Origin of the sequence: Shewanella sp. S23-S33 (assembly GCF_043359565.1) — a bacterium.
Taxonomy (GTDB): Bacteria; Pseudomonadota; Gammaproteobacteria; order Enterobacterales; family Shewanellaceae; genus Shewanella; species Shewanella oncorhynchi.
Map to the genome: position 1 here is coordinate 57672 of NZ_JBHFFD010000011.1, position 57671 is coordinate 115342.

The window sequence follows — 57671 nt, forward strand, 5'->3', positions numbered from 1 at the left end:
CCGGCACTAACATCAGCACACTCGCGGCCATAGCAGCCTTAGGAGTTTCACTTAACTCAAACAAATAACCCGTTTGAGCCAGCATACTGGTGACGAAAGCTGTGATGGCAAAATTGACTAATAAATTAAAATGCCGCTTAGCAATTGCTAAACGTACCGACATACCCACTGCCGCGGCAAAAAAAGTAATCACGCATGCAGTGAGATCGCCATTAAATAAATGACAGAAGCTAGCGCACGACAGGCCAATCATGAATACCACTAAGCTAGGAGGATAGGTTTTAGGTTCAATCCGCGCCAAGCGTTTACGCACTTCATTTGGGCCATACAACCCCTTTTCAGCGAGTAAACAGATACGTTGTAATTCACAGACGACTGTCATGTTAATGCCATGCTCACGAATACGACGAGTAGTTGTGATACAGCGACCATGAACCAAACTGGTTAACACGAGGGAATTAGAGGAAATAGAGAGTTCTACGCTGGCAAGACCTAAAGCCTGACCTAGACGCTGGCTGATTTCTTCAACTAAATCAGATTCCGCGCCGTAGGCCAGTAGCAATTGTGCAGCACGCACAACTTGCCGAGTAATATCATTTTGAGTATCAGCGTACACAGAACTCTCAAAACTCAAAGATTACTATTATCTTTGGTAAATAACTTCTACGTCGTAGTCGTCATCATCAAAGTCGTCGTCATCATCTTCATCAACATAATCTTCATTCAATGAATCAAGGTTTGCTTGATGATAATTATCCCACTTGAACTCAACTTCACTATCTGGGTCGACTTCATTGTCTTCAGGTGGAAGACTCGCAATGTAATCGAGGAGTTTTAATGCCAACTCACTGGTACCGTCGCGGTTATAGGCGGAGATAGTATAAACATCGCCTTCCCAACCCATTTCTTTAACGATACGATCAACCTTCTCTTGCAGCTCTTCTTCAAGCAGCAGATCGGTTTTGTTAAAGACTAACCAACGCGGCTTACTCGCCAACTTTGGAGAATATTTCTCAAGCTCACCTACGATAGCGCGCGCAGACTCAACCGGATCGGTTCCGTCAATCGGCTCAATATCTATGATGTGCAGCAGAATACGACAACGCTCAAGATGCTTTAAGAACCGAATACCTAAACCCGCACCATCGGCAGCGCCTTCGATGAGACCAGGAATATCCGCAATCACAAAGCTTTGTCCAGGACGTGGATTAACCACACCTAAGTTAGGCACCAGTGTTGTAAACGGATAATCAGCCACTTTCGGCGTTGCACGGGAAACCGCACGAATGAATGTCGACTTACCCGCGTTAGGCATGCCAAGCAAACCAACGTCAGCCAGCAGTAACAACTCTAATTTAAGGCTACGAACTTCACCGGGTGTGCCTAACGTCTTTTGACGTGGGGCACGGTTAGTACTGCTCTTAAAACGAGTGTTACCTAAACCATGGAAACCACCTTTGGCAACCAATAGCTTTTGACCGTGGGTTGTTAAATCCCCAAGGACTTCTTCAGTATCATGATCGACCGCGCGAGTACCAACAGGAACTTTTAAGATCAGATCTTTACCGCTATGACCAGTACAATCACGGCCACGACCATTTTCGCCACGTTCAGCCATGTGAAAACGTTCAAAACGGAACTCGATCAAAGTGTTGAAGTTTTCGTCAGCTTGCAGGAAAACACTGCCACCGTCGCCACCATCACCACCATCAGGACCACCATCAGGTACATACTTTTCGCGCCTAAAGCTAACACAACCGCTACCGCCGTCGCCTGCTTCGACCCTAATTACTGCCTCATCGACAAACTTCATACTTACTCCTGGCACCACTGAATGAAGCAATTATACCGTCTAACTTCATTGGTCGCCAAAAAACTCGAGATACTTTGCTCCCAATCTTACCTGTCAATGCTCATTCTTGGTAATCATTTACCAACTCAAGCATCTACACGGCGTAAATAGAAGCACAAAAAACAGAAAGCCCCACCAATGGCGGGGCTTTAACAGTATAAGCTAGGTTCGAAAGTTAAGCTTCGATGCTAATAAACTTACGGTTATTAGCGCCTTTAACTTCGAATTTAACTTTACCGTCAGTCAGAGCAAACAGAGTATGGTCACGACCAATACCTACGTTTACACCAGCGTGGAATTTAGTACCACGTTGACGAACAATAATGTTACCAGCTAGAACTGATTCACCGCCAAAGCGCTTAACACCTAGACGTTTACTTTCTGAATCGCGGCCGTTACGAGTAGAACCGCCAGCTTTTTTATGTGCCATGAGTTAGACTCCTATTATGCGTTGATAGCAGTAATTTTAACTTCAGTGAACCACTGACGGTGGCCCATTTTCTTGTCGTGGTGCTTACGACGACGGAACTTAACGATAGTAACTTTATCGCCACGACCGTGACTTACAACTTCAGCAACGACTTTACCGCCAGCCACTAAAGGAGCACCAACATGCACTGTTTCGCCATCAGCGATCAAAAGAACTTGATCGAACTCGATAGTTTCGCCAGTTGCAACTTCTAACTTTTCTAAACGTACTGTGTGGCCTTCAGCTACACGGTGTTGTTTACCACCACTTTGAAAAACAGCGTACATAGCTATTTTACTCCAATTCCTAACACGCGGGCTCATTCTTGGATGAGGCAGGGTGCTACAAAAACTTTATTGACAATGGGCGCGGAGTTTACGCGAAGAATCTAACTCTGGCAAGCCCTAATTAGGAAAGAATAAAAAAAGACCGGATTAACTCTCACATTAGTTGAGCTAGTGCTGTCATATGTCAGAATTTTAGGTAAAATTCATTTCATTATAACACGTGAGCCTAAACAGGGGCCGGGTACGTAATGACCCCACAACCAGAGTCTATTATGGATTTAAACGCTATTCGTCAACTGGCTGACACTGATATGCAAGCAGTCAATCAGCTGATATATAAACAGCTTGAATCAGATGTCGCCCTAATTAATCAATTAGGTTTTTACATTATTAATGGTGGTGGTAAACGTCTTCGTCCTCTGCTGTCGGTTTTAGCCGCACGTGCGGTGAGCTACGAAGGCGAAGCACATCTTAAGCTAGCGGCGATTATTGAGTTTATCCATACAGCCTCATTGCTCCATGATGATGTCGTTGATGAATCGACGTTACGCCGCGGACGAGAAACCGCCAATGCACTGTTTGGCAATAGTGCCAGTGTGCTAGTCGGGGATTTCCTTTATACCCGCTCATTCCAGATGATGACCGAACTTGACAACATGAAAGTGCTCAGAGTGTTAGCTGATACGACTAACGTGTTGGCCGAGGGTGAAGTCTTACAGCTGATGAATTGTAATGACCCAGACACCACTGAAGAAAGCTATATGCGGGTCATTTATTGCAAAACAGCCAAGTTATTTGAAGCCGCTACGCTACTTGCGGGCGTGCTAGCAGGTGCAACGCCTGAGCAAGAAACCGCCTTAGGCAACTATGGTAAATATCTCGGCACCGCCTTTCAGCTCACCGACGACTTACTCGACTATACCGCCGACAGTGACGAGCTAGGTAAGAATATTGGCGATGACCTTGCCGAAGGTAAACCGACTCTGCCACTCATCTATGCCATTGCCCATGGCACAGACGAAGAGAAACAGCTCATACGTCAAGCAATTGAGCAAGGTGATGGTACTCAGGCCATAGATAAAATCGTAGCAGCACTGCACCATTGCGGCGCGTTAAACTACACCCAACAAAAAGCAATTGAAGAATCAGAGAAAGCGATCGCGGCATTATCTGCTTTACCCGATAGCGACTATAAGCAAGCCTTAGTAACACTAGCTAAGATTTCGGTCGACAGAAACCACTGATTGCTAACTAATGTAGTTTCGCCCCAAAAATAAGGTCTTACTCAGTAAGACCTTTTTTATTGCTTTAACCGCAATCCTAAAATCAAACCTGCCAAAGGATCGGCGTTTCGCCTCGCTCAAGCAATAATTGATTAACTTGAGAGAAATGCCCACAACCAAAAAAACCGCGATAAGCCGATAAAGGTGAAGGATGCGGTCCTGTGAGCACTTGATGTTGCGGTGCGTTAATGACTTGACCCTTTTTAATGGCATGACTGCCCCAAAGCACGAAAATAATCGGCTGAGTCTGCCGATTTAATAATTCCAGCACCGCAGTCGTAAAGACTTCCCACCCGGCTTTGGCATGGGAATGCGCCTTACCTTGCTCAACGGTTAATACCGTATTGAGCATTAAGATCCCCTGCTCCGCCCATGCGGATAAATCGCCGTGGGATGGAATGGTAAAGCCATCAATATCCGTCGCTAACTCTTTGTACATATTGGCTAAAGATGGCGGTGGTTTTATCCCGCGTTTAACCGAAAAACATAAACCATGGGCTTGATCTGGGCCGTGATAGGGATCTTGGCCAATCAAAACCACTTTGACTTGTTCAAGGGGCGTCATACTAAAAGCATTGAAAACATCAACTTCGGGGGGATAAACCACTTTCCCAGCCCTGCGTTCATTATCAACAAATGCGCTTAGTTGCTGAAAATAAGGCAAAGCTCTTTGCTCATCGATAAATGTTTGCCATGTCACCTGAGTCACTATTTTACTTCCTCAATTCTATAATCGGGTTAGCTTAAAAGTCCTATAGTGGTATGGCAAGTTTGCAGACTTTACTTGCCGCTAAGTAATACCACTAAACCTGCTAGGTCTCACGTTAAGACTTTCAATTTAAAACATTCGAAATTAAGTGATATAGTGCGCCCATTCTCGCACACTCTGATACGTAATGATGATCCAACATTCTGATAAATCAATTCAAAGACATCAAACGGGTTTCACCTTAATTGAACTTGTGGTGGTCATCATAGTGCTCGGTATTTTAGCCGTAGTGGCCCTGCCAAAATTTATCAATGTGCAACAAGATGCGCAAATTGCAACCGTTAAAGCGGCAGGCGGAGGCTTTAAATCAGCCATCAATCTGGCACGTTCCGTATGGGCTGTAAAAGTGGGCTCAGGTCCAAAAGAGGATTTACCCGTATTTGGTACGGCACAATCCGAACAAATAGATTTCAACGCCTTCGGTTGGCCAGCCCAACACTATATCCATGGCAATGAGGCCTCTCCGGCACTCGATAATGTTGAAGACTGTATATCGGTATGGGAAGTATTATTCCAAAATGCCCAGCCGAGTGTCTCGCGCTTGAATATTGATGCGACTGAAACCGACTATAAAGCCAGTTATACCGATCCTGGCCAGTGCACTTATTTGTATCGAACAAACGATAAACTGTCGATTAATTATGACTCCCATACAGGAGTCGTCATTACCGACACAGATCCCAATAGTTAATGCCTGACGATTCCTTCTTACACCAATTAAGTTAGAATCGAACTTTAATCTGTTACTTTTTTAGAGTGAACGCCATGACCGACACGAGCAGCACCACCATTTACGAACTTGCCGATCAGTTTATTGCCTTAGCCAATCAGCTAAGCCAACAAGAAGCAGATGTAGGTAAAGTTGGCACAGCACTCCGTTTTGCCGCAGCACGTTTTAATGCCTTCGAAGCCGCGATAAAATCAGCGGATCTCGGTGCAGAAAAAGAGAGCGCATTAGAATGGTTTAGCAGTGAATTCAAAGAAATGCTGAGTGACAACTTAGACGACCACATTGCCAACCCACCCATTATCCAAGAAAGTGTGGCAGAAGAAGCTGATAATTCTGTGCAAATGTTTAAAGGCTAATCACGCCTTGATTTAAAATGCATAGCCATCAACAAACACGCCATCGATTGATGGCGTGTTTGTTATTTAAAACCAATGATTTTAGATAGATCACTAAAGCGTGTACACCACACGAATCGCCAGCAATATCAATACTACGCCGGATAACTTATCAATTAACCCCGCTTTTTCTCTCAACTTAGGCAACACACTCGAGTGGGATAGCAATAAGGCTATCAAGGTGTACCAAAGACCATCGACCACTAACGGTGTAAAAACAATTAATGCTTTAGCCGTCATGCTGTCGGCGACCATCACAAATTGGCTGAATAACGCAAGAAAAAATAGCATTATCTTAGGGTTGAATAAAGAAATAGCAATACCATCACGGGCTGCAGTTAAGGTATCTGTCGCCTCCCCTGCAGCCAATTTAGCTTGCATACCGCCATTGGAACGCAGCGCTTGAACTCCCATCCAAGCAAGGTATAAGGCACCGAGAATCGCAATGCCATTAAAGACTAAGGGCGCCTTTTTAAGAACTACGGCTAAGCCCAGTAACGTCACCAGCGCATAGATCCCAATCCCTATCGAGTGTGCCCAAGCACAAACGATACCCTTTCCCCGCCCACCACCTAAAGTATGACGTACTACCATAGTCAAACTTGGGCCCGGCGACATAGCCCCCAAACAACAAATAGCCAATAAACCTAACCAAGTACTCCAACTCATTGAGACACCTTTCGCCGAATAAAAAAGCCCACTGCTGGGCCTTAAACTTGCTTGCCATTCTAGCATCGCGTCATCAAGGCGTTAACGCTAATAAATCCATTTTCAATAAATGAACAGTCATTTAAGAGAACCCCAAACGCGATAATCCCATAAATTCACACTGATTTAAGCCGTTAACCGCTAAAATTAGCGTTAACCTAAGCCTTTATAGCCAAACCTTAATACCTAAGCCTTCATCGCTATTATCACAAAGGCGATTCACAATCAGGAAATTTTATGAACACTATAACGCTGATCAGTATTTTTATTCTTTGCCTATTAATAGGTGCGATCTTATTACTGCTTTGGCAAAGACAAAAAGGTAAAACCATACCGCTGACGGTGATTTTTGTGCTGGGATTTTTCGCCTTAGGACTCAGTGCTATTATTGGATTTGTGCACAAAAGCGAGGATTACCAAGCCTATCAAAAACTACAATGGCACACCTTAGCCCCAGAGAAAATCGCGCCTCTGGTTGCCCAAGGCTATACCGTCTTTGTCGATATTACCTCTGATTGGTGCACCATCTGCCAAACGAATAAAGCGGAAGTCACCCACAGGGAGCAAATTGTAAATGCCTTGATGGCCGACAATATCATTCTGATGCAAGGTAACTGGAGTGAGGCGAATAAAACGATTGAAACCTATATGCGCCACGAAGGAGTCCCCGGCACGCCCTACAATAAAATTTATGGTCCAAGCGCCCCCAATGGGATTCTATTGCCGTCAAAACTCAGTATGAGTGATGTGTTAAATGGTTTAGCTGCCGCGCAAACGAATCGTAACTAAGCACTAAACCATATTTAGGACGAGTCAAATACGAATAAAAAAGGCTGCATTGCAGCCTTTTTGCTTACTTCACTTCTATTTATAAAAGCCAAATTTCTTGAAAGGTGGGTTAGAAATCGCTTCTATAAATTGGCTTACTCATTAAAAACGGTAATTCACTCGACCATAGTAGAAACCGCCGTTGTAATCGAATGGCCCACTTTCATAATAAACGCCACCGAGTTCACCCAAGGTCCCTTCTTTCAGCTTTTGCGCTTCTTGATCAAATAGATTATTAGCCCCCACCGCCAGGGTTAAGCCATCAAGTAATTGATAGCTCATTTCAAGATCGACGGTCACTGCAGCATCAGCCATTTCAGAGCCCCAGTCAGAGGTATCATCAGCGTGAGTCGCATAGTACTCACCAAAATAGTTACCACGTAGTGACAGGGTTACCTTGTCCCATGACTGTGCCCAAGTTAAGGTGGCACGGTGCGCTGGGATACCATCTTCTAATCGACGAACTTTACCCGCATCGGTCGTTTTAAGATCAAACTTATCAACACTGGTATCGGTCCAACCATAGGCAAGACTGAACTTAGCATTACCCGACAGGATTTCTGCATCATAGGAGGCGACGATGTCGATACCTTGAGTCGTAGTATCAAAGTCGTTGGTGTAATAACTCACACCTTGGATTAACTCAGGGAACTCAACCCCAGCGGCACGTAGCGCATCATAATCTTTAGCTTCAACATCAATCTTACTCGACTGTGCAATACGGCCCTCAACGCCAATGTTGTAATAATCGACCGTTAAGAAGAAGCTTTCGTACTCATATACAGCCCCAATCGCATAACTAATCGACTCTTCAGGCTTTAACACTTCACCACCGTAAAATGCCGCAAGCGGATCGGTTGGAGGGGCGATAAAGGTCTGGATCAATTCACCATCGATGATCGATGTCTGGGTATTCACCACGTTTTCTTGGCCAACCGTTGGTGCACGAAAGCCGGTGCTGTGTGAGGCGCGGAACGACAATTCATCCGTTGCAGAATACTGCAACGTCAATTTGTAATTTAACGTATCACCAAAGGTTGAAAAGTCTTCGTAGCGCAGTGCTAAACCGAGTAACCAGTCATCACTTAAATAAGCTTCTAAATCAGTATAAATACCTATATTATGACGTGAGTTTTTACCCGCAGACTCTGGGCCAAAGCCTTTAAAACCATGCGCACCTATGTTGAAACCTTGGCTAGCATAAGGGCCTGCAATCCACGAGGCTTCATCACCTTGAGAAATCTCAAACGACTCATTTCGCCATTCAAAACCAGAAGCAAAGCTAATGTCTTCAATGCCTACTAAGGTAATGAAGCGCGAGAAATCTAAGTTAACTGTGGTTTCAACTTGCTCATAAGCTCCCGTATCGAAATCCGTCGGGGTATCTAATCCCAGTGATGGATTCAACGAATTTTTAAGACCAAAACTGGCTTTGTTCGCCCCAGTACCGGCACTGAAATCATAATTCCATTCACCGATATCGCCTTTTACACCTGCGAAGAAGGACATATCTTCAATGGTGCCGGTGAACTGTGGCGTATAGCCACCTGGAAATATCTGGTTCATAGCAAAGCAATTTGGGTCGGTAACCATCGCCTTGTATGCATCAGTGTCGAGTACGTTGCCGTCACTATCAGGAATACCGTCGTTATTTGTATCAATTTTAGGAATAGGCACTGCCGCACAAGTCGTTTTATCACCATTAACCGCGCCCACAAGTAAATTCTGGCCACCATCATTGGAATACACATTGCTACGATTTTGTGGGTAACGATAATAGAAGCCTCCCACGGCATCGCGGGAAGACAGATTACCAAAGGCATAGGCATGCATATTGGCATTAATGTCTAAGCCTGAGTTGATGAACACTGAATAGTCATCATTAATCTCAGGATTACCCCACACTTGTGCGGGGTCATTGATCGCGGTATTACCCTGCTCGGCTAAGTTAGCCGCATCAGGACGCTGCACACTACGGCTAGTGGAGTCAGCATTTTTATACTGGAAGCTCAAATTGACGAAGCCATTTTCAGTCACAGGTAAACCGACATCACCTTCGACCGTAGTCGTAGCACCATCACCCTCGTAATATTCTCCTTGGGTCACAGTGATGGAACCACCCTCGGAATTATCTTTTAGAACAAAGTTCATGACTCCGGCAATCGCATCAGAGCCATATTGCGCAGCAGCACCGTCGCGCAACACTTCAACTTGCTTTAATGCAGAACCAGGAATAACTGAGATATCAGGACCTTGAGCGCCATCGTTAATACCACCACCTTGGAACGCAATCACAGATGCACGGTGACGACGCTTACCGTTGACTAGCACTAGCGTACTGTCTGATGGCAAACCCCGTAAATTAACGGGACGAACTAAGGTTGCTGCATCACTAATGGGTTGAGCGCGTGAGTTAAACGATGGCACCGAAGTCACTAACATATCAATCATGTCAGTCGAACCATTCTTTTTAAGGTCGTCACTACTAATAATATCAATAGGAACGGGGGAATCGCCGATTGAGCGTGGCGCAGCACGGGACCCTACAACTGCAATTTTTTCAACGTTCTCATTTTTAACAGCCGTCTCATCTTCTTCTGCTATTGCCTGCGGACTGATTAAACTACCAGACAAGGCTAGAGTAATCGCCAAACTCACTGCACTTAATCCAAACTTCTGCTTCTTTGAGGTCATCATATTCATCCCAACTGCTTATTATTTTTAGAATACCTGACCTGCTTTGTGCGATTCTCGTCCCTAAACCTTGCTACCACGGCCAACACAAAATCACATTGCACAAACATTTTTATAACACAAATGAAACAATATCCAATGTTAAATCAGACTTTTGAATGAATATTAGTCATTTATCTTTTATATCAATTTCTTAGATGAAAATATTTTTTAGAGGATGGCATCAAGTAAAATGTATTCGAACGGCAAAAAGTGTGAGCAGAAAAATCACCAAAGAAAAAATGCTTAAAGGGCATAATCAAAAACACGATATATCGCGTCACAGTACTTAAGGTATACTCAGAAAATACCGCCAAAACCAGAGTAAGACAGATGATCAATAAGATTTCAGTCAATAATGAAAAATCGATAGATAAGCATTTCTTACCGGAAAACCAGTTACTGCTCAACGCTGTCGGCGAAGGTATTTATGGATTTGATTTAAGCGGTAATGCGGTGTTTATCAATCCGGCAGCCGAACGCATGACGGGTTGGAAGAATGAAGAGCTACTGGGTAAAAACATCCATAACTGCCATCATCACAGTCATGCAGATGGCAGTCATTATCCCCAAGAGGATTGTCCAATTTACAACACCTTAAAGGATGGGATCACCCGAGAAATCACCCACGATGTATTTTGGCGTAAAGATGGCAGTAGCTTCCCCGTTCATTACAGTTCCACCCCTGTTTACCGTGACAATCAACTAATTGGCGTAGTCGCGATATTTCGCGACATTAGTATTCAAAAACAAACAGAGCAGTCATTACGCCAAGCCCTAGCCCAAGTACAAGCACTGTCGGAGCGACTCGCCTCTGAAAATCATTATCTACAGGCAGAGTTGGCAGATAAAACGGGTGATGTGGATATTTCGGGAGCCAGTACAGTGATCCGCCATATGATCCAGCAATTGCACATGGTGGCCAATACCGACAGTACTGTGCTCATTTGTGGTGAAAATGGCACAGGAAAAGAACTCGTTGCCCGTAACTTACATCAGCTCAGTCGCCGCAAAGATAAACCCATGATCAGTGTCAACTGTGCCGCGTTTTCGGCATCTTTACTAGAAAGTGAACTCTTTGGTCATGAGAAGGGGGCATTTACTGGCGCCACAAGCCGCCGTAAAGGTCGCTTCGAACTTGCTCATCAAGGCACACTGTTCCTCGACGAAGTCGCTGAACTCAGTTTAGAAGCCCAATCAAAACTACTACGAGTCATCCAAGAACAATCCTTCGAACGTCTCGGTGGCAGTGAAACCATTCAAGTGGATATTCGCTTAGTCGCCGCCAGTCACCACGATTTACTCAAGCGAGTCGAACAGGGATTATTTAGGATGGATCTCTATTACCGTTTGAATGTATTCCCTATTCAAGTACCACCACTGCGCGCAAGAATCGAAGATATTCCCGAACTCGTCAGCCATATTCTGCACAACTTGAATCGTAAGCTAGGTAAAAAAATCCGTGGAGTGAGCCAAAAAGGGCTACAAAAACTCATGGCTTATACTTGGCCCGGCAATGTGCGCGAACTGCAAAATATCCTCGAACGCGAAGCCATTCTATCCCAAGGAGATATTCTGCAGATCCATGCGATGCCGAGCAATAATCCCTTAGCTCAAACCCAAGGGCAAACCTTAGCGGAAGCGGAAGCGCTGCATATAGAACAAACCCTTAAGCGCTTAAACTGGCGCATATCCGGCCCACTCGGCGCAGCGAATGTCCTCGGTGTGCCCGCAAGTACACTGAGATCGCGAATGAAAAAACTGGGGATCCAGCGTCAATCGAGTGAAATCTAATTCAAAACGAGCACACTAAAAACGCGATATATCGCCAATGTGTGATATATCGTGTTCTTCATCTAGTTCCAATCACAAAATAATTATAAATATCATGATGTTGAGCTAATTAAAACTTGGCCTAGTGCTTGCTATAGGGAGGCGAATCTTATTTAAGCCGTTAGGACCCTTTATGCCCAAGAGTGAAGTTACCCCAAATTCTCCAAGTGTAAATAAGAGTGTGGGCGCGAAACCTGCCTCAGTAGAGCTACACATTCCGGTTAAAAACCTCTCTACTGAAACCGCAGCAAAAAGTCGTCTCCCCTCTGGCAATATCCATTTTCGTGAGCAAAAAGGTGATTTTCAGCGCCTGCGAACCATGATGAATAGCCTATTGATCGTGATGTTTTTCGCCCTGCCGTTTATCTCTATTGATGGCCGCCAAGCAATACTGTTAGATATCAGCCAACAACAGTTTTTTTTCTTTGGTATCACGCTCTGGCCACAGGACTTTACCTTGCTGGCATGGATTTTTATCGCCGCCGCCTTCGGTCTGTTTTTCATTACCGTATTTTGGGGCCGTGTTTGGTGCGGTTACCTTTGCCCACAAACGGCGTGGACCTTTATCTATGTGTGGATAGAAACGCGCATCGAAGGCAGCAGTAATAAACGTAAGCAGCTCGACAAAGCCCCTTGGACTAGCAGTAAAATCGGTAAAAGAAGTGCAAAGCACTTACTTTGGGGTCTAACAGCTCTGCTCACTGGCTGTGGTTTTATCGGTTATTTTATTCCCGCCCGTGAACTTTATGTGGACATCTTGACGGGCAATGCCAGCTTCTGGGTGACAAGCTGGGTGTGGTTTTTCGCCATTTGTACTTATCTCAATGCGGGCTGGATGCGCGAGCAAATGTGCTTACATTGCTGCCCCTATTCACGTTTCCAAGCTGTGATGTTCGATGCCAACACTAAAACCGTGACCTATGATGCACAGCGCGGTGAAGCCCGTGGCCCTCGCAAACGTAAACAAGAGAACAATCAAGATGACCATACTTTAGGTGACTGTGTTGACTGTAATTTGTGTGTCGAAGTTTGCCCAACAGGGATAGATATTCGTAACGGTTTGCAATATGAGTGCATCAACTGCGGCGCCTGTGTCGATGCCTGTAATGAGACTATGTTGAAGTTCGATTACAAGCAGAATCTTATCGGCTATATGAGTGAAAATGATCTTAAGGGAGTGAATTACTCCTATTGGCGCTCGCCGCGTTTCTTAGGCTACGGTGCAGCGGTCATTATCATGTTTATCGTCATAGGGTTAGACTTAAATAGCCGCAGCGAGATCCAGCTTAACGTGATCCGTGATCGTCAAAGCTTGTACCGTGAAACCTCGGATAATAAAGTTGAAAATACCTATCAGCTGAAGATCCGCAACAAGACACAAGATACTAAGCAGTATCAACTCGCCGTCGACAGTGAAATGCCCTTTAGCTTGATTGCCGATCCTATTATTACCTTGGCAGCGGGTGAACAAGTCGACTATCCCGTCACTGTATTAGCCGATAAGGATGCCATCCCCTCGGGGCGCAAAATGATCCAATTCTCGGTGACGGATGTTAAACAACCAACACAACAAGTGAGCCAAGAAACCGGATTCTTCAGTCCTTAGCACTGGGCTTTTAGCGCTTAATATGAGTTACCGTAACATTGGTCATCATCAAATTAACTACCCAATCGGCGCTTGAGGAATCAACTCAAGCGCCAGTTAAAGGCAGAAATTCATCCCCAAATGACAACCTGATCTTTAACGTCTCATACATCGGAATCAAACCTTAAACACCTACAAAGCTGAAAATTTCCCCGTTAAACGGCGCATAGACAAAGCAAATTGAGCACATTCAATCTTAATCCTTAGAAACATAACGGTTACAAATTTTAAATTGTCTTTCCTTCAACTCTTATTTAGATTTTGTGGTTCACTAGATAACTAAGCTTCTAAAATAACTAAGCTATAGTTAAGCACTCAGCTTTAGAGTAAAAATACTATTTGTTACATAAAGATACCGTTATTGGCATAAAGATGTTTTTCGCAATAAGCATTGACCTCTAGTGCTAACACCCTCTAATCTAAACACCTGTTTAACTCCAAAATAATAACAACTAATAAACATCATCTTTGAGGTAGTTCAGCATGGCATACGATCAAGACTCTCAACTCAAACTAAACTACTCATCACTGGTCGATCTGATCGAGAAAACTAGCCTGCGTTACGGTGATAAACCCGCCTATGCCTGTCTCGGTAAAACCAGCAGTTTTAACGAGATAGAACGCGATTCTCGTTACTTTGCCGCCTATTTACAGAATAAGACCACACTCAAACCGGGCGATCGCATCGCCATTCAATTGCCTAATATCACCCAATTTGTCATCGCGGCCTACGGCGCAATCAGGGCTGGGCTTATCTTAGTTAACACTAATCCCCTGTATACCGAGCGTGAGCTCATCCATCAGTTCAATGATTCTGGTGCCAAAGCGATCGTGGTTTTATCCGATCTATTACCGACCTTAGCCAAAGTCATCGACAGCACCAAAATAGAATATGTCATTTCAACCCACCCTTTAGATTTGATCGATCCGCACGTACAGCCTAAAACAGGCCTGAAGAATGTGGAGTTTTGCCAAATTTTAAAACAAGGCGCAGAACTCCTCTTTAGCCGATTTATCTCAAATCTCGACGACCTCTCGGCGTTGCAGTATACGGGCGGCACCACTGGATTATCTAAAGGTGCCATGTTGACCCACGGCAATATGCTCGCTAATGCGGCGCAGGTAAAATCCCGCATCGCGAGCGTGATCACCGAAGGGGAAGATATCTTCGTTGCACCGCTACCGATTTACCATATTTATGCGTTTATGGTGAACTTAGTGCTGTATTTCGAGTGTGGCGGCTGCTCGGTATTAATTCCAAATCCACGGGATATTAGCGGCTTAATTAAGACACTCGCCAAATATCCCTTCACTGGATTTGCAGGACTCAATACTCTGTTTGTCGCCCTATGCCATCAACCCGAGTTTAAGGCACTCGACTTTAGCCATTTAAAAATCACTATCTCGGGCGGCACAGCACTGACGGCCGCGGCGGCCAACATTTGGCAACAGACGACAGGCAACATGATCAGTGAAGGTTATGGGCTATCTGAAACTTCGCCGGTGATTTCACTCAATGCACCCGGTTATCAAAAACTAGGCACTATTGGTAAACCTGTGATTGGCACTGAGGTTAAACTCTTAGATGAAAACGACATTGAAGTGCCCTTAGGTACGGCCGGAGAATTAGCCGCACGCGGCCCACAAGTCATGCGGGGATATTGGAATAATCCGCAGGAAACCGCCAATGCTATGACTCAAGATGGCTTCTTCAAAACTGGGGATATTGCCATAGCAACAGCGGAAGGTTTCCATCAAATTGTGGATCGCAAAAAGGATATGATCATAGTTTCAGGCTTTAACGTTTATCCCAACGAAGTGGAAAACGTCCTAGCGAGCCACCCTAATGTGATCGAATGCGCCGTGGTGGGAGTAAAAGATGAACACTCGGGCGAAGCGGTTAAAGCCTTTATCGTGCTTAAGGATGATAGCCAAGATCATCAACAGGCTAAAGAGGCTATTCTAAGCTATTGCCGCGAGCAATTAACCGCCTATAAATTGCCAAAAGTCATTGAATTTATGGCGCAATTACCTAAAAGTACCGTCGGCAAAATTCTGCGCCGCGAGCTAAAAGATAAAGCTTAAAAACCGCATTTAAAGGCAAAGCTAAGAAACAAAAAACACAATAAAAGACCCAGTGAGCTAGCTTAAGCGTTTTAGCTAGCGACTGGGTTTTATTTTACCTTCACGGTCTCATTCAAGGCGCTGGCATTGGCCTCTTCGGTTAACAATTGCAGACTGGCAAATTCACGATATAACGCATTAGATTGCATCAACTCTTGGTGGCGACCGCAGGCGACAATCTCGCCCTTATCAAACACAAAAATCCTATCGGCATTGATTACTGTCGATAGACGGTGAGCAATAATCAAAGTCGTTTTACCCGCCATCAATACATCCAGCGCTTGCTTCACTTTCTGCTCGCTCACCACATCTAAGGCGCTGGTCGCTTCATCGAGTAACAATATCGGTCTGTTGGCTAAAATCGCCCGCGCAATGGCAATACGTTGTTTTTGTCCACCAGAAAGCCGCACACCACGCTCACCTAAATAGGTTTGATAACCTTCAGTAAACTCGCTAATAAACTCGTGGGCACGGGCTGCAATACAGGCATCTATCACTTCTTGCTCGGTGGCATCGACTCGACCATAACGCACGTTTTCAAGTACGCTAGTCGCAAAAATCACCGAGTCCTGCGGCACTAGAGCAAACTGCGACCGCAACTCCTGCGGCAGAAGATTAGCAATATCAATACCTTCCAGTCGAATACTGCCAGCGCTAGGCACGTAAAAGCGTTGCAATAACTGGAACAAGGTACTTTTACCCGCGCCACTTGGCCCGACTAAGGCAACCCGCTCACCCGCGGCAATAGCCATATTGAGCTGTTTTAGCACTAAGGCATCATGCTCTGGATAGGCAAAATTGAGCCCTTCAATCATTAACTCGCCACTGACCTTGGCGGGTAAACTCACAGGATGAGTTGCAACGGGAATATCCACTTGTGTTTCAGCCAGTTCGATTAAACGTTCTGCGGCGCCAGAAGCCCGCTGAATTTCGCCTATCACTTCGCTAATGGTCGCCACTGCGCCCGCAACCATGACAGCGTAAAACATAAAGGCAGATAACTCACCGCCCGTCATCTTACCCGCCATCACATCGTGGGCACCGACCCAAGTCACCATAGCAATCGCGGCGATACTTAAAAACATCACAGTTGAGATCAGCAAGGCACGGTAACGGATCCGGCCACTGGCCGCAGACATCACATCTTCGACGCGGCGATTGAACAAGCTACGGTCTTTATCTTCATGCCCATAGGCTTGTACCGTATGAATTTCATGAAGTGTTTCATCAACATAAGCGCCGAGATCAGCAACCCTATCTTGGCTTTCCCGTGCTAACACACGTACTTTGCGACCAAAAAAGATCACCGGCCCTAACACTAAGGGCACAGCCAACAACACCAGCAATGTCATCTTAACGCTAGTGATACCCATCATGACTAAACCACCAAGAACAGTTACGCTAGAGCGCAGCGCCATGGAAAGACTTGAACCCACCACAGTTTGTAACAAAGTAGAATCGGCGGTAAAACGGGAGATAACTTCACCAGTGCGTACCTTAGCGTAAAAGGCGGGAGAGAGTTTAAGTAGTTGATTGTAAACCGTTAGACGAATATCGGCGCTGACCCGCTCGCCAAGCCAAGTCATCAAGTAGAAGCGGCAAAACACCGCTGTGCCACTGACGGCGGTAATCCCGAGCACTAACAGTATGATTTCATTCAGCCGCTGCGCATTATCCCTTACAAAGCCTTCATCGACCATCAAGCGCACACCTTGGCCTAATGATAGCCAAGCGAGCGACCCTATCATCAAGCAGATAATCGCCGCGACAACTTTCAGTTTGTAGGGTTTAAGAAACCCCATAATCCAAGGCAATACCGATCTTTGCTGCGCCGAGGTCCATTTAGCCTTTGATGTATCAGCGCTTGTTGTAGGCGTGACTGGAATTAACTTTTCGGGCAATGGCTCAGCCCCCGCTTTAATGGGTTCAGATGATTTGGCTAGTTCGGCTGTCGGCTCGGTCACGGGTGGCATCCTTGAGGTAGGTAAGGCAATTCAAATATAACATCAGCATGAATGGGATCATCTGCAGCCGTTAACCGCGCAGCATGACTTAAAGCATATAAGTGAGATGCTACCTCTTGCAGTGGAATTCAAGGGCTGTGTGGTTTTACTCAAAAGAAAAGCATAAAACAAACCCGCAGCGAGTGCGGGTTTGTTTTATTACAATAGCTTGACGCGGCTTAAGCGACTTGCTTGTTTTCCGGCGTTTTTGGCGTGCCGTGGTGGCCATCGCGCTTCCAATCCACATCTAACAACTCTGCGCCGCTCAGGCTAAATGCTTGGCCAAAACCTTTGACGTAAAGACCCTGATGAGGCGCGAGCTTATATAAGTTAAAATCGGTTAACGCCGCAAGGTTATCGGATATTTCGCCAAAACGTGCCGATAACACACCAACACCTTTGCTGAAGGCGGGCGTATCGCGGGGCACTGCCTCGGCAATCGCATCGAAGGTTAAACGCTTGCGGGCAAAAACCGATTTGGCCGCAGTTTCGTCTTCAACTAACATCACAGAGACCTTAGATGAGTGCTTTAAATTATGACCGTGACGGGCTAAGTCACTCACCAAAATATAAAAACCATCATCTGCCAGTGCGAAGGGCGCATAGCTCGCATTCGGCTGGCCATCGGTACCAATGGTGGCTAGTTGCAAGGTCTCGCGCTGCTGTTTAAAGGCTTCGATTTCGGGTAAGAGTTTGTCTCTTAAACGCTGTTCTTGTTCGGTAATTTCAGGCTTCATTTACTGTTTTCCTTAATACTTTTGTTAATGCTGCAATTCAGAGGTGTGATTGCACCGAGGCAAAGGCTGTCGCGAGCGCTTTAAATTGGCGAACTTGCTCAGGAAACAGTGCTCTTTGTTTATCACGGCCTAAATACACTTTGAACACCACCTCACCTTCACTGCCGAAAAAGTTAATCGAATGGCTCTCGCTGCCTCTAAAAGGTCTGCTGATCAAAGCGATACCACTCATGGCATCTAATTTGAGATGACCATGCAAACCGTCCCCCTTGCTGTAGAGGTTGTAATAACCGTGGGCGTATTTCCCCTCGGGGAAATCCCCTTTAAATTCAAATACGCTGCCAGATAACATCACAATAGTGGTTAACTTTCCCCATTTGGGTAAGGCTTGCAGTAAGGTATCGAGCTGAGTTAACGGAACAAACACCACTTGTTCGGGCGGCAATGCAGCGACCACTTCAAGCTCGGCAATGCCTAATTCACTGGCGAGCTGCGCTGGCATTAAATCAGCTTGTTGTTCAAATCGTTGTCGCAATTGCGCCTGTTGCTCACTTAGCTGACGTTGCTCAGAGTTTAAATCTGGCGCGACATCGAGCTCGGTATCGAGTGTCATCTTCATTTTACTGTCTCCAGCGGTAGTGACTATTGAGTGGCTTGGCATTAAACGCTGACTCCCGTGTATTCTGGCACTTGGCGTGTGCTCAGATTGAACAACACTAAGCATTTGCCGAAACGGGAGTCAGCACTTTAATGCAGGGCTTAGAACATATAGCGCGCCGATAACTTCATATTACGACCCGGCTGATACAAGGTTTGCCACGCCTGTTGATACTTCTCATCACCGATATTTTCGATTGCGAAATCCACTCTCACACCCGCCATCGCGCCCATAGTCGGCTCCCACGCAACATACACATCCCATAGGGTGTAATCGTCGTATTTCGCCACTTTAAAGCCGTCAGGTGTATTCGACTGAGTCGCCACATAAGTGACGCGAGTACCGAGTTTCATGTCGCCTTCCATAATGCCTTGGGATAAATCGACATTGAACTTATTGGCGGGTATATTTTCTATATCATCGCCCGTTTGACGATCTTCGCCATGGGTTTGGCCGTAATTCATCGCTAAACGAGTTTGGCCAATACGGTAACGACCGCTAATTTCAAAACCTGTTAAACGTGCATCTTCAACGTTATTCCATGAGGTCGTTTGCTCGAATCCAGGAATGCCACGCCAAGGATTAGACACTTGCTGCACGATAAAATCGTCCACATCGTTACGGAAAACGTTAAACGTTAGCGCCAGTTCATCATCACCCGCTAACTCACTGAAACGTAAGTCCGCTTTGATTTCTTTATTGCGCGCAGTCTCTGCTTTTAGATCCGAATTCACCGCGAAGGTGTTACATAAACCTTGGGGTAAAAATCCGGGGATTGGCGGGATACAATAATGGGTGCCGCTGGAGAACATTTCCTCTACCGTAGGTGCGCGGAAGGCTTGATCGTAACGTGCGCTTAAGGTCAACCAAGGCTGAGTCTGCCACACCAAGCCAAGCGATGGTGATAACTCATTGTCATCTGAGGATAAGTTGAGATTATGGCTGTCATTTTTAAAGCTGTCATAACGCAGACCCGCATCAAGATTTAACGTCTTAGTCAACTCAATATCTGCCCGCGTAAAAGCGCCCCATACTGTGGTTTCGCCATCGATATTATCTGGACGCTGGCCCACTTGGCCCGAATCATCACGCGTCGTTTCTATGGTATCGCGAAAACCATCGACCCCGTAGGTCAACAGAGTATTGCCTAAACGCGAACTGTTATTAAGGTTAATCCCCACAGTGCGGAACTCAGTACTGTCTTGCTGACCTTTCGTAATACGGTCTTCATCGTAGTCGGTACTGTTCCAATACACTTGCATCTTAGTATCCAGATACGGGTTATTAGCAGGATTGAGACTGTAGTTTAGGGTGAGGTTTTTATCGTCAGTCTTGCGGCGCACCAAAGGCACTGAACTACTCACAGCAGCAGAAGGATTACTCGGTACTAATTCATTGTTTTTGCTGGCTCTTGCTGATAACTCTAACCGTGATGCCTCGTCGGCTTGCCAACCGAATTTAGCTAAACCACTGCTGCCTTGGGATGCACTGTTGTTTAGAGTTTCGTCATTACCGGTTTTTATATTGTTTGAATCGTAATAGGAACCATTGAGTAACCAATCGATGCTGTCTTGTTGACCATAAATAGCGCCACTAGTTTTAGTGCGGGAGCCATTGGTCTCATAACCTTGTTTGAAATAGCCACCAAAGGTCTCGTCTGGTGCTAAAAAATCTTGTGCCGACTTAGTATTCTGCGCTACGACGCCACCGAGGGCACCACTGCCCCACAAGCTACTGGCAGGGCCGCGCAGCACTTCGATGGATTTGAGCAACTCTGGGTCCATAAAGTAGGTACCTCTGTGACCAGAGCTGGTATTTTGTCTTGCGCCGTCAATTGTTTGCAACACACGATCGCCACTTAAACCACGTATTTCAACCCCTTGAGATGAAGCTCTTGGGCCATTGGTCAACGTAATATTCGCCTCATTTTTAAGGGCATTGGCAACTGATGATGCTTGGGCGACCGTAAGTTGCTCTTCATCCACCACTGCCACGCTACGGCTGGTTTCGGAGGCTTTTTCACTGATGCGTGTTGCACTCACCAATACTTCATCAAATTCAGTCGTGACCAGTTTTTTATTCGCATCCTGTTGAACAACGGGCTTAACACTTTCCTCTGCCGCTAACGTAAAACTTAGGGCCGTACCACTCAGTGCTATCGCCATGGCGATCACTAACGGCTTTTTTTTCATCTCTTCATCCTCAAGTGATATTCAGCTGTTTCCGTACAATTTATTACTGAGCCTAGACTCTCTTCCAGACGTCAATCCTTTCGAGATTGAGTCTGTTCCAGATGCTCCATTCCAGATTTGGCTCTTTCGAGATTGAGCCTCTTCCAGATCGAGCCCAAGGCAATCAGTCCCCATAAAGTAGGATAAATTGTCGGTTTAGCTGCTTTTTTAAGCGCTCATTCGAGCTATTGCAGGCACTCTACCTGAGATAATAAAATAGATCAAATGCAAATCATTATCATTTGCGATCTTGTTTATATTGAGATATCTTAATTAGGAAAATGGCTTTCATTAGAAAAAAGAGGTTGCTGTGACACCAAAACGATATCTTGCCTTTGGCGCGTTAACGGTTGCCATCCAGACGGGTGTTATCGCCTCACAACCCGCTATGACTATGCAGCCAAGCGCCCAAACATCGAGCGTAAATCAAGCATCACCCACTCCCAGCGCGAATACTGTCACCCTTAATTTTTCTACAGCGACAAGCGCTGCAAGCAACACAAATGCTGAGCCCATCAAGCAAACAGACACCAAAGTAGCCACTGTGAACAGTACAGTGCAAAAAGTATCAACAGCAGAATCTGTCGATAAGGCGGTTATCCCGAAAACTAAAGCTGATCAACGAATTGACAGCCAACTCGCCAAAAAATCTTCAGCAACAAAACCCACGGCTAACAATCATCCGAATGCGGCCCCTTTAGCGACGAACGCTTTAGAACCAAATGCTTTAAATCCAAGCGTTTTAGCACATAAGCGACTCGAACAAATTGAACATCAAACAGAACCCAAAACTGCACAAATGGATTTAATCGCTAACGCAGCCGAAGTTGATGCAAAAGCGACCCCAAATGTGGCCAGTGCAACAGCTGACAGTGCCCAAACTAACATAGTGGAATTAGCCAAACCGCTGTTCGCTGCAGCGCCACCGCAACCGACTTATCCAAAAATAGCGCGTAAAAAAGGGCTAGAAGGCACCGCAACCATAGAAGTGATGTTTAACGAACTTGGTGAGCAACTGGCACTGACGTTAGTAAAAAGCTCAGGGTTCAGTCTGTTAGATCAAGCCGCGTTAGATGCAGTTGAAAACTGGCAATTTGCGGCGCCAGCGCAAAGGCTAGCGAGTCATTATAAGGTCAGAGTGCCTATTCGCTTCGCGCTCAACTAACAGGCCCAATGTTGCCACTGAAAAGTTAGCTCGTGGAGAGTTAGCTCGTAGGGAATTAGCCACCGCACAACTAGCCTGATTTTTGTTTTACTAACTTACATATAAAACTTATTTTTCAATCGATTGGAGAGGCTTAATGCCCGTAACTGATTTTTCAACCCTACAGACTCAGCTTGGCGTGCTGACTTGGCCCTTGTTATTATGTGCTTTTTTAGCTTTGATGATCTGCCTTGAACGTAGCGCCTTGTTTTTGCATCAAACTTTGCTGTCAATCTGGCCCAAAAAACAGGCCTGGGTAAAAGCATTGCGTCAATCAAGCTCAGCGGCGACCACTGAAAACGTCAGCGCGCTGCTAGCGCAAACCAGCGCACAGCAAGATTTACTCGCCAGTGGCGCGACCTTGTTACTCAAACAAGTCCACCAGCCAAAAGTGCTAAGGGAAGAATTACTCAGTCTGTGGCTCAATAAGCAACAACGCGACTTGCAAGCCGGACTCAAGGTTTTACAAGTGATTGGCATCATTAGTCCACTGCTCGGTCTGCTCGGCACAGTATTAGGACTCATCGAAATGTTTGCCCAACTCGGGCAATCACAAGGCCCCGTCACTCCAGCACAACTCAGTGCTGGACTGGGCCTTGCGATGAACACCACAGCTGCCGGACTCATGATCGCCGTGCCCGCCATTACCGCCGCCCATCTTTTTGGGATCTGGGCTCAAGGCCAATGCCTGCGCGCTGGGCATGTGCTCAATCAACTCAATCTCTGGTTAGCGGGTATCGAAGATACTTCAATTGATGCCAATCATTACCATGCATTCACCCGAGTCAGTAAAACCAGCGTCGAGCAAAAATTGGCATCCAAGCCCCATTCTCAAATTGAGCCACAGACATGATAAGTGCAGATAAATCATTCTTATCGCAGGCTGGCATTGCTTCGCCTGAGCAACTTCCGAGCCTAGATTTAACCGCGTTAATCGACATTATTTTTATCGTGCTAGTGTTTTTACTGCTGACGGCAAATAGCCAATTATTAAGTTTGCCGGTAGATGTGCCACAAAGCCCAAGCTCGGCTATCACGGCAATCGACAACAAACAAACAATTGCCATCAATATCATGGCAACAGCGCCTTATTGGGCTATTGATGGCAAAGAGTTTGATGACTTAGCCACTTTTACCACTGCATTTACTGCACATTTTCAGACTATGCCGAAGGCGACGGTTGTCATTGCCGCCGACAAAGCCGCGCCAGTGGAACCTTTGATGCAACTGCTGGCACTGTTACAGACGCAGTCCATCAGTCAGACCCAAATTTTGATGGAGCATTAGCGTATCCGAACCCGCCATTTAAACGAGAAAGCAAAAGTCTGACATCAAAAAACGGCATCTAAGCCTGTCGAGAACAAGTTGTATTAGGAGTTTAACCATGTTGTTTCAAGCAACTAAAATACCAGTAAACAAAGGTTCCATTGCTCAACGTTATCAACATAGACGCACATATAAAGCATTGAAAAAAATTATTTTTTTCACGTCAGCACTTACGGCCTTACTATCCTCAAGCGTTTTTAGCGCTGAACTGAGTGCCGAGCCAGAGATAAGACTCGTGAGTGCGGGTACAGGAGTTACAGAGCTCGTGCTCGCCCTCGACGCAGGCAATGAGCTAGTCGCCATCGACTCCACCAGCTATGTGCCTGAAAGTTTGAGCCATGTGGCTAAGCTTGGTTATCACAGAATGCTCTCCGCCGAAGGCATTCTTGCCCTCTCCCCAACGCTGGTTGTCGGTTCAGATGTGATGGGACCAGAAACCACACTTAAGGTATTAAAACAGGCGAATATCCAAGTCGTGCAATTACCCGCAACAAATGATGAACCACAACTGATGAACAATGTGGATACCTTAGGTCACTTACTCAATCGCCAAGAACATGCGGTTAAATTAAAACAAGATTTACATCAACAACTGCAAAGCTTAGCGGGTAAAAAACAACAAGTGCGCGATGCTGGCTCTCAGCCCAAAATTCTCTTCATGCTGTTACAAGAAGGCCGCGGTGCACGTGTTGGCGGTAAAGGCACAGCCGCAGATACTATTATCGAGCTGTCTGGGGCACAAAATATCGCCGAGTTTGATGGCTACAAAAGCATGTCTCAAGAAGGGATTCTATCCTTACAGCCCGACATTATTTTGCTGTCAAAGCGTAGCGATAAACCCACAGATCAAACCAATGCACAAATTACCCAAGAACTGTTGAAAGAGATGCCACTACTCGCCCATACCCCAGCAGGTGAAAACGGCCATATTCAAACACTAGCACCGCAAGCCCTTCTCGGTGGTTTAGGCATCAGTGCCATAAGCGCCGCGGATACGCTCGCCAGCACATTGCTCAAGCAAAACCATTAACAGACGCAGCGATGAGCACAGTTAACACTAATTAACCCCAGATAAAAATAGAAAGGATATTTGAGATGTTCCTCAACCGCTGGCTCTGGCCGAGTCTCGTCACACTGTTAGCCCTCAGCGGCTTACTCTCGGTCAGCACTGGCCCTGTTAGCATCAGCTTTGTCGACGCCCTAAATGCAGTGTTCAATTGGGCTACCCAGCAAAATATCGGCAATATTGCGCCCCACGAGCAACTGGTAATCAACAATGTGCGCTTACCACGGACATTACTAGCGTTAGCAGTAGGCGCTACGCTCGCACAGTGCGGCGCGGTAATGCAGGGGCTTTTTCGCAATCCCTTAGCGGATCCCGGTATTATCGGAGTGTCATCCGGCGCAGCACTTGGCGCAGCCATCTGTATCGTGCTGTTACCCAACGCGAATCCGTTGATGATCCCCATCAGTGCGTTTGCATCGGGATTAGTGACCACCCTTATCGTCTACCGACTCGCCAGCAGCCCAACAGGTACATCGGTCGTATTATTACTTTTGTCGGGTGTTGCCATAGCTGCGCTGGCAGGCGCAGGAATAGGTGTTCTCACATATCTTGCCAACGACATGGCGCTACGTGACTTAACCCTATGGCAAATGGGATCGATTGCAGGTGCGCAGTGGCTATATGTCAGTCTGTGTCTTGTGACCTTAGCGCTACTGAGTTGGCGATTTCACCAAGATGCGGCGGCACTCAATGCCTTGCTGCTTGGCGAATCCGAAGCACGCCACTTAGGGATAGATGTCGATAGGCTCAAACTTAGGCTTATTTTGCTTTGCGCCTTAGGTGTTGGCGTAAGTGTAGCTGCAACAGGAATTATCGGCTTTATCGGCCTCGTCGTACCGCATTTAGTGCGCATGATGTTAGGGCCAGATCATCGCCAACTGCTGCCCATCAGCGCACTTTTAGGTGCAACCCTATTAGCATTGGCCGATATCGGCGCGCGCGCTTTTTTACCGCCTGCCGAGTTACCCGTTGGACTCGTCACCGCGCTCATCGGTGCGCCTTTCTTCATCTTTTTACTACTGCAACAACGCAGTAAGCTAATCTAAGCGAGTTTTTATGGCTGCAACATCCTTTGCAAATCAACCATCACAATCGACAACTTATTCAGCTAAGGCGCAATTTGATCGCACCGAGCTCAGCATTTGTCAGCTCGATGTCAGCATCGGTCCAAAAACCGTGCTCAGTGATATTAATGTACAGTTTCAATCGGGTGCAGTAACCGCCCTACTCGGCCCAAATGGTGCAGGTAAATCCACCCTGCTTAAAGCCCTTTGCCAAGAAATCAGCACACCAAGGCAAAGTATACGACTAGGCCATAGCCAACTGGCGGATTGGCCTAGGAGCGAGCTGGCAAAATCCTTAGCCGTACTGCCGCAACACGCCAGCCTCACCTTTCCCTTCACTGTGTCAGAAGTCGTAGCAATGGGTTTATATCCCTTAACCATCAGTAAGATAGAAGGTGATGCGTTAGTTGCCGAGCAACTGGCGCAAGTGGGCTTAACCCATCTGGCTAAGCGCAGCTATCCAACCCTCTCTGGCGGCGAGAAACAGCGAGTCCAACTCGCCAGAGTCTTAACTCAACTCAGGCAATCGCCGTTTCCGCCCGTACTATTACTGGATGAACCAACATCGGCGTTGGATCTTGCCCAGCAGCACAGAGTACTTGAATTAGCCCAAAACTTAGCTCACCAACAAGGCTACACTGTAATAGTGGTACTGCATGACTTAAACCAAGCCGCGCGCTATAGCGATCAATTAATTGTGTTAAAACAAGGGCGAATCGTCAGTGAAGGCACGCCATCCGATGCTCTGTCGGTTGATACCATTAGGGAAGTATGGGACTACGAGCCCGTATATATCCCCGCCCCACAGGGTGGACATCCACTGATTTTTTAATGGAAAGAAGATATTCATCTTACGTTTTTGAGGTCTAATGTGGGTATAATCGCTGCGTTTACACTTTTAGCTATCACCTTTTAGCCGCAGCCGCATTAATTTAGGCAGAGCCCAGATGAAACCCACTATCTCGACAGAAACTCAACAAGAAGCAATGGTCGCAGCCAAAGCCACCCAAAAGCCGGGCCAAACCAAAGAGCAAACTAAACTCATTGCCCAAGGGATAGAAAAAGGCATAGCTGAATATAAAAAGCTACAAAAAACCAAAGCTCGCGAACGGGATAAAGCACGTAAACAACAGTTGAGAGCAAAATCTCGCACAGTTAATGATACTGATGAACTAGAGGATTCAGACGAGTTATTCGAATCTCAACGTCAGTTCACCACCGCGACTTGGATTGCCATAACGCTTTTACTATTAAGTTGGGTAGGTTTTGCCGCATATATCTTTGCAGATTAAAGCTATGATTTATATAAAAATTAAGACATCCATATATCACTTGTTAGGCAATATCCTCTAATACCTTACACACATCATTAATTGAAAAAATATTACCGTTAAGGCTTGCTCGGTCTTTTGATATATTCAGAACGAGCCTGAATACGTTGTTCGCATCAGGATAACGGGCAAGCTTTAAAATGATGTCATCACCACTTTCTTCTGCAGACCGAAAATCCCAGCCCTTCCCAGATAAATCAAAAAGCACTTCCGCCGTTTCAGTATTGATTAACACTGGCGCATAAACCCAATGCGACATTCGCATCTCACTGGGGTTGATATCCAGTGTTAACTTACCATTTTGAAAAAACAGCTTAGTGTCCATAAACAGTCCCTGAGTAACAAGTTTCACAAGCGATAGGCCGATAGCTTGTATATTGAACCCCATATCCATTTGTTGTCCATACCGCATCACTTCTAACACGAACCGTTTACGCTCATTACCATCAGGCAAAACCGTTAAACGCTTAAGCGAAAAAAAGACAAAAAAAAGCCTGCTCAATGAGCAGGCAAAGACATATTTCAAGCGTCCCTTTCGGGGAAGTACATTACCGCGCTAGCGGGAAAAACCTGGCATATTCATGCAAAAACATCAATATGCTACTTGAGTCTAAACACGCCAAAAAAGGCGATACAAAGGTTGATGGATGATGGAAACTTAAACTTTAAGGAGGGTTAGGCCTTAAAGCTCATGGCGAATAAACCGCCACGTAAAACATCAGTGTTAAACCAAGTGTTTTGCCAATAAATATGGTTGTTGCCTGTATAAGACATAGTCAATACTCCTAAATTAGTTGTGATTAAGTACTCTAGTGAAGCTTGGCTCGGTTCCTTGGAACTAGAGATTCTCATATCCGTTGAGACGACTTGTCACTCAGGTCCTTGGAGAAAAATATCCATCCTGGATAGACTAGAGAGGAAAGGCATAGTGCCTAATCCACGAAAGCAATTATATGGATTTGTAGTTTTATTACAACCTTTATTTGTATTTTTTTTGATTAAGGCTTTTTAATGTAATTAAATTACACAATTATAGTGAGGTTAATGGCGACCTGCTTCACAGAAAAACAGAAATAACCCTGTAAATATCTAATAAATAAGATATTACAGAATTATTTCTATTTGTTACTAGGGCGTGTTGACGTTTCGAGATTAAATTTTGTTCGCTCTGGCAAGCTCGTGATCGCGAAATGAGGAGTGACGTGTAGTTATTCTACTCAAATGACGAGTGACAAAGAGCAAGAGCTTGCCAGACGAACCCTTCGGGCAGCGTTTGGCTGGCATTTCTGCTGCGTTATCGCCCGTTTATGTAGAATAACTACACCGCACGGGCTTTACCTTGCATAAAAGCCAGCCAACTCGCTGTAAAAATAACCCTGAAACGTCAACACGCCCTACCCGTTAGCGATTGATCAGATATTGATACAAGCCCACCAGCGGACTCGCTGTAGGTTTGCCGTAGAGCGGATCACCTTCTGTTGCACTGCCTGCAATATCTAAGTGTGTGTAAGCCAAGGGAATAGGGGCTGTTACACCATGGTCAAATAGCCCCGATGCTTTCAGTAAAAATGCCGCGGGATATTGATGTCCACGGGCGGTAATCGATGATGGCGCATTATTGGAAGATAATATTTCAGCAGCGCCTGACACATCGCGGATCTTAGCGAAGTCTTCAGGGCGTAATGTAGACACTTCAAAGGGCTCACCCCATTGAGTCGCCTGCTGCTGTAAAGTGACAGCGCATTGCAGTGAACTCGCCACTAAGTTTTCTACCGCCGCGGGATAACCGCCATAACAACGCACAACATGACCTGTGAGTGTTGCAACCGAAAATAGTTCAGGCTTCACCGCCGACACGGCTTTGATGCGTAAATGGCTCAGTAAATCCGCCAGCACTAAGCGCCCTTCAGCATCCGTATTACCAATTCGTACCCGCACACCCGCATGGCTCGTAATAATTTCATCGGTCACGAAGGCTTCGCTGCCTATGCTGTTACGCACTAAACCTAACTCGGCAATCACTCGAATACCTTTAGGCTTGAGCATTGACAGAGTTTTAAATAAACCCGCCACGGCAGAAGCGCCGCCTTTATCACGACTCATACCCGCCATAGCGCCGCCGACTTTCAGATCGGCGCCGCCGGTATCGTAAATCACGCCCTTACCCGCAAACAGGAAAGTGCGAGTCACTTGACCCTCCGGCAGATACTCTAGTTTCACCACGCGAGGCTGATGACGACCGACGGCAAAAGAAGAACGCGCCACGGCGCTGAGTAGCGGATAATCACGCTCTAAAATATCTCTGTCTTCTACCACTGCGGTTTTGATCACGCTGCCCGCTAAGGATTGCAGACAATAATCGGCAAAGGCTTTAGCCGACATGCGCTCAGGTTCAGTACCACACAAATCCCGCGCTAATAGGCGGCCAGCTTCTAAGGCATTGAGCAAATTGCTGTTATGGGTTGATGAAGATAATAACCCGATGGCCTCAAATGCAGGTGTTAAGCCCGTCGCTTCACGCAGCTCTAAGGTTTGCCACAGTTCTTGACCGCAAGCTAATGCTGCGACTTCAGAGGCAAAACTAAAACGTGAGTCCTTCGATGGCACTACATATAACAACGGACGTTTTGCGCCTGCGTCTTTTGCAATGACAATCGCCGCCCTTGCAGCATCGGCATAGACTCGCACGTCCACATACTCGTCGTTCACTTGGGTGACAGGCGCAATGATCAAACGCCCTCCCGCAAGCCCTGGGGCAAACAGTAATGTCGGGCTCTTACCCACGCGCTTATCCACGTGGGCACCGTGCTGAACCAATAAACCTATCTCATCAAAACCGATAGAATCCAGATCGGGCGTCACCACCACAACCGCATCCCAACCTTCACCATCAAAAATGGCATTTTCTGCTTTTACATCAACGAAGTTAACTTGAAACATGACCCATCCTTTTTCATTATTGTGCCTGCATTATTCCCGCTCTATCGCTTAATTACCAATCTAAAAGTGCTACCGACACTCCCAGAAAAAATCGAACTGGAAACTTTGGCTGCCAGCTCACCAAAAGCCTGTGACACTGAGATTATTTGGCTGCACAGAATGTGGTAGAATGGCCGCAAATTTGCCCTATACCCACAAGACCTTATGAGGGACACTCAAGTGACAGCCTTAAGTCAGTTATACCCGCAGCCATTATGGCAATGGTTCGAACAAATTTGCGCGATTCCCCATCCATCTAAGCATGAGCAAGCCTTAAGCCAGCACATTCAAGCGTGGGCTAAAAGCAAACAACTTGCCGTCGTTGAGGATGCCGTTGGCAACGTGATCATCCGTAAGCCTGCGACGCCGGGTATGGAAGATCGTAAAATCGTGGTTATTCAAGCCCATATCGATATGGTGCCACAAAAAAATGCCGATAAAGTGCATGATTTTACTAAAGATCCTATCGAAGCTTATGTCGATGGCGATTGGGTTAAAGCCAAGGGTACAACCTTAGGTTCAGATAACGGTATTGGCATGGCATCGGCTTTAGCCATTTTAGGCTCTGATAATATCAAGCACGGCCCATTAGAAGTGCTGCTGACGATAGATGAAGAAGCGGGCATGACAGGCGCTTTCGGTTTACAGGCGGGCATGTTAGACGCTGACATTCTGATCAATACCGACTCAGAGCAAGAAGGTGAAATCTACATGGGCTGCGCCGGCGGTGTCGATGCTCAAATCACCCTGCCTATGGTGTGGCAAGCCTCTGAGCAAAGTTACTCAGCCTTTAGCCTGCACTTATCTGGCTTAAAAGGGGGTCACTCTGGGGTGAACATTCACTTAGGTCGTGGCAATGCCAACAAGCTATTGGCGCGTTTCCTCTTTGAAAACGCAGATGATTTAGCGTTGGAGTTGACCCAATTTAGCGGCGGTTCACTGCGTAATGCGATCCCACGGGAAGCCAACATCAGCTTTATGTTGCCAGAAGAAAACGTCAGCGCCTTAAACGAAAAAGTCGCTGAGTTTGAAGCGCTTATCCGCACCGAACTCGCCATTGCCGATCCCGATATGCGTTTAGTGTTAAACACTATCCCCACGCCAAAACGTGTGATGAGCGAAAACAGCCAAAATACCCTGATCGATTTACTGCATGTGTGCCCGAACGGCGTGATCCGCATGAGTGATGAAGTCGAAGGTGTGACTGAAACCTCGCTCAACGTTGGCGTTATCAGCACTAACGATGAAGAAGTCACTATCCTGTGCCTTATCCGCTCGCTGATCGATTCTGGCCGTACTCAAGTCGAAGGCATGTTAACTGCGCTGACCAACTTAGCCGGAGCCGATATCGATTTAAGCGGTGCTTACCCAGGCTGGAAGCCAGATAACAGCTCACCTGTAATGGCAATAGTGCGCGAAACCTATCAAGACATTTACCACAAAGAGCCAGTGATCATGGTGATCCATGCGGGTCTCGAGTGCGGCCTATTCAAGAAACCCTATCCAGACATGGACATGGTCTCGATTGGCCCCACCATTCGCTATCCACACGGTCCAGACGAAATGGTAAACATCACCACAGTCGGCCAATATTGGACATTATTATTAGCCGTACTCGAGCGCATTCCAGTCAAGGCTTAATGTTCTAACCTTACCCTAGCTCACTCAATTCAAGGCCATATCTGCTCAAGTCAGATGTGGCCTTATTTTTTACCGCGGATTCTATTTGTGTAGAAATGCCATCGATAAAATTTTTATGAAAGAACTGAATAACTTGAATTTTCTACTATAGTTGTTCTGTCTGACCCTAACGTATTTTTGCTTATCGCACTTTTAGAGATAACCGCTTTCCCCTTCAATACTGTGACCTTAAGGAATAGAGATCATGAAATTTGGTAAAATCTTGTCAGCCGCCGCACTACTGCTCAGCAGTAACCTCAGTTTCGCCGAAGAAGTCCCCAAAGCCGTTATCAACCTAGCCGATTCACTGATGCCATTAGGCAGAGAAGTGGTACTGGTGAATGCCGTTAAAGCGCAAAACGCCCAAGGCAAAAGCTTAGATTCAATCAAAACATTAGATGAAAAATGGATTGCCACCGCAGGTATTGATGACTTTATGTCATCCCTGATGAACAACGAAGCGGCCAAGTATCTCACGACCTTCGAAGCCAGCAAACCTTACTACCAAGAAATTTTCCTCATGGACAATCAAGGCGCGAACGTCGCCATGATCAGTAAAACTTCAGATTATTGGCAGGGTGATGAGGATAAATGGCAAAAATCCTTCGCCAATGGCAAAGGCGATAAACACATAGGTCCGGTCAAGTTTGACGAGAGCTCCCAAGCCTATCTAGTACAAATTTCTATTCCAGTGATGGATGGCGATGCTGCAATTGGCGCTATCACGATTGGGATCAACCTAGATCAATTTGGACTCTAATTACCAGAGAACGCCAGTGATGGGCTGCATCCTCTTACCACAGAGGTTATTGCGGCTCTCACCTTTTCAGTGCATCAATCAAGGAGGGCGTGACTATGGAATGGTATAAAGATCTATCCGTTAATCAGAAACTGACTTATCCGAGTCTGCTACTCGCTGGCGTAGTCATCTTCGCCTCTTCAACTGGCATTTTAGGACTCAAAGCCTTAAATCACAGCGCGAATACACTCGCGCTTGAATACTTACCTAGCCAATCTGAGCTACTACAGGCCGATAAAGAGCTTTATCAAGCTCAGGTGGCCGAGCGCAGCCTGATGTTTGTTAACGTGGGCACAGACTCTTACAACGACCTTTTAAAGCAGCACACTAATAGTATCTCTCTGGTTAAAGAACATATTGATAAGTTTGCCGATGTGACCACAAGTCCCATCGCTAAAGATAAGCTCAATGAATTAAATCACAGTTTCGATACTTGGCGAGCGACAACCACAGAAATCAGTAATCAACGCACCCAAAATGGCCGTAACGGTAGAACGACGGCGATTGATCTTAGTTTCGGTCAAGCAGCAACGCAATTCGAGCAACTACACCAGAACATTAATCATTTAATCAATGATTTAAATAGTAATACTACCGCAGCGATAGCCCAAGTAGATGATGATGCCAATCATGGACAACAGATGCAGTTAATTGCCTTAGCCATCAGTCTCTTGATCTGTATACTCTTTATCGTTGCACTGCCTAAACTCATCAGCAAACCGCTGGCGGTTTTACTCGCAAAAATCCACGACATTACCGATGGTGATGGCGATTTGACCGAACGAGTCCACTTAACCTCTAAGGACGAGCTTGGTGATCTCGCCAAGGCATTCAATCATTTTCTCGATAACTTACACGGTATTATCTCGCAATTTAAACAGTCAACATCAGAGCTCAACACCGCTGCCGAAGGTCTAGCCAAAACCAGCGCATCAGCAAAACATACCTTGATGGATCAACAAGCTGCAACCCACAGAATCGCCGATGCCAGCGATCATATTGCCGCATCAGTGCAAGAAGTATCAGTCAGTGCCAGTCATGCCGCCGATGCAGCTAAACAAGCCGACGTATTTACCGCCGACGGTCAGGCAAGAGTGAAAAAAACCATCAATGTGATTCGTGAACTTGCGGGAGATGTAGGCACGGCAGAAATGCAGATCAATAAACTCGAACAGGAAGGCCAACATATCGGCCGCGTGCTTGAGGTGATTCAAGCCATTGCCGAACAGACGAATCTATTAGCCCTTAACGCCGCAATTGAAGCGGCGCGAGCAGGCGAACAAGGACGCGGGTTTGCAGTGGTTGCCGATGAAGTGCGATCCCTTGCCTCTAAGACTCACCAATCAACCGAAGAAATTAAATTGATGATCGCCAATGTGCAAAATGGCACTCAAAGCGCTGTGGCAGCGATTAATATCGGTAATGAAAAGGCTATCTCAAGCGTAGAAGCCGCCAGTAATGCCGGTGAAGCCTTAGCGCATATTGCAGAAATGGTCAGCCAAATTAGTGAGATGAACAATCAAATCGCCCTCGCGGCTAAAGCGCAAACCACTATGGCCAACGAGAGTCATCAAAATATTCAACACATTGCCGAACAGTCGGAGGAAAGTCTACGAACCACTGATGAAATCTACGCAGCAAGCGTACAACTCTCGTCAATGGCGAGTAATCTCACGGCGCTGGTCAGCCGCTTTAAACTGTAATTTTTGAGGGTGAAAGCTTTTATATAAGTTACCTTTTGTAAATCAGTGATGTTTGAAAAGTCCCCTCTAACGAATAAGGGAGCATAAACCTGTCGCAGTGATTATCTGAATTCAGGTGCTCCCTTATATTTAAACAGCAAAGCTAGCACAGATTAGCAGCGCTTAACCACTAAGCCTCTTGCCGCGCGTAAGTTGACTAACATAGGTAACATCAACGCAAGGATCACTATCAGCATCCCTACCAACTGAATTTCCGTCACCGCCTGCCCCATGGCTAACGCCGTTAATGCTGCAAAAACGGGCACGAGATTAAAAAAGATCGATGCCTTAGCGGGGCCAAGCGCCTTAACACCGTTAATCCAAAACAGATAACCGAGCACAGTGGCGAACAAACCTATGTAGAGTACGCTAGAAAAAGCCGTTGCCGACAGTTCCATCAACTCCAGCCAAGGGTGAAACTCACCTCGGCCAAGCCCAACCACGGACATAGACACACTGGCAGCTATCATACTCAGCAAGGTAAATGGCAACACAGGCAACCAATGGCCGACCCGTTGCGAACAAATGGTATAACCACTCCACGCCAACATGCCGGCGGCAATCATCACATCACCTTGGTTAAAACTAAAGTTGAGCAACTGCTGCACACTACCGTTGGTGATCACTAGCAGTACGCCCGCCAATCCACCCACTAAGCTAAACACTTGTTGTCTGCTGAGCCATTCACGCTGTAATAGCGCATTGACGATTGAAGTCACCAACGGGCTGAGCGCCATAATCAAGGCACCATTGGCAGCAGAGGTATGCTGCAGGCCATTAAATAACGCCAGATTTAAGCCGCCCACACCAATCACACCCACTAACGCTATGACAATATATTGCGCCAAACTCAATTTGGGCCAAGCCTGACGAGTAAAAACGATATATAACGCTAGAGTCACAGCCGCAATGGTAAAACGCCAGAAGACGAGGGACTCTCCTGACATCTCCTCCAACACTCGCTTAGCAATCGGAAACACACTGCCCCAGCTAAAAACGCAAATCAGTAGACAAACAATTGTCATGTAAGGTGTATGGGATTTCATATCGGACTCTAGGGAGGTAATTGGGATTGAGCTTAGTTTATAAGTTTCATATATTATTAAAACCAACAAGATTGAGAGCTTAAATTCCAAATATGAAACTTAATTATTCCTTAGACGATATGCGCTTATTTTGGGTAGTGGCACAGCAAGGGAGTTTTAAGCTCGCGGCGCAGCACTTAGGCATTCCACCTTCAACCTTAAGCCGTCGAATCAATCTGTTAGAACAATCCTTAGGTCTGCGTTTACTGCACAGAGACGCCCATAGAGTCAATCTTACCGCCACAGGTCAGCGGTATCTCGAACGCTGCGGCCCGCTGTTTATCGAGTTAAACCAGGTATCTGGTGAGTTGCATGCGGATAAACATCAAGCGGTTGGCAAATTGCGGATCTCGGCGCCCATCAATACAACCTATCGCTGGCTAGGTGAATCACTCAACGCCTTCCAACGGCATTATCCCAATATTGATATCGATTTAAGTCTGTCGAACATGAATATCGATATCAGTGAAAACGCCATCGATATCGCCTTTCGAGTGGGCGAACCTAAAGATCCCGATTGGATTGCAAGGCCACTTACCACAATTAGCTTTGTACTTTGCGCCAGCACATCGGCAACGCAGTGGCATGCGCTGCAATCCATTGAAGAGCTGGATCAGCATCCGGTTATCATCGCCAAGCCCACAAAAACGTGGCGTTTACAGCACAATAGCACAGGGCAAAATGTCGAGTTTGAACCAAGGGGGAATATCAAACTAGCCGTCGATGATATGGCGATTGCCTGTCAGGCCGTGGTGGCGGGGCTTGGGATTGGACTCATACCCATCAGCATGGCGAGTGAACAGATACGAAGTGGCAAACTCATTCAAATACTGCCCGAGTGGCAAGGTATTCCGCGTACCGCCTACTTGATGTATCGCGATCGAGACAACCTGCCCTTACGAGTCAGACTGTTAATTGATTTTATGTTGGCGAATCCACCCGAGGCTTATTGAGCCAATGCAGGCATGAGTCTGCGGCTTATCGACTCAATAAACGGCTAGAGTGCTAAATCCAGCTGAGTCTGGCCGTTTAAGCTTGTGGCGACGACAAGAGTAGAATCGGTAAGGCCAACTGAAATCCCTAATAGACGAATGCCACGGCCTTCTTGCCTTTCCATTGCCTGCGCGAGTAGCTTATAGAACATTACAATCGAGACTTCATCGCTGCGGTGCTCAATTGTAGTCTGCTTGAAATCGTTAAACTTAAGTTTGACCACCTGTTTATGTATTTTGCGTTCCTTAGCACTGCGACTTAAACGCAACGACAGTTCTTGGATCAAACTCGGCATCACCTGCTGGCACTGCTCTAAGCTATAAATATCCTTTGCTAACGTGGTTTCAACACCCACTGATTTGCGCTCTCTGTCGGCAGAAATGCCCCGTTCATCTATGCCTTGGGAACGCTCAATCAACACACCACCAAACTTACCGAATCGCGCTAAGAGCTCAGGTTTAGAATAAGCTTGCACATCGCCACAGGTATTGAGCCCGAGCGAAGAGAGCTTTTCGGCGGTGACTTTGCCAACACCGGGAATTTTACGCAGCGATAAGGTCTTAACAAACTCAGAAAGCGTCTCTGGCGTAATGACATATTGGCCGTTTGGCTTGTTCAGATCCGAGGCGACCTTAGCTAAAAATTTTACTGGTGCGATACCCGCCGATGCGGTTAAACCCGTTTCGGCTAAGATATCGCGACGAATCGCTTGGGCAATCAAGGTCGCAGAGCCCTTATATTGTTGGCACTCACTCACATCCAAATAAGCTTCATCTAAGGAAAGCGGCTCAATTAATTGGGTATAGCGGGAAAATATTTCACGAATTTGTAGCGACACTTCTTTGTAAACTTGCATCCGACCCGGAACTAAAATCAGCTCAGGGCATAACTTAAAGGCATAAGCCGTTGCCATTGCTGAACGTATACCGAATTTACGTGCCTCGTAACTGCAAGTACTGATAACACCGCGACGGTCGCTACTGCCACCCACGGCTAAAGGCTTGCCGCGGTACTCAGGAAAGTCGCGCATTTCCACAGCAGCAAAATAGCAGTCCATATCGATATGAATAATTTTTCGCACGTTGAATTCCTCCAACGCCAAAATACTGTATATAAAAACAGTAATCAAGTGTTCCTGATAGATTTGGGGCCAATAAGATGTGGCCTAGCGCTAGAAAAGAGAACAAGACAAGTGTGAGGAACAACAGACATGCTTAATAACTGAGTTTCCTAGGCCATTACACTCAGTGGCCTAGGTATTTACTCAACCTAACAATCTAAGGCTCACATCTTAGTTTGCAGGTAGTTTTGCAATCCAACACGGTCAATAAGCCCAAGTTGTTTTTCGAGCCAATACATATGGTCAGACTCTGTATCGTCGAGTAATACTTCAAGGATTTCACGTGTCTGGTAATCTTGCTTCTGCTCACACAGTGCAATCACTTTGCGCAAATCGTCCGCGACCTTGTATTCATAGGCGAGATCATTACGTAGCATTTCTTCTACATCTTTACCTATGTTCAATGCCTCACGGGCGGCAACATTGGGTGTACCTTCGAGGAATAAAATGCGCTGCACTAATTTGGCTGCATGGGCTTTCTCATCATCTGACTCATGGGCGATACGCTCATAGAGTTCTTTCAGGCCCCAATCTTCGTACATATGGGCATGGACAAAATACTGATCCATTGCCGAGAGTTCTCCCGTTAGGAGTCGATTTAACGCATCGATAACGTCTTTATCGCCTTTCATATTTTGCTCCTATTGGTCGCTAATTTGCGATTGTAGATAATTTTGAATACCGGTTAGCGTAATGAGCTCTTGCTGCGACTCAAGCCAATCTAAGTGCTCTTCTTCGTCTTCGAGAATATCTTCCAGCAGATCGCGGCTCACATAGTCCTGTTCGGCTTCACACAAGCTGATCGCATCACGCAGCAATGTAAGCTGCTCTTGCACCATGGCCAGATCGCAATCGAGCATCTCTTGGCTATGTTCACCAATGCGAAGTTTTTCGAGTTGTTGCAGATTAGGCAGACCTTCCAAAAACAGCACTCGCTCGATGAGCTTATCGGCATGCTTCATATCTTGGATGGATTTTTTGTATTCGACGTGGTTTAACTTCTCTAAGCCCCAATGTTTAAACATGCGGGCATGGAGGAAATATTGATTGATGGCGGTCAACTCACAGGTAAGCACCCGATTCAGTTGCCCAACCACTTTAGGATGACCTTTCATAAGTTACTATCCTTGGTAAGCGTGAAAAGATTGATCTAGATCAAGCTTCTAGCCTAGTACAATTTATCGACCAACTCAAATTATCTTTATATTTCACCTACTTAATGATGAAAAGCATTCTCATTCCTGCTTAGATTAACTTGCTATCCCACTCTAATCCCAAGGATAAATCTCAAATGATTAACCCGTGTAAGAAAATACGAGGCAAAAAAATAGCCCCCTAAATCGGAGGCTATGATCGAATCAAGACTATTTAGATAATGCGGTCTTTCGTTAACTTCTCACGACGCGCTTCTTCAGCGGCCATACGACGTTTACGTTTGTCACAAGGGTCATCACAATCACACGCTTTCTCAATCCCTAGAACACCTAAACCGCCACAACTTCCTTCAACGGCTTTGCGCTTGATGAGATAACCAATCGACATGAGCAAAAAGAAGACTAACAAGATCACAAATGCCGCGATAAAAGAGGTCATGGTTTACTCCAAAAACTAAATAAGGAAAGGCTTGAAGGCGTCGCTGTAATAGACCTTAAATCCGTCGCCTTGCTTTTCGATTAGCATTATCGCCAAGTGTTCCTTCTTGGCAAGCTCCAATGATGCTTCTGTGCCTAAAACCATCATGGCCGTCGCAAAACCGTCGGCCGTCATACAATTTTGATGCAATACAGTCACGGATGCTAACTTATGATTTATCGGCAAACCAGTACGCGGATCGATTATATGCGTAAAACGTTGGCCGTCTTCTTCATAATAATTACGATAGTCACCAGAGGTCGCCATCGCCATAGTACCAGGTGCAATAACCTGTTGTACGGCTTCAGAGCCATCATTGGTCGGTTGCTCTATAGCAACACGCCAAGAGCTTCCATCACCTTTGGCACCTTTGATACTCAGTTCGCCACCGATTTCAACTAAATACCCTGTCGCGTGGTATTTATCAAGAATGGAAGCGATCTTATCAACCCCAAATCCCTTCGCGATTGATGATAAATCTACATATAAATGGGTGTTGTGCTTACTTAGACGATTGCCTTCAATGGAAAGTTCACTAATCCCTGTTTTGGCTTTAGCCGCATCAATATCAGCCTGTGTCGGAACTTTCGTTGGACGCTTATCAGGTCCAAAACCCCACAGATTAACTAAAGGACCTAAGGTAATATCAAGTGCCTTATCCGTCACTTGATATAAACGTATTCCCTCTTGCACCACTTTTATGGTATCCGGTGAGACTTCAACGCTTTGCTCCAATGGCAATTGATTGAAACGGGATAATTCTGAATTAGGCCGATAGGTCGACATCTGGTCATTGACTAGCTCAAGGGCTAAATCAATTTCCGCTTGAAGTAACTGCGCCGTCGGCATCTGCTCATTCGGGACGACTTTAATGTGATAAGTCGTGCCCATAGTGCTGCCGGCCAACGAAATAACTTCATTTTGCTTTGAACAGGCTGAAACAAAAAAGGCCAGTCCCACGAGGACTAGCCAGTTAAATGAATACTTTAACACTGAGGTATTGATCTTTAAGGTCTGAAACATAGTGACCTACTACTCTTATTTGGGCCCTTAAATGCAAAAGTTGCAGATGAAAGGTTAACCTCAACATCTGCAACTTTTCTATCTAGGACTAATGAACATTAGCCGCCGAAGTCATCCAACAGGATGTTTTCGTCTTCGACACCAAGATTTTTCAACATACCAATGACGGCAGCGTTCATCATTGGAGGTCCACACATGTAGAACTCACAATCTTCTGGAGCATCATGGTTTTTCAGATAGTTTTCATACAATACGTTATGAATAAAACCTGTGTAACCATCCCAGTTATCCTCTGGTTGAGGATCTGAAAGTGCCACATGCCATACGAAGTTATCATTCTCAGCCGCTAGGCCGTCGAAATCTTCTACGTAGAACATTTCACGCTTAGAACGTGCACCGTACCAGAAGCTCATCTTACGTTTAGACTGAAGACGCTTCAGCTGGTCGAAGATATGTGAACGCATTGGCGCCATACCTGCACCACCGCCGATAAACACCATTTCTGCATCGGTATCTTTCGCGAAGAATTCACCGAATGGGCCAGAAATTGTCACTTTATCGCCCGCTTTTAAGCTCCAAATGTAAGATGACATCTTACCGCAAGGCAGTGTCAAGTTACGTGGTGGAGGCGTAGCAATACGCACGTTCAGCATAATAATGCCGAACTCTTCTGGGTAGTTAGCCATTGAGTATGCACGGATAGTTTCTTCATCAACCTTAGATTCAAGATTGAAGAAACCGAAGTGTTCCCAGTCGCCACGGTATTGTGCAGGTACATCAAAATCTGCATATTTAATATGATGAGCTGGTGCTTCGATTTGAATATAACCGCCAGCACGGAATGGTACAGACTCGCCATCAGGAATTTGCAGCTTCAGTTCTTTAATGAAAGTGGCTTTGTTATCGTTAGAGATAACTTCACATTCCCATTTCTTGATACCGAAGATTTCTTCGTCAAGCTCGATTTCCATATCGTTCTTAACGTTAACCTGACAAGAAAGACGACAACCTTTACGGGCATCACCTTTGCTGATGTGGTCAAGTTCCGTTGGCAGAATATCGCCGCCGCCAGACTTAATCACCACGCGGCATTGGCCACATGAGCCACCGCCACCACACGCACTCGATACGAAGATACCGCTGTTAGCCAAAACGCCTAACAACTTACCGCCCGCACCGGTTGTAATCGCTTTTTCAGGATCGTCATTAATGCCGATCGTGATGTCACCACTAGCCACTAACTTAGACTTAGCGAATAAAATCACTAATACCAAGATGAGGACGATAGCAGTAAACATACTCACACCGAGGTAAACCTCGAGCGGAGTAGATTTAAAAATACCAAGAATATCCATTAACTTATCCTTAGAAGGTCCAATTCAAGAAGCCGTTATGTGTCTCTTACAGAGACACACCTGAAAACGACATGAAACCTAAGGCCATCAAACCAGCGGTGATAAAGGTAATCCCTAAACCACGTAGGCCGTTAGGCACGTCGGCATACTTCAGCTTCTCACGGATACCGGCCATCAATACGATAGCTAATGCCCAACCCACTCCTGAGCCGAAACCAAACACCACACTCTCGCCTAGCTTGTAGTCACGCTCAACCATGAATGATACCGCACCGAAAATCGCGCAGTTCACTGTGATCAAAGGTAAGAAAATACCTAATGCGTTGTACAAAGGTGGAAAGTACTTGTCCAGTGCCATTTCCAGAATTTGAACCAAAGCCGCAATCACACCGATAAAGGTAATAAATTTCAAGAAGCTTAAGTCAGCTTCAGGTGCGCCAGCCCAAGCAAGTGCACCAGGAGCTAGCAGCCCTTGATAGATAACTTGGTTTGCTGGGACAGAGATAGTTAACACTACAACTACCGCAATCCCTAGGCCCATGGCTGTAGTGACTTTCTTAGACACAGCCAAGAAAGTACACATACCTAGGAAGAAGGCCAGTGCCATGTTTTCAATGAAAACAGAGCGAATTAACAGGCTAATATAATGTTCCATCGCACTTACCCTTTTGCTTCAACTTGCTCTGGCTTATAGGTACGAATAATCCAAATCAAAACACCGATCAGGAAGAACGCACTCGGAGGCAGTAGTAGCAGACCGTTTGGTTGGTACCAGCCGCCATCAGAGATCTTGTGCAGGATTTCAACACCGAACAGAGAACCGTTACCAAACAGTTCACGTACGAAGCCAACAGCTAACAGAATCGCACCGTAACCTAAACCGTTACCGATACCATCCATAAAGCTCATCATTGGCGGTGTTTTCATCGCGTAGGCTTCGGCACGACCCATTACGATACAGTTCGTAATAATCAGACCGACGAATACCGACAGCTGCTTAGAGATCTGATAAGCATAAGCCTGCAGCAATTGGTCAACCACGATTACCAAAGAGGCAATAATGGTCATCTGTACGATAATACGCACACTGCTTGGAATATGATTACGGATCATTGAGATAAACAGGTTCGAAAACGCAGTTACCGCAGTTAACGCCAACGCCATTACCAGTGCAGTTTCGAGCTTGCTCGTTACCGCTAATGCACTACATACACCAAGTACTTGTAAAGCAATCGGGTTGTTGTTGACTATAGGTCCGGTCAGAACCTGTTTCAGTTCTTTAGCGTCAGACATTAGTTGAGACCTCCATTGCGTGCTTTTTCAATGAAACTCGCAAAACCTTCTTTACCCAACCAGAATGTCAGTGAATGTTGTACACCGTTACTCGTTAAGGTTGCGCCAGATAATGCATCTACACCGTACTCAGTGCTAGCAACAGTTGGGTTTTTCGTTACGCTGATAGCGAGTTTACCTTGCTCATCAAATAACTTTTTGCCATGCCATTTCGCTTTCCACTGAGCATTTTGCACTTCGCCACCTAAGCCCGGCGTTTCGCCGTGCTCGTAGTAGACTAAGCTTTGCACTGTGTTTAGGTCAGCATCCATAGCAAGGAAGGCATACATAGTAGACCATAGGCCATAACCATGGATTGGCAGAATGACACTGGTTAATTTACCTTGGCCGTCACGAACAAGATAAACCACAGCCTTATCAGCAACACGTTTCACTGAAGCGATGTCATTCTCAGGTACAAATGAGGTTTTCACATCACGAGACGCTTTACGTTGATCATAAGTGTCAGCATCAACACCCTCAACCCAAGCACCCGTTTTCAAATCGACCAGTTTAGCTTCGATGTGTTTGCCGTATGTATCCAGAATTTGCGCTTTGGTCACTTTGCCAGCTTTAGTATCGATAAGACCAGCGGCTTCCAGAATGTACTTTTGCTTATCAAGCAGTTTATTTTCTGCTTGAGTCGGTCTCAGTAACACTGCTGCAGTAGACACAAATATCGCACAAATTAGACACAGGCCAACGACGATAAATAAGGTTCTGCCGAACGAATCTTTATTACTAGCCACGGGCAATCCTCCGCTTGATATTTGCCTGAACCACGAAGTGGTCGAACAATGGCGCGAACAAGTTAGCAAACAAAATTGCCAACATCATGCCTTCAGGGAATGCAGGGTTAATCACGCGGATAAACACAGCCATTGCACCGATCAAGATACCGTATGCCCATTTAGCTTGATTAGTAAATGACGCTGACACTGGGTCTGTCGCCATGAACATCATGCCAAACGCAAAACCACCTAACACTAAGTGCCAGTACCAAGGCATTGCAAACATTGGATTAGTGTCGCTACCGACAACGTTAAGCAGCGTAGAAATGGCAATCATGCCCACCATTACACCGCCAACGATGCGCCATGAAGCGATACGCGTGTAGATGATGACCAAACCACCTAACAGAATCGCTAATGTAGACACCTCACCCACTGAACCAGGAATGAAACCGAAGAACGCATCCCACCAGTTTTGGTTAATGGCGTAATCTAAAGTGCCAGACGCCGCTTGGCTCAGTGCAGTTGCACCTGAGTAACCGTCAGCCACAACCCATGAGGTATCACCTGACATATTCAACGGATAAGCGAAGAACAAGAAGGCACGACCCGCTAGTGCTGGGTTTAAGAAGTTACGCCCTGTACCACCGAACACTTCTTTCGCCACGACCACACCGAAGGTGATACCCAGCGCCACCATCCATAATGGTATAGTTGCTGGCAGCGTTAAAGCAAACAGGATAGAGGTAACGAAGAAACCTTCGTTGACTTCATGACCACGGATAGAGGCGAACAGCACTTCCCAGATACCACCGACGGCAAAGGTCACCGCGTAGATAGGTAGGAAGAAACAGGCGCCATACCACATCAGCGCAGGCCAGCCAGAGTTTGCCGTCAGTTCGGTACCGAACATGCTGAACAAGCTCACTTGCCATACGTCAGGGGTAGCAAAACCAGCCACTAAAGCTAATTGAGCTTGTAAACCTACGTTGTACATACCCACGAACATCGCGGGGAAAGCACAAGCCCAAACCGTAATCATCATACGTTTTAGGTCGAGGTTATCGCGAACATGGGTTTTGCCCTTGTTCACTTTTCCTGGGGTATAAAAAATCGTGTATGCCGCTTCGAATAGGGCATAAAACTTTTCGTATTTACCGCCTTTTTCAAAGTCGGGTTCAATACGTTCGAAAAAATCTTTCAAGCTCATTAGCCTTCCCTCTCGATCGTATCTAAACAGTCACGCAGATATGAACCGTAGTCATACTTGCCTGGACATACGAACGTACACAGTGCGAGATCTTCTTCATCTAACTCTAACGCGCCTAACGTAGCAGCACCGTCAAAGTCACCTGAAATCAAGTCACGCAACAACATAGTAGGAAGAATGTCCAATGGCATTACACGCTCATAGTTACCAATTGGCACCATAGCGCGGTCTGAACCACCTGTACTGGTCGTCATGCTGAACAGACGAGAAGGAGCAAGATGTCCTAAGAATGCACGAGTGATAGAATATTTGTCTGAGCCTGGTAATACCCAGCCTAAAAATTCTTTCTCTGTACCTTCTTCTAACAGACTTACTTGAACATGGTAACGACCTAAATACCCTTGTGGGCCAACGGCTGTACGACCATTCAGAACAGAGCCTGAAATCAGACGAACATTGCCATCTAAGGCTTCACCTGCGGTTAATTCAGTCATGCTCGCGCCCACAACAGTGCGTACGAGTCTTGGCTTAGCCGCTTTAGGGCCTGCGATCGCAATAACACGTTCGGTATTGAGTTCACCCGTCGTAAATAGCTGACCAATTGCTATTACATCTTGGTAACCAATATGCCAAACGGTACGTTTTGCAGAGGCAGACAATAAGAAGTGAATGTGAGTACCGACTAATCCTGCAGGGTGCACACCAGCAAATTCTTCAACTTGGGCGTTTGCGGCAGGAATATCAGCGCCAGGCGCTTTACAAAGGTAAACTTTACCGTCAGTAAGTCTTGCTAAGACCTTAAGACCATTAGCAAAATCTTCTTTATGCTCACGGATCACCACAACGGGATCAGCGGCAAGAGGTTGAGTATCTATTGCGGTTACAAAAATACCAGCAGCAGAAGAGTCTACAGCAGGAACTTTGCTAAAAGGACGAGTACGCAAAGCAGTCCATAAACCTGATTCAATCAGATTGTCACGGACTAACTGCGAGTCGAGCGTATCGAGTGCAGTGGCATCATATTTAGCAAAGGCAACGCTGTCGTTTCCTTCCACTTCAATGACAACAGACTGCAGAACACGCTGTGCGCCCCGGTTAATGTCTAATATAGTACCACTGGCTAAAGCCGTATATTTAACGCCTAAATTCTTCTTATCTTCAAAAAGAACTTGGCCTTTTTGTACTTTATCGCCCACTTTGATCTTCATCGTTGGACGTAAGCCAATATACTCTTCACCCAAAGTAGCTACATGTTTAATGGCTGGGCCATTATGGATAACTTGCTCTGGTCCGCCTGCTATAGGCAGTTCCAATCCTTTCTTAATTGTAATCATATCCACAAGCACTACGTTTGAAGGAAAGACAATGCGCCGCGTTCCTGCTAAATACTTAGGTTTTAAACAAAACCTACTGCATTGAGCTAGCGCAGATTTATCACAGAAATGCGATCGCAATCACGCTGGTCGCGCGCATTTTACCCCAATTGACTTGGCATCGCCACGAAAATTATAGGTGATTTCAAACCTAAAATACGGATTGAAAAGAATCATGCGCTACGGCGTTCACCTTCCGACCTAGTGACTGATCAGAAAGAGAGAATATTACGGCCACTGGGTACTATAGCATTAATAATTAAAGATTTAATTTAGCAAAAAGTCGAAACGTCCACTAAACGCAGCCGAAATCGATCTTATTTGTTTCAATTGATTTAAATTCAAACAAAATAAAACTCAATTTAAAAGCGCCATTGATAACCTAAATAGCTAATACGTCCATTTTCCGATCGAATTCCGCTATTTGATGCTGTCGTAACTAATGACTCATCTAAGAGATTTTCTACCCTAAAATAAATCTCATGGTGGCGATCAAAATGATAATTCGCCGCTAAATCTACACGCCATTGTACTGCGATAGGCTGTAATTCAGCGCCAAATTGGCCCATTTTCCGCTCGGATTGATAAAAGACATTTGCATTCAATTCATATTCGGCATATTTCATTCCAGCACTAAAATGCAATTGCTGCTCAGGTAACCAAGCCACTCTATCACCAGCCACAACGCAACCTTGGATTTCGTTACAGCTATTGGTTTGATATTCCGAATTCGAATATTGATAATTTAAGACTAATGGTAACTGTACACTACCGATATCCCACTGGTAGCCAAGATTCAGCTCAACTCCTTTGGTCAGTACATCCACAACATTACCTTGAACCCACAAACGACTGTCGGCGCATTGGGTATACGCATCACAATTCACATGAAGATTTTCAAAATCTTGGACGTAGGTTTTGATATCAGCACTAAAATGCTCGCTGGCATATTGGGCGCTGACTTGATATTGCAGCGACACTTGCGCCTCTTGCTCAAGATTCCCCGCACTCGCGGCGGTCCATGAGCGGCGAATATCCGTACTAAAGCGCCAATCTCCAGCATCATATAAAACACCGAGTTGTGGCATCCAATCGCTGTCGGAGAAATCAGCCGCATCCAGTCCTACATAAGCCAAATCGACCTTGCGATTGACGCTCACTTGTTCATAGGCAAGCGCGAGCTTTATCTGTAATTCGTCCCAATTAAACAAGGAATCGATTGCCGAAGTAAATGCAGTTGCATCGTCGGTATAGGCCAATAACGCATTTTGTGCATCACTCACTAAACTCAAGTCCTGCTGCCATAGACTCTGTTGTTCGCCAAAGTGCATCTCGGCTTTATCCGTATGATAACGGGCGCTATAGATAATTTGATGGGCACCATACTGATTTACTGATTCAGTTTGTGCCCCAAAGGAGCTGAAATCATTGTCTTGTTGTAAAGAAGCCAGTGAGACGCCATCGACTGTCGGCTGACGTTCAAATGCGGCCAACGCAGCAAGACTCTGGGCATCGAGCATTTGCCCATCAAATTGATTGAGTTGGTTTAATTGCTGCGAATAAGACTGGTAGTAAAAGTCTGTGGTGACCTTATGCCCACCATTGAGCGTAACTTGGTGAGACAGTTGGTACTTATGATGTCGCCCCTGATGTTTATCCGCCGCAGTGGCCGAATACAAACTCATAGGATCTTGTTGCCAATCGGCCTGTGTTAACCCAAGCTGAGAGCGATAACTATCATCATCGAGAAACTGGTAAGTAAACTCAGTCACCTGTGGACTTCTGGCGCCGAGTAAACTCGCGGCGTTGATTTTAAATAAGATGTCTGTCGTTTGGTGGTCTGTGTCTTGACCATTGAGCAAGTGATCTGCGCCGCTATTATCTGCATAATTAACCGCGAGTATCATGCCATACTCTTTTTGCTTCACTCCCCAATTCATATCGACACTGTAGTCTGAATCGGTATTGCCCTCGAGAGTCGCCTTACTATTCTCGGTCTGCTCAGCAACAGGTAAGGTTTGATAACTCACCACCCCAAACGCACCTTGCCCACCGACAGCCATATTTGCCATCGGGGCGGCAGTAACACTCTGTTGTTGCAGTAGATTAGGTAAGAGTTGTAATTGCGGTGCCGAATACGGCGCAGGGGAGAAATACACTCTATCTTGCAATACGGCCACGCCTTGAGTCGCGCTACGCATGCTGATGCTCGCGGGATTTCCACTCAGATCCGCAGGCAAAACCGTCAAAGCCGTCAATTGACCTAACGCTAAACGATTAGACGTTGAATGAAATGTGTCATTGAGCTTGTTCAATTCAAGCATTTGACTGTGAAGATCATCGGCGAACGTTGTGCTAGAACAGGCAAGAGATACAGAAATTGCACAAAGTGATACAGTGAAGTAACGACTAGGCATACCAAGCTCCCAAAAACTTTGTTAGCGTACGGTGTTTTTGTTATTAACTTGTAAAATAGCTGAGTTTACTTGAAAAAAAAAGCGACTCTCGTCGCTTTCTCTTATTTACTTCAGGAAACTGAATTTACTAAAGAAGCACTCTCATACTATAAGAGTGCTAACAATTACAGATTACCTAGAATTTCATCGCTTAATTTTAGATCGTCATTACGATTAACACTTACGCCTGCAGCAATAATATTACGGGCGATATCTTGTGCTTGCTCTAATGAATGCATCTCATACGTACCACATTGGTATTCGTTCAGCTCAGGGATTTCAGACTGCTCAACCACTTTAAGCACATCTTCCATCGCGGCTAACCACGCATCGGCCACTTGGCGCTCTGTGGGTTCACCAATCAAACTCATATAAAAACCGGTACGACATCCCATTGGCGAAATATCAATGATCTCAACATCGCTGCCATTTAAATGGTCACGCATAAAACCCGCGAACAAATGCTCTAGAGTATGAATACCACGCTCACTGAGGATCTCTTTATTCGGTGCGCAAAAACGTAAATCAAATACAGTAATGGCATCGCCCTTTGGCGTGCTCATATGCTTAGCGATACGAACCGCAGGGGCATTCATCCGAGTATGGTCGACGGTAAAGCTATCAAGTAATGGCATAGGGATCTCCAAATTCTCAGGGCGACATCAACGCCACTGTAACTGTCTATTTATGGCTTGCAAGCATAACACCAAATGAATTACGCCGATAACAAGATAATCTAAGATGAAATCATCTCATATAAATCAGATGCTAATGTGACAGTTTGCAGTAAAAAACATCATTTAGTGTTGACGCTGCTGACTGTAAGCATCCTCAGATATTTTATGGTACTGGCGCACACCCTGCTCATACGCGTGATAAGCATCGTACACCTTTCGCATTAAGGGATCTTGATTCGCTTGATCTTCAATCACTTGTTTGGAGATTTTCTCAAGCTCCAACAAGACGTTCGGTGGAAACGCTTTAAGTTCCACACCTTCGTCTTTCACTAACGTTTCAAGGGCGGTCACGTTACGGGTCGTGTATTCATCGAGCATATCTTGGTTAATGGCTCTAGCAGCAACTCTGACTATGGCCTGTAAATCCTCAGGTAAACTCTCAAAGGCAGCGGTATTAATCAAGAATTCCATATTTGAACCTGGCTCATGCCAACCAGGGTAATAGTAATACTTAGCCACTTTATGTAAACCGAAGGCAAGATCATTCACTGGCCCTACCCACTCTGCGGCATCAATCGCCCCCGTTTGCAGTGCACCATAAAGTTCACGCCCCGCCATGTTTACAGGTACAGCACCAACGCGTTTCAACACTTCACCACCTAAGCCCGGCATGCGGACCTTCAATCCCTTAAAATCAGCAATGGTATTGATGGGTTTATTAAACCAGCCACCCATTTGCATCCCAGTATTGCCACCCGCGAGGGGAATAATACCAAAGGGTTGATACACTTCAGTCCACAGCTCCATACCACCGCCATAGTGAAGCCAGCCATTTATTTCCTGCGCGGTCATACCAAAGGGGATCGATGAAAAAAACTGCGCTGCGGGCGCTTTTCCTCTCCAGTAGAAAGAAGCGGAGTGAGCCATTTGAATTTTACCCTGACTCACACCATCAAATACGGCAAAAGCGGGCATCAACTCACCCGCACCATAAACGCTAATCTTTAACCGACCGTTAGACATTTCATCGACTAAATGCGCAAAACGCTCAGGAGCCATGCCTAAACCGGGGAAGTTTTTCGGCCAAGAGGTTGCAAGACGCCATTCAATAGCAGGTAAAGCATGGGGAACATCAGTTGCGGCATGGGAAGCGGCTACGCTTTGCGCATCACTGGAGACGGGGTTACAACCGCTCAGTCCCATCAGCAGCACTGAGATAAACAAACTCCCTAACTTACGCATTTTTAATAGTCTCCCTGATGTCAAACGAGCACATCGATCCAACTGACATGGAAATACACTCAAGATGGGTATCGACAATCACATCGCCCAACCTCTTAAAATAAAACATATTGTTAACACAGAAACTAAGGTAGGGAAACTAGAAACTAAGGTCGGCAAACTCAAAAATAGTCTTAAGTTGGCCTAAAACAAAAAGCCACTCTATGAAGAGTGGCCTTGAAATCTAAGCTAAACAGTATTACTGAGCGATTAATTAACCGCGACAATTTGGCGTATTAGGTACTTGTGCATTCGCATCCCACTCATTTTGAGTGAAAGTGTGAATAGACAAAGCATGCACGCCATTGGCTAACTCATGGGCTAAGTGAGTGTTGACCAATCGATGACGGGCTAATAAACGTAAGCCATCAAACTGCTCGCTCACCAGCACAACTTTAAAGTGGGTTTCTGAATTCGGTGGTACATGGTGACGATTACTTTCGTTAATCACTTCTAAATGGGTCGGCGAAAAGCATTCGGTTAATTTCTGCGAAATAGTGTTAGCCACAGTGCCCTGCACATGAGTATTGGACATATTCGAGTCTCAGAATGGGAAAATCCAGTTGCCGCAGAGTACTGCTTCAAATTGAAAAGATCAAATTCACGCTTTCAATTTGTTGATGCCCTACCACTTTATATCCAGTCATATTTCGCAGTGCTTCACCATAGGCAGTTAGCGGGAGGCAATTAACCATGGAAATTAACGATGAGTTGTCTAAAGGTATAGTTCCAACGCGGCTCTTTTACTTTCAAACGTTTAGGTAAACTGTGTAACCAATCACTTTGCATAGGCCAGTGCATGATCAGTAGATCACCACTGTGCAAACTGATGCTGTACTTGGTTTGGCTGTGCTTATGCTTAAGCACAAAATCCCGCGTGGCGCCTAAGGTAATAGAAGCAATATGACTCCCCTGAGTAATTTCAGGTTCATCATCACTGTGGGCGCCCATACAATCTTTACCATCGGCGTAGCGATTCACTAATACCCCATTGCTCTCCAAACCATAATCCCGCGCTAACTTATCCCTCAACTTGTGAGCATATTTAGGCCAAGGTAAGGCGCGGATAAACAGTCCTGAATATAAATAGTCGCAGCCCAAATCGCCAAACCACACTTGCTGGCGAGGAATAACGTGAAACTGACCAAAGACTTGGATTTCAGGGCGACTTAAGGGATAGGTCAGCGCTTCTTTCATTAGCGCCGCTTGCTGCTCAGCATTAAGATAACCCCGCACTAAGGTGATGGGCGGTTTAATTTGAGCCTCCCCCTCTGTATCAAACCCTAACTTACCTTGCTGCATTGACGTCCTCCATGCGAGCCGTCGCACTGCGCCATGAAATCTGCGATAATCTGCGCCTTAAATTTATTGGCGCAGTGTGGCACATGACAACACAATTTTCAGTAGCGGGTGTTGAACTCGAACTCTTACGGTATCCGGCTCAGCAGGAATCTAATCTTCAAGCTTGGGATGCCGCCGATGAACACTTACTCAAAAGCCTTATTGAGTCAGAGCAAGCCGCCGTGCCAACCGCCATTATCAACGACAATTTCGGCGCCTTAAGCTGCGGTTTATCTAAATTGCATCCAAGTTGGCCGCTATTTGTTGAAACCGATGCCAGAACCAGCTTTTTAGGCACAGAACAAAACCATGGCCGCAATCAGTTGCCAATGGATAATCTGCAATGGTTTACCAGCCGCGATACCTTGCCAGAAAACTTAGCCTTAGTATTGATGAAGTTGCCTAAAAACTTAAGCTACTTTGCCCACCAGCTAACGCGCTTGTCGCAAGTGTTACCCGCAGGCACTCGTGTATTAGTGGCCGCCAAAGCCAAATCGATTAATGGCGCCTTACTCGACATCTTTGCTAAGCATTTAGGCCCCGCAAGCGCCAGTTTAGCGTGGAAAAACACGCGAGTGATCACCTGTGTCAGTGATGGCAAATCAAGACCATTAGCCAAAGAAGTGACTTGGGCCATACCCGAATATCAACTTGAGATCAGCAATTTAAGTAATGTGTTTGCCGCCAACAAACTCGATATTGGCGCACGTATCATGCTAGAGAATCTGCCCAAAGGGGATTTTAAGTCGATTGTCGATCTCGGCTGTGGCAATGGCGTGCTGGGGTTACGCACAGCCCAGTTATTCCCAGAGGCTGACATTCACTTTATCGACGATTCTGAAATGGCGGTCGCATCAGCCAAGGCAAACTGGGCACGCAACCAATTGCCCGCAGACAAAGGCCACTTCTATTGGGACGATTGCATGACGCATCTGCCCGATGATGTTCAACCGGATCTGGTGCTGTGTAATCCGCCGTTCCACCAAGGTGAAGCCATTACCGATCATATCGCCTGGCAGATGTTTTTAGATGCCCGCCGCCGCTTAAAAGAGGGGGGGATCTTACATATCGTCGGCAACCGTCATCTGGCTTACCATGTAAAATTACAGCGCTTATTTAAGAACTGCACCACAGTCGCGTCCAACGGTAAATTTGTGATCCTGCAGGCACAGAAAAAATAACCTCATCGAAATTGACACGTTAAATGAGAGCCAGCAATGTTTGGCTCTTTTTTATACAGGGCTCTTTTTATGCTGAGCAATGACATGTTGGAAAAGTAGCAGTCGGAGATTTCCTAAAAATCAACAACAACTAGCCGAAAAATACACATACAAGTACACTTCTTGCCGACAAAGGTTTATGAGTTAAGCACTTAAACACTTAGGAATGAGATATGCCGTTAAAGGATGACGTTGCCCAACTAAAAGCTGAGCTGGCACAGTTACAATCGCTGCATTTATCGCAGCAATCTTCGCTAAGTCGTCAATTAGCAGAATTCTCCACTAAGCTCGAGACGTTAAGTCAGCAAATTGCAACTGAAGACGCCACTGAAACCACTCTGAATATGGCAGCGAGTGCTTCATCAATTGCATCTGTGCTCACCGCCGCCGATAACGCGCCTACATTAACCTATGCGGCACAAACACCAACACTTGAGCCAGCTTCCGTAGAACCAGCCCCAGCAGAACCCAACCCATGGCAGCAAGGCCCTATACCAGCAGAATCTTGGCAAGAAGACCCTTGGCAAAGAAAAACGAAAAATACCCCGACGGAACAAGCCACTAAAACCGAACACCTTTCTCAAGCGCAAAATCAACAGCTGAGTGATGAAGTCAAATTGCAGGCAAGCGTGCAAGCAGCGAGTCAATTTGATGAGTTGTTATCCCAAGGACTCGCGGCCGTCATGGCACCCTTTGCGGCAGTCAACGAGCAAGTCAAATCTTTCTACCATCATTATCAGGCTAAGGGATTAGGACCTGTCTTTTTAATGACTGTCGCAGGGATCATCACCCTGACCTTAGGCTTTGGTTATTTACTGCAATATTCAATCAACCATTGGTTTTCAGAACTTGGCAAAGCGCTACTCGGGTTTGCCAGCGCGAACGCTATCATAGCCGGCGGGATTTTTATTCGCCAAAAACGCGCCGGCATGGCGGATTTTGGCTCAGGTATTGTCGGACTCGGACTCATACTTAATTATCTCTGCGCGTACTTTATTGGGCCGTATTTTGAGTTAATTCCCAATAGCGCGAGTTTTATCTTACTGTTATTGATCACTTTGGCGGGTTATGGCCTGTCGATGCGCTTAGATGCCAAAGTGATCGCCGTGATCGCCTTAGTCGGTGGCTCGACCGCGCCTATGATGCTGTTATCCCAAAGCTATGCGCCGCTATTGTATCTGCCTTATTTAGTGCTTATTGGTGCGGGCGCCCTTGCCCAGAGTCGCAAACTTAAGTGGCCGCTGCTACTGGAAATCAGCGCCCTGTTGCACATAGGCTGCATCGAAGCTTTTAGCCATTTCATTGAATTGCCACTCAGCGACGTTGGCGGCGTCAGTCTGCTCGCGCTTATCAGTATTAATGCGTTCTTTTATCTCTACGGCATCACCAGCCTACTATTTACCAAGCAGTTTACCCATCATGATGAAAAACATAATGCACTGAGCCATCGCATACTCGCCCTACCGATAGTATTGCTCGCCTTTGTGTTATTAGAGTTGACGCAATTTACTGAGTTCGCAGGGGAAATCTTTGCGGCCAACGCACTGATTTGCGCAGCTCTCTATTGGAAACTGACTCTCTATTGGAAGCGCACAGGCAACCTAGAAAAAGCCCGTAGTGGCTTATTGTTAGTCTTTGCAGGCAGTTTTGCGGGATTTGCCGCACTGTATTTACTCAGCAACGATTTCCTTGGATTAGTATTACTGCTCGAAGCCTTATTACTCTTGTGGATTGGCACCAAAGAAGAACTGATTTCCGTTCGCGCCGAAGCCTATGTATTGCTGCTGATGGGATTAGGGCTCAATGCGTCTAGTGTACTGACGGGCATGAGCCTTTTAGCATCAAGCTTTATCGATGGGGCGCCAATTTCTCCCTTGTCAGCTTTTGGCTTTCCACTGTTGGCACTGGCTTTAAGTTGCGCCGCCTTAGTCTTAGTGATTCGGCTATTAACACTCCATCATACGTTACTTTCGACCCTAGAAAGTCAGCTAAACAGAGTGTTAAAAGAGCTATTAAGCGGTTTTTATGTGGGGACAATTATCCTCGCGGCTTACCTTTTGAGCAGCGATTACTACCTCGCCATCTTGCCACTGGTCAGCCTATTACTGCTGTATTTGAGCGCAAAGGACAGACTCGTTATCAGCGAGTTTGCTGCTTGGCTCTTACTATTGCCGCTGCTGTTTAAGGTTGTTGAAGGCGTAACGCTCACAGGCAGTTTTAGCTTTAGTGCCCAACCGCTTATAGCAAAACTGGCACGGTTTGAGTTATTTACCGCCTTACTCTTGGCCCATTATTGGTATCGTCGCCACTATAAAGATGCCTTATTTGCCAAAGCCGCTTATACGATGCAAATCTTCTGCTATTTGCTGCTGCCGCTTATTCTGCTGCCCAAAATCATCCGCAACCATTGGGAATATACCGCTATCGCACTCTGGCTGAGCACCTTTATGAGCCTAGGTTTAGCCTACTTTGTTAAACATAAGAGTTTGAACATAGAGGCCAAAATCCTCACTTGGCTAGCGGTTCTGATGACAGCCTCGCTATGCCTTATTCACGCTTGGCAAGGACTCGCGGCGCTGGCCGTTGGCGCCCTGTTTATGGGCTTCACCCTGCTCCGCTACCGCCAGTTACCCGAGCATTGGCGCCCCTTGCTGCAACTACAATGGCAATTGAGCCCTTATTACTTTGCACTGGTATTGGCCGTGATCGTTTATGGTTTTAATCATTCTGAGCTAGTAGGAATAGCCATGACAGCATTAGCCTTAAGTGGTTATTTTGCCTTGCTGATCCAAAGAGGTTTAAGCCTGAGAGGTGTAAGTCACAGATCTGTAGGCCAATCCTCATATAGCGCAAAATTCCCCCTCGCAGCCGAAATCCAAGCCGCAATAAAGGAAAGCTACCATCTCGCCTATGGCCTCACTTTAGGCTTAGCCCTGTTGCCCATCATGTTGCATTTTGAGCTAACACTCGGGCTTAATCGTGATAATGCCTCGTTTGTGTTAATCGAGTTTTTATCACTGGCACTCCTAGCAAGGCTTATCTTGCAGCACGGTGCAGCAATACGCTTGCATAGACGCATCTTACCTTTACAAGGACTTAAGTGGGGTTGGCATCTGTTACTCGCCTTAAGTTACTTCATGTGGAGTTATAGCTTCGATAACATGATTGCCGCACCGCTCAGCGCGATTTTATTGGTTATCCATGGCAGTGTGTTGATGTTTATCAGCTTAAAACCACAAAATGCCGATATGATCCGCCTCGCTGCTGGACTATTTACCTTATCGACACTTAAGGTGCTATTACTGGATATGGCTTCATTCGAGCTAGTGCAAAAGGTGATTGCCTTTATGCTGATCGGGGTTATTTTACTGACAGTTTCTTACTTCTATCAGAAGGCGAGAAATCGACTGCAGCAAGATTAACATCGTTTTTAAAGCACTAAAAAAGCCGCCATCAAATTGAATCGATGGCGGCTTTTTACTGTTAACGATTTAATAAAGCGATGAGGTATCGGCTATTTAATATGGACTATTCGATACGAGCTTCGATACGAGCTATTTGCTCGCCAGTGCCTTATCGAGTGCCTGTGCAACATCGTTAATGATGTCGTCGATATGCTCAATCCCAACCGAGATACGGATAAGATCCTCAGACACGCCCGCCCTTGCCAGTTCATCGGCATCGAGCTGTCTGTGCGTAGTGCTCGCAGGGTGGCAGGCCAAGGATTTCGCATCCCCAATGTTCACTAAACGCAGGATCATCTGCAGTGCATCGATAAAACGTCCGCCAGCAAGCTTACCCTCTTCAGCTGTGGCCGCTTTAATCCCAAAGCTGATGATCCCAGAAGCTTTTCCGCCAGTGATCTTGTGGCAATTATCCTGATAAGGGCTGCTCGGCAAGGCGCCGTAGTTCACCCAACTGACCGCCGGATGCAACACCAGATATTCCGCTAATGCCAAGGCATTCGAGCAATGGCGCTCCATTCTAAGGCTTAAGGTTTCAAGGCCTTGCAACAGTAAGAATGCGCTGTGCGGTGACAGTGCGGCGCCGGTATTACGCAGCGGTACTACACGGCAACGACCAATAAATGCAGCAGGACCAAAGGCTTCTGTGTAAACCACGCCGTGGTAGGAAGGATCAGCTTGGTTGAGTAAGGCAAATCTTTCCTTATTCGCCACCCAATCGAACTTGCCAGAATCGATAATCACGCCACCGATCGTCGTGCCATGGCCACCAATGTATTTAGTTAAAGAATGAATAACGATATCGGCGCCATGCTCAAAGGGGCGACATAACACTGGAGTCGCGACCGTATTATCGACAATTAAAGGCACGCCATGCTTATGGGCAATCTCGGCTAAACGTT

Annotated in this window: 52 protein-coding genes (2 of these 52 cut by a window edge); 21 read left to right on the forward strand and 31 right to left on the reverse strand. The window is 46.0% G+C overall.

Annotated elements, in window-relative coordinates; translation table 11 throughout:
* From ACHA99_RS02160 to rplU, 4 genes are all read right to left on the reverse strand, one after another.
* Positions 1 to 616, reverse strand: partial view of a threonine/serine exporter family protein gene (locus tag ACHA99_RS02160; RefSeq protein ID WP_113939893.1) — the 5' portion only. Its footprint begins 146 nt before the window's first position; only the first 616 of its 762 coding nucleotides appear in the window; the start codon lies at positions 614 to 616; its stop codon lies beyond the left edge, outside the window.
* Between the two features lie 27 nt (positions 617 to 643).
* Positions 644 to 1813, reverse strand: a complete 1170-nt coding sequence (cgtA, locus tag ACHA99_RS02165) for an Obg family GTPase CgtA (protein WP_105250000.1) — start codon at positions 1811 to 1813, stop codon at positions 644 to 646.
* A 214-nt stretch (positions 1814 to 2027) separates the two neighbouring features.
* Positions 2028 to 2282: a 50S ribosomal protein L27 gene (gene rpmA, locus ACHA99_RS02170; RefSeq protein ID WP_006080527.1), complete on the reverse strand. Its 255-nt coding sequence runs from the start codon at positions 2280 to 2282 to the stop codon at positions 2028 to 2030.
* Between the two features lie 14 nt (positions 2283 to 2296).
* Positions 2297 to 2608, reverse strand: a complete 312-nt coding sequence (gene rplU, locus ACHA99_RS02175) for a 50S ribosomal protein L21 (protein ID WP_006080526.1) — start codon at positions 2606 to 2608, stop codon at positions 2297 to 2299.
* Positions 2609 to 2880: 272 nt separating this feature from the next.
* On the opposite strand from rplU, the gene ispB reads away from it, so the two are divergent.
* Positions 2881 to 3852: an octaprenyl diphosphate synthase gene (gene ispB / locus ACHA99_RS02180; protein WP_049821790.1), complete on the forward strand. Its 972-nt coding sequence runs from the start codon at positions 2881 to 2883 to the stop codon at positions 3850 to 3852.
* Positions 3853 to 3934: 82 nt separating this feature from the next.
* Here the strand turns inward: ispB and ung are convergent, their stop codons facing one another.
* Complete coding sequence (gene ung / locus ACHA99_RS02185) at positions 3935 to 4600, reverse strand: uracil-DNA glycosylase (RefSeq protein ID WP_393940778.1); 666 nt, start codon at positions 4598 to 4600, stop codon at positions 3935 to 3937.
* Positions 4601 to 4787: 187 nt separating this feature from the next.
* On the opposite strand from ung, the gene ACHA99_RS02190 reads away from it, so the two are divergent.
* Positions 4788 to 5351: a Tfp pilus assembly protein FimT/FimU gene (locus ACHA99_RS02190; protein ID WP_028761538.1), complete on the forward strand. Its 564-nt coding sequence runs from the start codon at positions 4788 to 4790 to the stop codon at positions 5349 to 5351.
* A 74-nt stretch (positions 5352 to 5425) separates the two neighbouring features.
* Positions 5426 to 5746, forward strand: coding sequence for a DUF3144 domain-containing protein (locus ACHA99_RS02195; protein ID WP_105250001.1), 321 nt, complete (start codon positions 5426 to 5428; stop codon positions 5744 to 5746).
* Positions 5747 to 5839: 93 nt separating this feature from the next.
* Here ACHA99_RS02195 and ACHA99_RS02200 read toward each other — a convergent pair whose 3' ends face one another.
* Positions 5840 to 6454 carry a LysE family translocator gene (locus ACHA99_RS02200; RefSeq protein ID WP_105250002.1) on the reverse strand — a complete coding sequence of 205 codons (615 nt, stop codon included), beginning with the start codon at positions 6452 to 6454 and terminating at the stop codon, positions 5840 to 5842.
* A 276-nt stretch (positions 6455 to 6730) separates the two neighbouring features.
* Between ACHA99_RS02200 and ACHA99_RS02205 the strand changes: the two genes are divergently transcribed.
* Complete coding sequence (locus ACHA99_RS02205; RefSeq protein WP_393940781.1) at positions 6731 to 7282, forward strand: thioredoxin family protein; 552 nt, start codon at positions 6731 to 6733, stop codon at positions 7280 to 7282.
* Positions 7283 to 7423: 141 nt separating this feature from the next.
* Here ACHA99_RS02205 and ACHA99_RS02210 read toward each other — a convergent pair whose 3' ends face one another.
* The gene (locus ACHA99_RS02210) at positions 7424 to 10018 is read right to left on the reverse strand and encodes a TonB-dependent receptor plug domain-containing protein (RefSeq protein ID WP_393940885.1); all 2595 of its coding nucleotides are present in this window, start codon (positions 10016 to 10018) and stop codon (positions 7424 to 7426) included.
* Between the two features lie 369 nt (positions 10019 to 10387).
* Here ACHA99_RS02210 and ACHA99_RS02215 point away from each other — a divergent pair, with 369 nt between their 5' ends.
* The 3 genes from ACHA99_RS02215 (at position 10388) to ACHA99_RS02225 (ending at position 15617) form a co-directional block, all read left to right on the forward strand.
* Positions 10388 to 11848: a sigma-54 interaction domain-containing protein gene (locus tag ACHA99_RS02215; RefSeq protein ID WP_393940783.1), complete on the forward strand. Its 1461-nt coding sequence runs from the start codon at positions 10388 to 10390 to the stop codon at positions 11846 to 11848.
* Between the two features lie 172 nt (positions 11849 to 12020).
* Positions 12021 to 13493 (forward strand): cytochrome c oxidase accessory protein CcoG, encoded by a 1473-nt coding sequence (gene ccoG, locus ACHA99_RS02220; RefSeq protein ID WP_263141619.1) that lies wholly within the window; start codon positions 12021 to 12023, stop codon positions 13491 to 13493.
* Positions 13494 to 14015: 522 nt separating this feature from the next.
* On the forward strand, positions 14016 to 15617 hold the full coding sequence (locus ACHA99_RS02225) for an AMP-binding protein (protein WP_393940786.1): 1602 nt from the start codon (positions 14016 to 14018) through the stop codon (positions 15615 to 15617).
* 89 nt (positions 15618 to 15706) lie between these two features.
* Here the strand turns inward: ACHA99_RS02225 and ACHA99_RS02230 are convergent, their stop codons facing one another.
* The 4 genes from ACHA99_RS02230 to ACHA99_RS02245 all read right to left on the reverse strand — a co-directional run bounded on the left by ACHA99_RS02230 (position 15707) and on the right by ACHA99_RS02245 (position 21246).
* Entirely contained in the window at positions 15707 to 17620 is a 1914-nt protein-coding gene (locus ACHA99_RS02230) for an ABC transporter transmembrane domain-containing protein (protein ID WP_393940788.1), read from the reverse strand.
* A gap of 218 nt (positions 17621 to 17838) precedes the next feature.
* Positions 17839 to 18396, reverse strand: coding sequence for a heme utilization protein HutZ (gene hutZ / locus ACHA99_RS02235; RefSeq protein WP_393940790.1), 558 nt, complete (start codon positions 18394 to 18396; stop codon positions 17839 to 17841).
* Between the two features lie 37 nt (positions 18397 to 18433).
* Complete coding sequence (gene hutX / locus ACHA99_RS02240; protein ID WP_393940792.1) at positions 18434 to 19015, reverse strand: heme utilization cystosolic carrier protein HutX; 582 nt, start codon at positions 19013 to 19015, stop codon at positions 18434 to 18436.
* A gap of 140 nt (positions 19016 to 19155) precedes the next feature.
* Positions 19156 to 21246: a TonB-dependent hemoglobin/transferrin/lactoferrin family receptor gene (locus ACHA99_RS02245; protein WP_393940794.1), complete on the reverse strand. Its 2091-nt coding sequence runs from the start codon at positions 21244 to 21246 to the stop codon at positions 19156 to 19158.
* A 349-nt stretch (positions 21247 to 21595) separates the two neighbouring features.
* Here ACHA99_RS02245 and ACHA99_RS02250 point away from each other — a divergent pair, with 349 nt between their 5' ends.
* From ACHA99_RS02250 to ACHA99_RS02280, 7 genes are all read left to right on the forward strand, one after another.
* Positions 21596 to 22450, forward strand: coding sequence for a TonB family protein (locus tag ACHA99_RS02250; RefSeq protein WP_393940796.1), 855 nt, complete (start codon positions 21596 to 21598; stop codon positions 22448 to 22450).
* A gap of 136 nt (positions 22451 to 22586) precedes the next feature.
* A complete protein-coding gene (locus ACHA99_RS02255) occupies positions 22587 to 23342 on the forward strand; it encodes a MotA/TolQ/ExbB proton channel family protein (protein WP_393940798.1) in 756 nt (251 codons plus the stop codon).
* The gene (locus ACHA99_RS02260) at positions 23339 to 23776 is read left to right on the forward strand and encodes a biopolymer transporter ExbD (RefSeq protein ID WP_131523860.1); all 438 of its coding nucleotides are present in this window, start codon (positions 23339 to 23341) and stop codon (positions 23774 to 23776) included. The genes ACHA99_RS02255 and ACHA99_RS02260 overlap by 4 nt, the downstream gene beginning before the upstream one ends.
* Positions 23777 to 23873: 97 nt before the next feature.
* Positions 23874 to 24845, forward strand: coding sequence for a hemin ABC transporter substrate-binding protein (locus ACHA99_RS02265; RefSeq protein ID WP_393940800.1), 972 nt, complete (start codon positions 23874 to 23876; stop codon positions 24843 to 24845).
* Positions 24846 to 24910: 65 nt separating this feature from the next.
* Positions 24911 to 25927, forward strand: a complete 1017-nt coding sequence (locus ACHA99_RS02270) for an iron ABC transporter permease (RefSeq protein WP_113939883.1) — start codon at positions 24911 to 24913, stop codon at positions 25925 to 25927.
* A gap of 10 nt (positions 25928 to 25937) precedes the next feature.
* Positions 25938 to 26777: a heme ABC transporter ATP-binding protein gene (locus ACHA99_RS02275; protein ID WP_286994846.1), complete on the forward strand. Its 840-nt coding sequence runs from the start codon at positions 25938 to 25940 to the stop codon at positions 26775 to 26777.
* Between the two features lie 115 nt (positions 26778 to 26892).
* Positions 26893 to 27237, forward strand: coding sequence for a DUF2956 domain-containing protein (locus ACHA99_RS02280; protein WP_393940803.1), 345 nt, complete (start codon positions 26893 to 26895; stop codon positions 27235 to 27237).
* A gap of 43 nt (positions 27238 to 27280) precedes the next feature.
* Here ACHA99_RS02280 and ACHA99_RS02285 read toward each other — a convergent pair whose 3' ends face one another.
* Together ACHA99_RS02285 and ACHA99_RS02290 are read right to left on the reverse strand one after the other, a co-directional pair.
* Positions 27281 to 27802: a hypothetical protein gene (locus ACHA99_RS02285; protein ID WP_263141641.1), complete on the reverse strand. Its 522-nt coding sequence runs from the start codon at positions 27800 to 27802 to the stop codon at positions 27281 to 27283.
* Between the two features lie 875 nt (positions 27803 to 28677).
* A complete protein-coding gene (locus ACHA99_RS02290; protein WP_393940805.1) occupies positions 28678 to 30216 on the reverse strand; it encodes a leucyl aminopeptidase family protein in 1539 nt (512 codons plus the stop codon).
* Between ACHA99_RS02290 and ACHA99_RS02295 the strand changes: the two genes are divergently transcribed.
* The 4 genes from ACHA99_RS02295 to ACHA99_RS02310 all read left to right on the forward strand — a co-directional run bounded on the left by ACHA99_RS02295 (position 30208) and on the right by ACHA99_RS02310 (position 34437).
* Positions 30208 to 30384, forward strand: coding sequence for a hypothetical protein (locus ACHA99_RS02295; protein WP_219250307.1), 177 nt, complete (start codon positions 30208 to 30210; stop codon positions 30382 to 30384). The two genes, ACHA99_RS02290 and ACHA99_RS02295, sit on opposite strands and share 9 nt — an antisense overlap.
* Positions 30385 to 30435: 51 nt before the next feature.
* The gene (locus tag ACHA99_RS02300; protein ID WP_306683007.1) at positions 30436 to 31896 is read left to right on the forward strand and encodes an aminoacyl-histidine dipeptidase; all 1461 of its coding nucleotides are present in this window, start codon (positions 30436 to 30438) and stop codon (positions 31894 to 31896) included.
* Between the two features lie 244 nt (positions 31897 to 32140).
* Positions 32141 to 32695 (forward strand): cache domain-containing protein, encoded by a 555-nt coding sequence (locus ACHA99_RS02305; protein WP_393940808.1) that lies wholly within the window; start codon positions 32141 to 32143, stop codon positions 32693 to 32695.
* A 95-nt stretch (positions 32696 to 32790) separates the two neighbouring features.
* Positions 32791 to 34437, forward strand: coding sequence for a methyl-accepting chemotaxis protein (locus ACHA99_RS02310; RefSeq protein ID WP_198572971.1), 1647 nt, complete (start codon positions 32791 to 32793; stop codon positions 34435 to 34437).
* Positions 34438 to 34589: 152 nt separating this feature from the next.
* Here ACHA99_RS02310 and ACHA99_RS02315 read toward each other — a convergent pair whose 3' ends face one another.
* Positions 34590 to 35522 carry a DMT family transporter gene (locus tag ACHA99_RS02315; protein WP_263172420.1) on the reverse strand — a complete coding sequence of 311 codons (933 nt, stop codon included), beginning with the start codon at positions 35520 to 35522 and terminating at the stop codon, positions 34590 to 34592.
* Between the two features lie 92 nt (positions 35523 to 35614).
* On the opposite strand from ACHA99_RS02315, the gene ACHA99_RS02320 reads away from it, so the two are divergent.
* A complete protein-coding gene (locus ACHA99_RS02320) occupies positions 35615 to 36514 on the forward strand; it encodes a LysR family transcriptional regulator (protein ID WP_287479077.1) in 900 nt (299 codons plus the stop codon).
* 44 nt (positions 36515 to 36558) lie between these two features.
* Here ACHA99_RS02320 and dinB read toward each other — a convergent pair whose 3' ends face one another.
* The 16 genes from dinB to ACHA99_RS02400 all read right to left on the reverse strand — a co-directional run bounded on the left by dinB (position 36559) and on the right by ACHA99_RS02400 (position 52046).
* A complete protein-coding gene (gene dinB / locus ACHA99_RS02325; RefSeq protein WP_393940811.1) occupies positions 36559 to 37635 on the reverse strand; it encodes a DNA polymerase IV in 1077 nt (358 codons plus the stop codon).
* Positions 37636 to 37838: 203 nt separating this feature from the next.
* Positions 37839 to 38306: a bacterioferritin gene (bfr, locus tag ACHA99_RS02330; protein ID WP_393940813.1), complete on the reverse strand. Its 468-nt coding sequence runs from the start codon at positions 38304 to 38306 to the stop codon at positions 37839 to 37841.
* A gap of 9 nt (positions 38307 to 38315) precedes the next feature.
* Positions 38316 to 38789 carry a bacterioferritin gene (gene bfr, locus ACHA99_RS02335; RefSeq protein WP_006080475.1) on the reverse strand — a complete coding sequence of 158 codons (474 nt, stop codon included), beginning with the start codon at positions 38787 to 38789 and terminating at the stop codon, positions 38316 to 38318.
* A 253-nt stretch (positions 38790 to 39042) separates the two neighbouring features.
* Positions 39043 to 39267, reverse strand: coding sequence for a (Na+)-NQR maturation NqrM (nqrM, locus tag ACHA99_RS02340; RefSeq protein ID WP_105250019.1), 225 nt, complete (start codon positions 39265 to 39267; stop codon positions 39043 to 39045).
* Positions 39268 to 39282: 15 nt separating this feature from the next.
* Positions 39283 to 40329 carry an FAD:protein FMN transferase gene (locus ACHA99_RS02345; RefSeq protein ID WP_393940817.1) on the reverse strand — a complete coding sequence of 349 codons (1047 nt, stop codon included), beginning with the start codon at positions 40327 to 40329 and terminating at the stop codon, positions 39283 to 39285.
* 98 nt (positions 40330 to 40427) lie between these two features.
* Positions 40428 to 41684, reverse strand: a complete 1257-nt coding sequence (gene nqrF, locus ACHA99_RS02350; protein ID WP_028761565.1) for an NADH:ubiquinone reductase (Na(+)-transporting) subunit F — start codon at positions 41682 to 41684, stop codon at positions 40428 to 40430.
* Between the two features lie 46 nt (positions 41685 to 41730).
* Positions 41731 to 42339, reverse strand: coding sequence for an NADH:ubiquinone reductase (Na(+)-transporting) subunit E (gene nqrE, locus ACHA99_RS02355; RefSeq protein ID WP_006080469.1), 609 nt, complete (start codon positions 42337 to 42339; stop codon positions 41731 to 41733).
* Between the two features lie 5 nt (positions 42340 to 42344).
* Positions 42345 to 42977: an NADH:ubiquinone reductase (Na(+)-transporting) subunit D gene (locus tag ACHA99_RS02360; protein WP_006080467.1), complete on the reverse strand. Its 633-nt coding sequence runs from the start codon at positions 42975 to 42977 to the stop codon at positions 42345 to 42347.
* A complete protein-coding gene (locus ACHA99_RS02365) occupies positions 42977 to 43765 on the reverse strand; it encodes a Na(+)-translocating NADH-quinone reductase subunit C (protein WP_028761566.1) in 789 nt (262 codons plus the stop codon). The genes ACHA99_RS02360 and ACHA99_RS02365 overlap by 1 nt, the downstream gene beginning before the upstream one ends.
* Entirely contained in the window at positions 43758 to 44957 is a 1200-nt protein-coding gene (locus ACHA99_RS02370) for an NADH:ubiquinone reductase (Na(+)-transporting) subunit B (protein ID WP_105250021.1), read from the reverse strand. The genes ACHA99_RS02365 and ACHA99_RS02370 overlap by 8 nt, the downstream gene beginning before the upstream one ends.
* A complete protein-coding gene (locus ACHA99_RS02375; RefSeq protein WP_028761568.1) occupies positions 44957 to 46291 on the reverse strand; it encodes a Na(+)-translocating NADH-quinone reductase subunit A in 1335 nt (444 codons plus the stop codon). The genes ACHA99_RS02370 and ACHA99_RS02375 overlap by 1 nt, the downstream gene beginning before the upstream one ends.
* Before the next feature lie 401 nt (positions 46292 to 46692).
* Positions 46693 to 48747 (reverse strand): TonB-dependent receptor domain-containing protein, encoded by a 2055-nt coding sequence (locus tag ACHA99_RS02380; protein ID WP_393940823.1) that lies wholly within the window; start codon positions 48745 to 48747, stop codon positions 46693 to 46695.
* 164 nt (positions 48748 to 48911) lie between these two features.
* Complete coding sequence (luxS, locus tag ACHA99_RS02385; protein ID WP_028761570.1) at positions 48912 to 49421, reverse strand: S-ribosylhomocysteine lyase; 510 nt, start codon at positions 49419 to 49421, stop codon at positions 48912 to 48914.
* Positions 49422 to 49586: 165 nt separating this feature from the next.
* Positions 49587 to 50705 carry a TRAP transporter substrate-binding protein gene (locus ACHA99_RS02390; RefSeq protein WP_113939872.1) on the reverse strand — a complete coding sequence of 373 codons (1119 nt, stop codon included), beginning with the start codon at positions 50703 to 50705 and terminating at the stop codon, positions 49587 to 49589.
* Between the two features lie 253 nt (positions 50706 to 50958).
* Positions 50959 to 51279, reverse strand: a complete 321-nt coding sequence (locus tag ACHA99_RS02395; protein WP_028761572.1) for a BolA family transcriptional regulator — start codon at positions 51277 to 51279, stop codon at positions 50959 to 50961.
* A 152-nt stretch (positions 51280 to 51431) separates the two neighbouring features.
* On the reverse strand, positions 51432 to 52046 hold the full coding sequence (locus tag ACHA99_RS02400; RefSeq protein ID WP_393940826.1) for an alpha-ketoglutarate-dependent dioxygenase AlkB family protein: 615 nt from the start codon (positions 52044 to 52046) through the stop codon (positions 51432 to 51434).
* Positions 52047 to 52129: 83 nt separating this feature from the next.
* On the opposite strand from ACHA99_RS02400, the gene ACHA99_RS02405 reads away from it, so the two are divergent.
* Positions 52130 to 53266: a methyltransferase gene (locus ACHA99_RS02405; RefSeq protein WP_393940887.1), complete on the forward strand. Its 1137-nt coding sequence runs from the start codon at positions 52130 to 52132 to the stop codon at positions 53264 to 53266.
* 212 nt (positions 53267 to 53478) lie between these two features.
* Positions 53479 to 56727 carry a DUF2339 domain-containing protein gene (locus ACHA99_RS02410; RefSeq protein ID WP_393940828.1) on the forward strand — a complete coding sequence of 1083 codons (3249 nt, stop codon included), beginning with the start codon at positions 53479 to 53481 and terminating at the stop codon, positions 56725 to 56727.
* A 132-nt stretch (positions 56728 to 56859) separates the two neighbouring features.
* On the opposite strand, the gene ACHA99_RS02415 is transcribed toward ACHA99_RS02410, so the two are convergent.
* On the reverse strand, positions 56860 to 57671 hold the 3' portion of the coding sequence (locus ACHA99_RS02415; RefSeq protein WP_393940830.1) for an O-acetylhomoserine aminocarboxypropyltransferase/cysteine synthase family protein. It continues 487 nt past the right edge of the window; the window shows 812 of its 1299 coding nt (coding positions 488-1299); its start codon lies beyond the right edge, outside the window; the stop codon is at positions 56860 to 56862.

Bases quoted from the DNA above. Each gene is read 5' to 3' on its own strand.
- cgtA (WP_105250000.1), bottom strand. From the start codon at position 1,813: ATGAAGTTTGTCGATGAGGCAGTAATTAGGGTCGAAGCAGGCGACGGC.
- rpmA (WP_006080527.1), bottom strand. From the start codon at position 2,282: ATGGCACATAAAAAAGCTGGCGGTTCTACTCGTAACGGCCGCGATTCA.
- rplU (WP_006080526.1), bottom strand. From the start codon at position 2,608: ATGTACGCTGTTTTTCAAAGTGGTGGTAAACAACACCGTGTAGCTGAA.
- ispB (WP_049821790.1), top strand. From the start codon at position 2,881: ATGGATTTAAACGCTATTCGTCAACTGGCTGACACTGATATGCAAGCA.
- ACHA99_RS02190 (WP_028761538.1), top strand. From the start codon at position 4,788: ATGATGATCCAACATTCTGATAAATCAATTCAAAGACATCAAACGGGT.
- ACHA99_RS02195 (WP_105250001.1), top strand. From the start codon at position 5,426: ATGACCGACACGAGCAGCACCACCATTTACGAACTTGCCGATCAGTTT.
- ACHA99_RS02200 (WP_105250002.1), bottom strand. From the start codon at position 6,454: ATGAGTTGGAGTACTTGGTTAGGTTTATTGGCTATTTGTTGTTTGGGG.
- ACHA99_RS02205 (WP_393940781.1), top strand. From the start codon at position 6,731: ATGAACACTATAACGCTGATCAGTATTTTTATTCTTTGCCTATTAATA.
- ACHA99_RS02210 (WP_393940885.1), bottom strand. From the start codon at position 10,018: ATGATGACCTCAAAGAAGCAGAAGTTTGGATTAAGTGCAGTGAGTTTG.
- ACHA99_RS02215 (WP_393940783.1), top strand. From the start codon at position 10,388: ATGATCAATAAGATTTCAGTCAATAATGAAAAATCGATAGATAAGCAT.
- ccoG (WP_263141619.1), top strand. From the start codon at position 12,021: ATGCCCAAGAGTGAAGTTACCCCAAATTCTCCAAGTGTAAATAAGAGT.
- ACHA99_RS02225 (WP_393940786.1), top strand. From the start codon at position 14,016: ATGGCATACGATCAAGACTCTCAACTCAAACTAAACTACTCATCACTG.
- hutZ (WP_393940790.1), bottom strand. From the start codon at position 18,396: ATGAAGCCTGAAATTACCGAACAAGAACAGCGTTTAAGAGACAAACTC.
- hutX (WP_393940792.1), bottom strand. From the start codon at position 19,015: ATGAAGATGACACTCGATACCGAGCTCGATGTCGCGCCAGATTTAAAC.
- ACHA99_RS02245 (WP_393940794.1), bottom strand. From the start codon at position 21,246: ATGAAAAAAAAGCCGTTAGTGATCGCCATGGCGATAGCACTGAGTGGT.
- ACHA99_RS02255 (WP_393940798.1), top strand. From the start codon at position 22,587: ATGCCCGTAACTGATTTTTCAACCCTACAGACTCAGCTTGGCGTGCTG.
- ACHA99_RS02260 (WP_131523860.1), top strand. From the start codon at position 23,339: ATGATAAGTGCAGATAAATCATTCTTATCGCAGGCTGGCATTGCTTCG.
- ACHA99_RS02265 (WP_393940800.1), top strand. From the start codon at position 23,874: ATGTTGTTTCAAGCAACTAAAATACCAGTAAACAAAGGTTCCATTGCT.
- ACHA99_RS02270 (WP_113939883.1), top strand. From the start codon at position 24,911: ATGTTCCTCAACCGCTGGCTCTGGCCGAGTCTCGTCACACTGTTAGCC.
- ACHA99_RS02275 (WP_286994846.1), top strand. From the start codon at position 25,938: ATGGCTGCAACATCCTTTGCAAATCAACCATCACAATCGACAACTTAT.
- ACHA99_RS02280 (WP_393940803.1), top strand. From the start codon at position 26,893: ATGAAACCCACTATCTCGACAGAAACTCAACAAGAAGCAATGGTCGCA.
- ACHA99_RS02290 (WP_393940805.1), bottom strand. From the start codon at position 30,216: ATGTTTCAAGTTAACTTCGTTGATGTAAAAGCAGAAAATGCCATTTTT.
- ACHA99_RS02305 (WP_393940808.1), top strand. From the start codon at position 32,141: ATGAAATTTGGTAAAATCTTGTCAGCCGCCGCACTACTGCTCAGCAGT.
- ACHA99_RS02310 (WP_198572971.1), top strand. From the start codon at position 32,791: ATGGAATGGTATAAAGATCTATCCGTTAATCAGAAACTGACTTATCCG.
- ACHA99_RS02315 (WP_263172420.1), bottom strand. From the start codon at position 35,522: ATGAAATCCCATACACCTTACATGACAATTGTTTGTCTACTGATTTGC.
- ACHA99_RS02320 (WP_287479077.1), top strand. From the start codon at position 35,615: ATGAAACTTAATTATTCCTTAGACGATATGCGCTTATTTTGGGTAGTG.
- bfr (WP_393940813.1), bottom strand. From the start codon at position 38,306: ATGAAAGGCGATAAAGACGTTATCGATGCGTTAAATCGACTCCTAACG.
- bfr (WP_006080475.1), bottom strand. From the start codon at position 38,789: ATGAAAGGTCATCCTAAAGTGGTTGGGCAACTGAATCGGGTGCTTACC.
- nqrM (WP_105250019.1), bottom strand. From the start codon at position 39,267: ATGACCTCTTTTATCGCGGCATTTGTGATCTTGTTAGTCTTCTTTTTG.
- ACHA99_RS02345 (WP_393940817.1), bottom strand. From the start codon at position 40,329: ATGTTTCAGACCTTAAAGATCAATACCTCAGTGTTAAAGTATTCATTT.
- nqrF (WP_028761565.1), bottom strand. From the start codon at position 41,684: ATGGATATTCTTGGTATTTTTAAATCTACTCCGCTCGAGGTTTACCTC.
- nqrE (WP_006080469.1), bottom strand. From the start codon at position 42,339: ATGGAACATTATATTAGCCTGTTAATTCGCTCTGTTTTCATTGAAAAC.
- ACHA99_RS02360 (WP_006080467.1), bottom strand. From the start codon at position 42,977: ATGTCTGACGCTAAAGAACTGAAACAGGTTCTGACCGGACCTATAGTC.
- ACHA99_RS02370 (WP_105250021.1), bottom strand. From the start codon at position 44,957: ATGAGCTTGAAAGATTTTTTCGAACGTATTGAACCCGACTTTGAAAAA.
- ACHA99_RS02375 (WP_028761568.1), bottom strand. From the start codon at position 46,291: ATGATTACAATTAAGAAAGGATTGGAACTGCCTATAGCAGGCGGACCA.
- ACHA99_RS02380 (WP_393940823.1), bottom strand. From the start codon at position 48,747: ATGCCTAGTCGTTACTTCACTGTATCACTTTGTGCAATTTCTGTATCT.
- luxS (WP_028761570.1), bottom strand. From the start codon at position 49,421: ATGCCATTACTTGATAGCTTTACCGTCGACCATACTCGGATGAATGCC.
- ACHA99_RS02390 (WP_113939872.1), bottom strand. From the start codon at position 50,705: ATGCGTAAGTTAGGGAGTTTGTTTATCTCAGTGCTGCTGATGGGACTG.
- ACHA99_RS02395 (WP_028761572.1), bottom strand. From the start codon at position 51,279: ATGTCCAATACTCATGTGCAGGGCACTGTGGCTAACACTATTTCGCAG.
- ACHA99_RS02400 (WP_393940826.1), bottom strand. From the start codon at position 52,046: ATGCAGCAAGGTAAGTTAGGGTTTGATACAGAGGGGGAGGCTCAAATT.
- ACHA99_RS02405 (WP_393940887.1), top strand. From the start codon at position 52,130: ATGACAACACAATTTTCAGTAGCGGGTGTTGAACTCGAACTCTTACGG.
- ACHA99_RS02410 (WP_393940828.1), top strand. From the start codon at position 53,479: ATGCCGTTAAAGGATGACGTTGCCCAACTAAAAGCTGAGCTGGCACAG.